The following is a 41361-nucleotide window of genomic DNA, read 5'->3' as shown; positions in this document are numbered from 1 at the left end:
ACCCCACCCCCAGCGTCGATCATGAAGTTGTTGTCACTCCGCCCCGGCGTGGCGCGACAACAACTTCATGATCAACGCGGTGGGGGCAAGTGCGACACGCCGAGTGGGCGATAGCGGCGGTGTCGGATGGCGGCAGCGGCGATGATGACGCTGTGGGGGAGGCGCTAGGAGACGACGTGGCGGTGGGCCGGAGCCCGGCCGGCAGCCCGGCGCGTCCGGAGGTGTCGGTGACCGCGGCGGCCGGACGGGCGGGCAGCCCGGGCGGGGCTGGTGCGGCGCGGGCCGGTGGCACGGCGGGCGGCGACGCCGAGGGGCCGTGGCGTGGGCTGGACGCGGTGGGGTGGCTGGCGGCGCTGCGGGGCCTGCTGTCCCGGCCGCTGGCCTCCTACCACCTGCTGTTGGCCAGCGCCGGGCTGCTGCTGCTGATCGGGCTGACCATGGTCTTCTCGGCCACCAGCGTGCGGGACTACGCCCAGGACGGCAACGCCTCGGCATCGCTGACCAAGCAGGCGATCTTCGCGGTGATCGGCATCGTGGCGTTCTGGGCCTGCCAGCGCCTTCCGGCGCGCACCTACCGGGCCCTGGGCCGACCGACCCTGGCGGTCGCGGTGGGGCTGCTGATCCTGCTGAACCTGCTGGTGGCGTACGGGCGGCTGACCGACGGCGACGCGAAGATCGGCCCGCTGGAGGCCGAGCTGCTCTGGCTGTACGTCGGCGAGGTCAGCCTGCAACCCTCGGAGCTGGCGAAGTTCGCGCTGGTGTTGTGGGGTGCGCACGTGCTCGCTCGCAAGGGTGCGGCGCTGGGCTGGTGGCGGGAGTTGGCCACGCCGCTGTTCCCGGTGGTGGGGCTGCTCTTCGTGCTGGTCGGCTACAACGACCTGGGCAGCATGCTCTGCCTGCTGGCCCTGGTGGTGGGGCTGCTCTGGGCGGCCGGGGTGCGGCTGCGGGTCTTCGCCGCGCTCAGCGCGATCGGGCTGCTCGGCATCGGCCTGCTGGTCGCGGTGGCCTCGCTCGGTGCCGGTTCCGGCGTACGGGGTGAGGAGAACTACCGGCTGGCCCGGCTCACCGTCTTCTTCAACCCGCCGCCGCTGGACGCCTGCAAGGAGCAGCTCTGTTACCAGATGGTCCAGGCCCGGTACGCCATCGCCAACGGCGGTTGGTTCGGCACCGGGCTGGGCCAGGGCCGGACCAAGTGGGCCTGGCTGCCGGCCGCGGAGAACGACTTCATCTTCGCGGTGATCGCCGAAGAGCTTGGGGTGGTCGGCTGCGCCGTGATCGTCACCCTGTTCGCCGTGCTCGGTTACACCGGCCTGCGCATCGCCCGCCGGGTCGACGACCCGTTCCGGCGACTGGCCGCCGCCGGCGCCACCGCCTGGCTCGTCGGGCAGGCGTTCATCAACATCGGCGGCGTGATCGGGCTGCTGCCACTGACCGGCGTACCGCTGCCCTTCATCTCCGACGGCGGCAGCGCCCTGGTGGTCACCCTCGCGGCGGTCGGCATGCTGGCCTCGTTCGCCCGCGCGGAACCGGATGCGGCCCGGGCCCTGCATGCCCGTCCGCCGGCCCGGTGGGTCCGACTAGTGTGGGCACCGTTGCCGCCGCTTCCCGGCCGGCGGCGCCGTTCGGCGCCGCCGTCGACCGCCCGGGGCGCCGTGCCCCAGGCGCGCAAGCGGCGCAGGGACGACCAGGCCGCATCGCGTGGCGCCCGGGACAGCCGGGGCCGCAGCGGGTCGGCGAACGAGAGGAGACGTTGATGGGTCCGCTGCGTTCGGTGGTGCTCGCAGGAGGTGGCACCGGGGGGCACATCTACCCGTTGCTCGCCTTCGCCGACTGCCTGCGCCGGCACGACCCCGGCGTCCGGATAACCTGCCTCGGCACACCGAAGGGCCTGGAGAACGAGCTGATCCCGCCGGCCGGGTACGACCTGCGGAACATCCCGGCCTACCAGCTGCCCCGCTCGATCAACATGAACCTGGTCCGTACCCCGGGCCGGATGTGGACCGCGGCCCGCGCGGCCGGCAAGGTCATCGACGAGGTACGCGCCGACGTGGTGGTCGGCTTCGGTGGGTACGTCTCGGTGCCGGCCTACCTGGCCGCCTGGCGGCGGGAACTGCCCATCGTGATCCATGAGGTGAACGTGCCGCCGGGGGTGGCCAACCGGTTGGGCATGAAGTTCACCAAGCACGTCGCCGTCGGCTTCCCGCACCAGCCGGCGCAGGCGGAGTCGCTGCGCGACGCCCGGGTGGTCGGCGTGCCGCTGCGGCGCAGCATCGCCGGACTGGACCGGGCGGCGATGCGGAACGCCGCGCGCGCCCACTTCGGGCTCCGCCCCGACCTGCCGGTGCTCTTCGTCGCCGGTGGCTCGCAGGGTGCCCGGTCGATCAACCTCGCGGTTTCCGGGGCGGCCAAGGAACTGGCCCGCAACGGCGTCCAGGTGCTGCACGTGATCGGTGCCCGCAACGAGCCGGTGTCGGTCCCGACCGACCTGCCGGTGCCGTACGTGACGCTGCCATACCTGTCCGACATGGACGCCGGGTACGCGGCGGCGGACCTGATGCTGGGCCGGGGTGGGGCGATGACCTGCGCCGAGGTCGCCGCGATCGGGCTGCCCACCATCTACGTGCCCTATCCGCACAGCAACCAGGAGCAGAAGCGCAACGCGCTGCCGGTGGTCGAGGCCGGCGGTGGCCTGCTCGTCGACGACGCCGAGGTGACGCCGGACTGGCTCGAACGTACGGTGATCCCGCTGATCCGTGACCCGCAGCGGCTGCACACGATGGGTACCGCCGCGGCGGCCTACGGCCGACGCGACGGCGACGAGGCACTGCTCAACTTCGTCTACGAGGCGGTGGCCCGGTGACCCCGCAGTCGCGAACGAAAGGTTGGTCCCGATGACCACGTTCAGCCCGGCGGGCACGCTGACCGCCGAGGATCTTGGCCACATCCACCTGATCGGCGTGGGTGGCGTCGGGATGAGCGGGCTGGCCCGGCTCTTCCTGACCCGGGGCCTGCCGGTCTCCGGCAGCGAACTGCGGGAGTGGCCGTCGCTGGCCGGCCTGCGGGCGCTCGGCGGGACGATCCACATGACCCACGAGACGGCCAATCTCGACGGGGTGGACACGGTCGTGTACTCCTCGGCGATCCCCGCGGACCACCTGGAGATGGTCGAGGCACGCCGCCGGGGGCTGCGGGTGCTGCACCGCTCGGAGGCCCTCGCGGCCGCGATGACCGGCCGCCGCACCGTGGCCGTCGCCGGTACCCACGGCAAGACCACCACCACCTCGATGGTCACCATGGTGCTCCAGCAGGCCGGCGTCGATCCGTCCTTCGTGATCGGTGGAGAGATCTCCGAGGTCGGCTCGGGCGCGCACCACGGCACCGGCGAGTACTTCGTGGTCGAGGCCGACGAGAGCGACCGCTCCTTCCTCATCTACCGTCCGTTCGTCTCGATCGTCACGAACGTCGAGGCGGACCACCTGAACACCTACGGCGATCTGGCCAACCTGGAGGCCACCTTCGCCGAGTTCGCCCGGCTCACCGATCCGGCCGGCTTCGTCATCACCTGCGCCGACGATGCGGGTGGTCGGCGGCTGGCGGCGACGCTGCGGGCCGAGGGGCGTCGGGTGTACACCTACGGGGAGGCCGAGGACGCCGACCTGCGACTGACCGAGATGGCCTCCTCGGCGCGAGGGGTGCGCTACCTCGCCCACATCGACGGTCGTCCGCTCGGCGAGTTCCGGCTGCCGGTGCCGGGCCGGCACATGGGGCTCAACAGTGCCTCGGCGGTGCTGGCCGCGTACCTGCTGGAGTTGCCGTTGCCGGCGGCGGAGGCCGCGCTGGCGGCCTTTCCGGGCGTGCGCCGCCGCTTCGAGCGCAAGGGTGACGTCGACGGGGTGCTGGTCTACGACGAGTACGCCTACCACCCGACCTCGATGACGCTCGCCCTGCGGACGTTGCGCGAGGTGGCCGGTGACGGCCGGCTGATCGTCGTCTTCCAGCCCTACCGGCTCTACCGCACCCGGCAGTTGCAGGCGGAGATCGCCGAGGCGCTGGCGATCGCCGACGAGCTGGTGCTGCTGGAGGTCTTCGGGCCGGGCGAGGAGCGTGGCCCCGGCGAGGGCTCGGCGGCGCTCGTCGAGGCGGTGTCGCTACCGGCGGAGCGGAAGGTCTTCGTCGACACGTGGGAGGCGGCACCGGCCGAGGTGGCCCGTCGGGCCCGGCCCGGCGACGTGGTGGTGACGATGGGTGCCCCACCGATCTCGCTGATGGGTGACCAGCTGCTCGTCGCGTTGGTGGGGCGTACCGCGTCGGCGCTGACCGGTACCGTCGCCGGCGGGGTGGCCGGCGGGTCGACGAGCATCGGGGGCAGCGTGCCCGGAGCCGTCGGCGTGGACGGCGCGGCGCCCGTCGCGGAATGAGTCCCGGTCCGGCCCGCGGGCGCGGCACCGGTGTGGACGGTGGCGCGGGGCGTCGCCCGGTGCGCCGGTGGCAGCTGGTACGCGCCGGCCGCGACGCGGTGCCCGCCTCGACCCGGCGGTTCATGGCCCGGGCCCGGCGTCGCCGGATGCGCGCGGCGCTGCCCTGGGCGGTGGCGGCCGGCGTGGTCGCGGTGGCCGGGCTGGTGGCGTGGACGCTGCTGGGCACCGGCCTGTTCGGGGTACGCGAGGTGCGGGTGGAGGGCGCCGAGCTGGTGACGGCGGTGCAGGTGCGGGACGCGGCGGGGGTGCCGGACGGTGCCCCGCTGGCCCGGGTGGACCTGGCCGGGTTGGCCGGTCGGATCGGTGCCCTGCCGCCGGTGGAGCGGGTCACCGTCACCCGGGACTGGCCGGACGCGTTGGTGGTACGGCTGACCGAGCGCACGGGTGTGGCGGTGGTGCCGAGCGGGGAGCGGTTCGCGGTGGTCGACGCCGCCGGGGTGGTGTTCCGGACGGTTCCGCAGCGCCCGGACGGCCTGCCACTGGTACGGCTGGCCACGCCTGGTCCGGACGACCCGGACACCCGGGCCGGGCTCGACGTGCTCGGCGTGCTCACTCCGGAGCTGCTCGACCAGCTCGTCGAGATCAGGGTCGAGGGGTTGGCCCGGATCAGCCTGCGGCTGCACGACGACCGGACGGTGTTCTGGGGCGACGCGACCCGTGGCGCGGACAAGGCGCGGGTGGCCACCGCGCTGCTCGACCAGGACGCGGCCCGGATCGACGTGAGCGCGCCGGACGTGGTCACCTTCCGGTGAGCCACCGGTCAGTGGTGAGCAGTCTCGCTACCCCGGCGACACGCCGGAGCGGTCCTTGGCTCATCGCTCGGCTGCGCTTACGTTGCCCCGAAGGGGATCAGTGGTTGACATAACTCTAACCCTCTAGTAGAGGGTGAGGGTTTACCTCTCGACCTCGGTGGTGGTAGCTGCGTCGACCGTCGGTCCGGCCAGGCCGTAGCCGGTCGGGGAGTAGCCAATCTCGAAGGGAAAGGACCGGAGATGACACCTCCGCACAACTACCTGGCGGTCATCAAGGTCGTCGGCATCGGGGGCGGCGGCGTCAACGCCGTCAACCGGATGATCGAGGTTGGGCTCAAGGGCGTCGAGTTCATCGCGATCAACACGGACGCGCAGGCGCTGCTGATGAGCGACGCCGACGTCAAGCTCGACGTCGGCCGCGAGCTGACCCGGGGGCTGGGCGCCGGTGCGAATCCGGACGTCGGCAAGAACGCCGCCGAGGACCACCGCGACGAGATCGAGGAGGTCCTCAAGGGAGCCGACATGGTCTTCGTCACCTGCGGTGAGGGCGGCGGCACCGGCACCGGTGGCGCGCCCGTGGTGGCGAACATCGCCCGCAAGCTCGGCGCGCTGACCATCGGTGTGGTCACCCGCCCCTTCTCCTTCGAGGGCAAGCGCCGCCAGGTGCAGGCCGAGGCCGGCATCGACGAGCTGCGTAACCAGTGCGACACCCTGATCGTCATTCCCAACGACCGGCTGCTGGCGCTGGGCGACCGCAACATCAGCATGATGGACGCGTTCCGCACGGCCGACCAGGTGCTGCTCTCCGGTGTCCAGGGCATCACCGACCTGATCACCACGCCGGGCCTGATCAACCTGGACTTCGCCGACGTCAAGAGCGTGATGAGCGGCGCGGGCAGTGCGCTGATGGGCATCGGTAGCGCCCGGGGCGAGAACCGAGCGGTCGAGGCCGCCGAGGCCGCCATCTCCAGCCCGCTGCTGGAGCAGAGCATGGACGGTGCCCGTGGGGTGCTGCTCTCCATCGCCGGTGGTTCCGATCTCGGTCTGTTCGAGATCAACGACGCGGCCCAGCTGGTCACCGACGCGGCGCATCCGGACGCCAACATCATCTTCGGCGCGGTCATCGACGACGCGCTCGGCGACGAGGTGCGGGTCACCGTGATCGCGGCGGGCTTCGACGGCGGCACACCGGCGTACAAGGCCGCTGAGCCGGCCCGCAAGACCAACCAGAACCAGCCCGCCCAGCCGAGCACGCCGATCCTGCCGTCGCCGGCCGCGCCGGCCGCGCCGCAGTCTCCGCGTCGGGTGCTCTTCGACGATGTGGACGTGCCCGACTTCCTCAAGAACGGGTCCTGAACACCGCCGATGACCGACAGTCAAGCCCCGGCGAGAGCCGATCGGCGCGCGGAGCTCGCCGCCGGACTGGCCCGGGTACGCTCCCGCATCGCCGACGCCTGCGCCGCCGTGGGCCGCGACCGGGCGGAAGTGACCATGATCGCGGTGACCAAGACCTACCCGGCATCCGATGTGGTGACACTGGTCGGCCTCGGCGTGACCGACGTGGGGGAGAACCGTGACCAGGAGGCGGCGGCCAAGGCGGCTCAGGTCGCCGCCGCCGGGGTCGCCCCGCGTTGGCACTTCGTCGGCCGGTTGCAGCGCAACAAGGTCAAGTCGGTGCTGCGGTACGCGGACGTGGTCCAGTCGGTCGACAGCGTGCGCTTGGCGTCCGCGTTGGACGCCGGCGTCACCGCCATCGGCCGGGACCGGCCGTTGGACGTGCTGGTGCAGGTCAGCATCGACGGAGATGCGGTGCGGGGCGGTGCCGTGCCGGACTCGGCCGATCCCGATGTCGGTCTCGGCGCGGTCACCGAGGCGGTCGCCGGCGCCGACGGGCTGCGGCTGGCTGGCCTGATGGCGGTGGCACCGCTGGGCTGGGAGCCGGAGCGCGCCTTCGCCCGGCTGGCGACGGTCGCGGCGCTGGTGCGGGCGGACCATCCGCAGGCGACGGAGCTGTCCGCCGGCATGAGTGGCGACCTGGAGGCGGCGATCGGTCACGGTGCGACACATGTCCGCGTCGGCAGCGCGTTGCTCGGAATGCGTCCCACGCTGCGGTAGCCTGGCCGCGAGGGAAGCAAATTACATCAGTGTTGTTTGTGGGAACGGCCTTCCCGGCGACCGGGGGCGTGACGTGCAACGCGAATTGCGCGTCGGGGGATTGCCGTTCCGGTCCGGTGGGCAGGGATGGTCCACTCGCGACAGGCGACACGGCGGGGGCGTGTGCCGCACGGCGGACGGGAAGGGCGCGGGGATGGGTGCACTGCGCAAGGCGGGGGTCTGGCTCGGACTGGTCGAAGAGGACGACGAGCGGGCCTACGACGACGGTGGCTACGACAAGGGTGGCTACCGGGAGTCGCGCTACCGGCAGAGCCGGTACGCCGAGGAGTTCGCCGAGGAGGAGGACGAGCCGGATGAGCCGCCGGCACCTCGGCCACGGCTGGGTGAGCGTGGCCGGCTGAGCGAGCGGTCGGCTCGGTTGACCGAGGCCGAGCGGCTGGAGGCCGAGCGCCCGGAGCGGGCCGAGCGCTCAAGCGTCCGGTCGATAACCCGGTCCAGTGAGCCGTCCGGCGCGCTGACCTACCACACCCGCGACAACCTCGCGCTTGCCCCGCAGGTGCAGCCGCGTGAGCGTGCGCTGGTGCCGGAGGAGGAGCAGCGTTACCAGATCACCACGCTGCACCCGACCACCTACCGCGAGGCGCGCACGATCGGCGAGCACTTCCGCGACGGGGTACCTGTGATCATCAACCTCACCGAGATGGACGAGGCGGATGCCCGCCGTCTGGTGGACTTCGCCGCCGGGTTGGCCTTCGGGCTGCGCGGTACGATCGAGCGCGTGACCAACCGGGTGTTCCTGCTCTCACCGGCCAATGTCCAGGTCACCGCGGAGGACAAGGCCAAGATCGCTGAGGGCGGGTTCTTCAGCCTGAGTTGACCCGCCCGACCCGAGGGACGCCGCCTGCCGTGTTGTCGATCTTGCTACAGGTCCTCTACCTGACCACGTATGTCTTCCTGATCGTTCTTCTGGCCCGTTTCGTACTGAGCGCGGTGTTGCAGTACGGCCGCCGCTGGCAGCCCGGTCGAGGAGCGTCAGCCGGACTGGAATCCGTGTGGAGCGTCACTGATCCCCCGCTCCGGGCGTTGAGGCGTGTGATCCCTCCGCTGCGAATTGGTACCGTGAGCATCGACCTGGCCTCCCTTGTGCTCCTGGTTATCCTGTTCGTGCTGATGAGGTTTGTGTTAGAGCCGGCGATCATCAGGACCGCCTGATGACCGACGCGCTATCGCGGCCGCAACTGACCCGAGGAGTTTCGATGCCGCTGACCCCGGCCGACGTCCACAACGTCGCCTTCAAGAAGCCGCCGATCGGCAAGCGGGGCTACGACGAGGAGGAGGTCGACGCCTTCCTGGACGAGGTCGAGCGCGAACTCGCCCGTCTGATCGAGGAGAACAACGAACTGCGCGCCCAGGTGGAGCGCGGTGGGCGGGGCGGTGCCCCGGCCGGCCCCGGTGGCGACGGCCGCCTGGCGGCCGAGCTGAACGACGTCAAGGCCCAGCTCGACCGGGTGCAGCGCGACAAGGCCGCCGCCGAGCAGGCCGCCCGCGCCATGCAGGCCGAGCTGGAGCAGGTCCGCGCGGTCGGCGTCGGTGGCGCAGTGGCCGGCCCGGACGGCGAGCAGCAGGCGCTGCGGGTGCTCATGATGGCCCAGCGCACCGCCGACGACCACGTCTCCGACGCTCGCCGCGAGGCCGACCAGCTGCTCTCCGAGGCCCGGTCCAAGGCCGAGGAGGTCACCCGCGAGGCTCGTGCCAAGGCCGACGCGCTGGAGCGCGACGCCCGGCAGCGGCACCAGGAGGCCATGGGCGGCCTGGACGCCAAGCGCACCGCGTTGCAGAAGCACATCGAGGAGCTCAAGCAGTTCGAGCGGGAGTACCGCACCCGGCTCAAGGCGTACCTGGAGAGCCAGCTGCGTGACCTCGACGGTCGTGGTCAGGGCCTGGAGGCCGAGATGACCCGTGGTGAGGGTGCCCGGGCCGCCGGCAACGGGCTGGCTGCGGCCGGTCTCGCCGGGTCATACGGTGGGGGCCGCTCCGGCGCGCTCGAGGCCGGTCGCTGAACCGGGTCGGTGACTGCCGCCAGCGCGGCGATCACCCGCCCTGCCTCATCGGTACGACACGGCGAGGGTGAGCAATGATAGTCATCAGTCTCGCGCTCATCCTCGTCGCGGTGGTACTGCTGGTCTTCGGTCTGGCCGGTGGCTCCAGCCCGCTGCTCGTCGTCTCGATCGGGGCCAGCCTGCTGGCCGCCGTGGCACTCGTCGCCGGTGCCCGCCAGGCGGCCGGCCGGGCCACGGTCCCCGGCGGCACCCCGGGTGGCCAGGCGCGTCGTGACGGCGACGGCCGGGAGCCGAGCATCCCGACCCAGCAGACCTCGGTAGACGTGGACACCGGCGATGCCGGGTGGCGGCAACCACCCGGCTCGCCGGTGACCGAGCCACGCGAGCGGTTTCGCGTCGCCGACGGGTACGACGACGAGCCCGCGGCCGAGGAGATCACCGCCGAGCAGGCGGCCCGGGTGGCCCGCCTCGCGGACGAGGTGCGGGTCGTTGACGGCCGTCCTCGGTACCACCTCGCCGAGTGCCCGCACCTGGTCGGCCGGGAGCACGAGCCGCTGCCCGTCGCGGAGGCGGTCGAACTCGGCTTCACCCCCTGCGCCCACTGCACGCCGGACACCGTGTTGCTGGCGGAGATCGAGCGCCGCTGACGTGGCCCCGACGGACGATGCGCTGGTCGTCGCCGTACGGGTGAAGCCGGGCGTCTCCCGGGCCCGCGTGGGTGGCCGGTTCGACGGTCCGCACGGGCCCGCTCTCGTCATCGCGGTGCATCCTCCGGCGGCTGACGGCCGGGCCACCGAGGCCGCCCGTCGCGCGTTGGCTGCCGCGCTCGGCGTGCGGCCGGCCACCGTGTCGCTCCGCACCGGCGCGGCGAGCAGAGACAAACTCTTCCTGGTGACGCCGTCCGGGCCGGATCTGATCGGGCGGCTGAGCCGGTTGCGGGACGGTGCCGAACCTGCCGGCTGAGTGGTGGTCATCTGCTAGCGTTCCCTTTGCCCCGAAATGGCGAGTTACCGGGGCGGATCGGGCGTTGCGGTGCGGCACGTTGTCGGACGCCTTTACGTTCCGTATCCTTGCCAACCTCCGGAGTGCGCGGCCCCGTCGCCGCGCGCCCGTTTTGTACCTGGGGCGGCCGATGCTGGCGGCCCCTGTCGAGGCGTCGCGGACTCACCGCGGCTCCGTGGCCGAGGGAGCGACGATGGCCAAGCCAGCCGACACCAGGACCGCAGGCCGCAAGCCGGCGGCGAAGTCCACCCGCAGCGCCGCGGAGACCGAGAAGATCCGAGCCGCCTTGGCGGCCCGGCACGAGGAACTGCGGGCCGAGTACGATCAGACGCTGAGCGAGATCACCGAGCTGCAGCGCGACCGCCTCACCGACTCGGCCGGGGACGACCAGGCCGACACCGGGACCAAGACGTTCGAGCGGGAGCAGGAGATCTCCCTCGCCAACAGCATCCTGGAACGGATCACGCAGGTCGAGCGCGCCCTCGAGCGTCTCGATGAGGGTGGCTACGGCTGGTGCGAGCGATGCGGCAACCCCATCCCGGTGGAGCGGCTGGCCGCGTTCCCGTCCGCCACCCTCTGCGTGACCTGCAAGCAGCTGGAGGAGCGGCGCTGACGGCACGCTCCCCGGCGTCCGCACGCGGCGGTGCGACCGCACCGCCGGGACAGTCGATGGGGAGCAGATGAGCGCAGCACCGCAAGCGGGATCCGGCACCAGCGGGTCGGGCACCGTCACGAGATCGCGGCGCCGGTCCGTCACGATCCTGCTCTCGCTCGCGGTGTTGGCGGTGGCCGTCGATCTATTGACCAAGCACCTGTCCCTGCAGGAGCTCAGCGATCGCGAGCCGGTGCGGCTGCTGGGCGGGGCTCTCTACCTGTCGCTGACCCGCAACAGCGGGGCTGCCTGGAGCCTCGGCAGCGACTACACCTTCATCTTCCCGATCATCGCGGTCGGGGTGCTGGGCTGGATCGCCTGGATGGCCCGGACGCTGCGCTCGGTCCCCTGGGCGATCGCGCTGGGCCTGGTGGTCGGTGGCGTCGTCGGCAACCTGATCGACCGGATCTTCCGGGCACCGGGCTGGTTCGTCGGGCACGTGGTCGACATGTTCAGCGTCTTCGACCCGTACGGCCGGGTCTTCCCGATCTTCAACGTCGCCGACAGTGCCCTGGTCTGCGGGGTACTGCTCGCCGTCGCGTTGGAGTTCACCGGCCGCCAGCGCGACGGTAACCGGGCGACGGCCGCCGACCGGCCGGGGCCAACGGGGAAGGACGCGCCAACGGGGGAGGACACCGCCACCCGGCAGCCCGCCGGGGCGGGCGACCAGGGCGACGTCGACGGCGGACGGCGGGAACGGGCGTGACGGCCACCTTCGCCGCCGGTGGCGACCAGCGGAGCCTGCCGGTACCCGACGGACTCGACGGGATGCGACTGGACCAGGCCGTCGCCCGGCTGTTCGGGCTGTCCCGTACCGCCGCCGCCGCGCTCGTCGACGCCGGGGAGGCGCTCGTGGACGGCGCGGTACGTCCCAACTCGCACAAGGTGCGGGCGGGTTCCTGGCTGGAGGTGACGCTGCCCGCGCCGGCCGCCGCACCGGTGGTGGTGCCCCGGGCCGTGCCGGGCCTGCGGGTGGTGTACGCCGACGAGGACATCGTGGTGGTGGACAAGCCGGTCGGCGTGGCCGCGCATCCCAGCCCCGGGTGGACCGGCCCGACCGTGATCGGCGGCCTCGCCGCCATCGGGCACACGATCGCCACCAGCGGTGCCGCCGAGCGTCAGGGCGTCGTGCACCGCCTCGACGTCGGCACCACCGGCGTCATGGTGGTGGCCAAGAGCGAGCAGGCGTACAGCGTGCTGAAACGGGCCTTCAAGTACCGCGAGGTGGAGAAGCGCTACCACGCGGTGGTGCAGGGGCACCTGGATCCGTTGCGCGGCACCATCGACGCACCGATCGACCGGCACCCGCACCACGACTACCGCTGGGCGGTCGTCTCCGGCGGCAAACCGAGCATCACCCACTACGACACCATCGAGGCGTTTCCGTCCGCGAGCCTGGTCGACGTGCGGCTGGAGACCGGCCGGACCCACCAGATCCGGGTGCACTTCTCGACGATGCGGCATCCGTGCGTGGGTGACCTCACGTACGGAGCCGATCCGACACTCGCCGCCCGGCTCGGACTGGACCGGCAGTGGTTGCACGCCAGAGAGTTGAGCTTCGAGCACCCCCGTACGGGGGACGAGGTCCGCTTCGTCAGCGACTACCCTGACGATCTGGGACGCGCGTTGGAACTTCTCCGCGACTGACGTGTCCCACCCGTTCCGACCGACCGACGAGGGGACCGCCCGTGCGCGCCGGCGATCTGCTGCGGAAGTTGGACCAGCGACTGCTGCCCCGCCTCGCCGACACCGTGACCTGGCTGGGTCACGGCCCGGGCCGCACCCCGCTGCTCGGGTGGGTGGCGATGCTGTCGTGCACCGCGGTGCTGGCCACCGCCGTGCTCGCCACCGGTGGTCCGCCGGTGCCGGACCGCACGGTCGGCGAGGTGACCCGGGTGGGCGTGGTCGAGGGTGACTCCATCCCCCGTTACGAGGCGACCGCGGCGGCCGACCTGGCCGCGTTGGCCGGCTCGCTCGGCGACGGCACGTACGCCCTGGTCTCGCTCACCGAGTACCTCACGCCGGACCGGCTCGCGGCGGTGGTCGGTGACGTGGGGGTCGCGGTGGTGTTCGGACGGGTGCCGCTGCCGCAGCGGCAGACCGAGATCGTCCGCATTCCGGCCCAGCGGGTGCCGGAGGACGTGACCGCCGGGATGGTCAAGCTCGCCGAGCGCAAGGAGCGGGAGGCAGCCGACTACCGCGCCCGGGCCACCGCGCTTGGCGGTGGCGGACCGGAGGAACGCGAACTGCGCGGCCTCTACCTCAGTGGTGCCCAGGTCGCGGCGGCGGAGGCGGCCGCGTTCCGGGCCGAGTGCGCCTGCCTCTACGCCCTGGTGGTACGCGCCGAGCCGGCGAAGCTGCGCGGCGTGGCGGCCCGGTCCGGGGTGCGGGTGGTGGATCCCGCGCCCGAGGTCCGGCGGTTGGAACGGACGGTGTTCACTCCACCGCTGCCCGAGCAGCGGGATGTCGTGCGGCCGCCGGTCGACCGGACGGCCACACCGGAACCGACTCCGAGCGCCACCCCCGTCGCCACCGCCACCGCGGTCACCACCGGCGGCCCGCCCGTGCCGGTACCGACCGTAGCCGAGCCGACCGTAGCCGAGCCGACCGTGGCCGAGCCGACCGTGGCGGACCGCTCACCGGCACCGCCGGGGGTGACGGATTCGTCACCGTCGCCGGCGTCGCCCTCGCCAGCACCGTCGGCGACGGCATGGACGCCGTCCACCTCGGCAGACACTGCCCGCGCGGACGATTCAGAGCCGACACCGTGACGGTTGTCGACAGATCCGGGCGCCGCCCGGTGTGGCCCCAGTAGGCTTTCGTTCGTAGCCTGTCAGACGGAGACCGAAGCGCTGGGGAGGCGATCCGTGGAGGGCAGCGAGACCGGTTGGGGACGGCCCGCCGAACCGGCACCGCGGTGGCGGGCGCTGCTCGACCGAGCCCGCCTCGGCGGTCGCAGCGCAGAGCCGGCCGCCGAGCGGCGAGGCGAGGAGCCGGCGCCGTCGCCCGAGCCGTTGCCGCAGCGGGGGCCGGGCAGCGGCTATGCGGGCCGGGTACCGGCCGTCGGGCAGCCGGCGGACCGGCCGTACGGCGAGGAGCCGGCCTATCGCGCCGAACCCGCCTACCGGGTCGACCCGGCGCGTCCCGCCCAGCCGTACCGGGGACAGCCGGGGCCGCCGGCGTACCCGGCGGTGCCGGAGCCGCGTCGGCCGGAGCCGGTCGAGTCGCGGTACACCCTGTTGGACAACGGCTACCGGCATGCCGGGCCACCGGTGGAGTCCCGGTACGCCCTGCTGGACAACGGTGGCTACCAGCCGCACTCGGCGGCCGTGGCGCCGCCGAGCACGCTGCCGCAGGCGGCACCGTCGCCGGCGGTGGCACCGGTGACCCCGCCGCCGGCCATGGCGCCACCGGCAACGGTGGCGGGCCGTCCAGGGCGGATCGAATGGCGGTCGCAGAGCGCCGGCAACGACCTCGAACGGGCCGCCGCCGTGCTCCGTCGTGATCTGGGCACGCCCCGGGTGATCGCCTTCGCCAACCCGAAGGGCGGGGTGCACAAGACGACGGCCACCGTGCTGGCCGCCGCCACCGTCGGCAGCGTACGCGGCCGTGGCGTGCTCGCCTGGGACGACAACGAGCTGCGCGGCACGCTCGGGTTGCGCGCCGGCAGCGCCCGGCACGCCCGGACGATCCGGCACCTGGTCGCCGATCTCGTGCAGATCGAGATCCGGGAGGGCCCGGAGCTGCTGGAGATCCTCGACGACTACCTGCGGCACGCCTCCGACGGGTCGTACGACGTGCTGGCCGGTGAGGAGAGCCCCCGGTTCGCCCAACGACTGGATCAGTTCACCGTCAAGCGGGTGCTGGAGTTGCTGCGGCGCACCCACGACGTGATCTGTGTGGACACCGGCAACAACGTGGAGAGCCCGAACTGGCGCACGGTCATGCAGGCGGCCGATCAGCTGGTGGTCACCACGGTGCCCCGCGAGGACGCCGCGTTCAGCGCCGACTGGATGCTCGACCTGCTGCACGAGGAGGGGATGGGTGAGCTGGCCGACAACGCCGTCACGTTGATCTCCTGCCCCACGCCGGGCCGGTTGCCGTTGCAGAACGACCTGGAGAAGCACTTCGCCACCCGGACCCGGGCGGTGACCGTGGTGCCGTACGACCCGGCGCTGGAGACCGGCTCGTCGATCGAGTACCACCAGCTCCAGGGCGAGACCCGGCAGTCCTGGTTGCGGGCGGCCGCGGCGATGCTGGAGCCCTTCGGCCGCTGACCGAACCTGGACGGGCGGGCGTGCCGGGCGGCTCGCGGCGCCGGCTGCCGCCACACGGTGTACGAGCTACGACGGTAGCTGCGAGGATCATCGGGTGAGTCCGACCACCCCCGCTGCCGAACCGCCCGCCCGGCCGTCGGCTGCCTCCTCGCCGCCGACCGAGCCGACGACCGGATCGACCAGCCAGCCGGCGACGGACGCCGCTGTGTCGTCCACCGAGTCGGCTGCCCACCCGGGTGCCAAGGTCACCGAGCCGAACGCCGCGCCGGCCGCCGAGGCCACCGTGCCCGCCGTCGAGGCGGGGACGGAGGGTGTCGCGTCGACGGGTGGGCGTGGCCGGGTGGCGGCGCTCGGGGTGGCGACGGTGCTGGTGCTGGGGCTGCTGGGGGCGCCGCTGGGATGGCTCTGGGCGGCGGTCGCGCCGGACACGCCGGTCGTCAAGAGTGGCGACGGCGCGGTCTACGGCCAGGCGCAACCGGAACAGCCGATCGCCGCCGACGGGTGGTTCAGCCTGCTCGGGCTGGCGTTCGGGGTGCTCACCGCGCTCGCCGTGTGGTTCCTGTTGCGCCGCCACCGGGGACCGGTCGGGCTGGTCGTCGGGGCGGTCGGTGCGCTGGCCGCCGCGTTGGTCGCCTGGCAGGTGGGGCGTCGGGTCGGCCTGGCCGGCTACCAGCGGCTGCTGGACACCGCCCCGGAGGGCACGCGCTTCAGCAAGCCGGCCGAGCTGCGGGCCGGCGGGATCGAGCTGTTCCTCGGGGTGTTGCCGGTGCCCTACGGCAACGTGCTGCTGCCGGCGTTCGCCGCCGCGGTGACGTACACCCTGCTCGCCGGCTGGTCGCGGTGGCCGTCGCTGCGGCCCGAGCCGGAGCCGGACGGAGCCTGGCTCGCCGCGTATCCGTCGCTGCCCGCCGGGCCGGCGGGAGCAGCCGGAGGGGCCGGGTCCGGACCGGCGGGACCGGGCGACGAGGCCGGTCCGGGGTCCGTGGGCCGGCAGGGCGAGGCCGATCCGGGGTCGGCGGGGCGGCGGGGCGGGGTCAGTTCGGGGCCGGTGGAGGCGAGGCCAGTTCCGCCAGCGGCACCGGAACCGCCCGCACCTGGCGAAGCAGCGCCGCCTCGCGGTTGAGCAGACGCAGTTCGGCGCGGAGCCGGGCCGCCGTGTCGTCGATGGCGAGCAGTCGCTGGCGGTCGGTCACCGTCAACGCCGCGGTCGCGGCGACCAGGTGGGACAGCACCGTCGGGTCCTCCGGCAACTGCTCGGTCAGCTCACCGGCCTCGGCCCGGATCAGCCCCAGGTACTGCCGGAAGACGGCGATCACCCGGGCCGCCAGCAGGTCGGCGGTCTCGTCCGGGCCGTCCGGTTCGGGCAACCACTGGACCTCGGCGGTCAGGTATGGCGCGGAGTTCCGGTCGACCTCGCCCACCCGGAAGCGTCGCCGCCCCACGGTGACGATGTCGAAGCCCCCGTCGTCCAACTCGGTGACCTGCCGCAGCTCGGCCGTGCAGCCCACCTCGTGCAGGGTGACGTCGCCGGACATGTCCTGACCGGCGCCGGCGGCGACCTCCCAGCCGCTGCGGATGGCCACCACCCCGAACTCGCGCGGCGCCCCGTCGGGCAACGCGACCAGGTCCCGGACCAGCGCGCGGTAACGCTCCTCGAAGATGTGCAGCGGCAGCACCAGCCCGGGAAAGAGCACCGTGGCGAGCGGGAACACCGGTAGCCGTGCGGTCACGTGATCAAGCGTAGCCCGATCGGCGGGCGGCGGCGTGTCCCGGCTCACCGTCCCGGACAGCGGGCGGCGCCGGTCGGCCCGGCGGACGGCCGCCTAGACTCGCAGGCGTGTTGAACCGGATCGACCTGCGCGGTGGCGCGCGTGACCCGCGCCACCTGCTGCCTCGCGCCCAGCTCGACGTCTCGGTCGCGGTCGAGCGCATCCGCCCGATCGTCGCGGCGGTCCGCGAGCATGGTTATCCGGCGGTCCGCGAGGCCAGCGAGCGGTTCGACGGGATAGCCCCGGAGGTGCTGCGGGTGCCGGTGGAGGCCATCGCGGCGGCGGAGGGCTCGCTGGACGGCCAGGTCCGGGCGGCGCTGCTGGAGTCGATCGCCCGGGCCCGGCGGGTGCACGCGGATCAGCGACGGGTCGACCACACCACCCAGGTCGTGCCGGGCGGTACGGTCACCGAGCGGTGGCTCCCGGTCGACCGGGTCGGCCTCTACGTTCCCGGTGGGCTGGCGATGTACCCGTCGACCGTGGTGATGAACGTGGTGCCCGCGCAGGCGGCCGGCGTCCGGTCGCTGGTGGTGGCCAGCCCGCCGCAGCAGGACAACGGCGGCCTGCCCGACCCCCGGGTGCTCGCCGCCTGCGCGTTGCTCGGCGTCGACGAGGTGTACGCCGTCGGTGGGGCCCAGGCGGTGGCGATGCTGGCGTACGGCTGTGCGGTCGACGCCGCCGGCAGCGCGCACTGCGCCCCGGTGGACATGATCACCGGACCGGGAAACATCTGGGTCACCGCCGCGAAGCGGCTGCTGCGCGGGGTGGTCGGCATCGACGCGGAGGCCGGGCCGACCGAGATCGCGATCCTGGCCGACGACACCGCCGACCCGGTGCACGTCGCCGCCGACCTGATCAGTCAGGCCGAGCACGACCCCCTCGCCGCCAGTGTGCTGGTCACTCCGTCGGTGGCGCTGGCCGATGCGGTGGACCGGGAGCTGACCCGAATGGTGCCGGCCACCAAGCACGCCGAGCGGGTCGGCACCGCGTTGGGCGGCGAGCAGAGCGGCGTGGTGCTCGTCGACGACCTGGTGGCGGGGCTGCGGGTGGTGGACGCGTACGCGGCGGAGCACCTGGAGATCCAGACCGCCGACGCCCGTGCGTGGGCGATGCGGGTACGCAATGCCGGGGCGATCTTCGTGGGTGCGTACTCGCCGGTGTCGCTGGGCGACTACTGCGCCGGCTCCAACCACGTGCTGCCGACCGGGGGTTGCGCCCGGCACTCGTCCGGGCTGTCGGTGCAGTCGTTCCTGCGCGGCGTGCACCTGGTGGAGTACACCGAGCAGGCGCTGCGGGAGGTCGCTGGGCACGTGGTGACGCTGGCGAACGTGGAGGACCTGCCGGCGCACGGCCAGGCGGTCGCCGCCCGGTTCGAGGCCACCGCATGACCGGGCCCGACGACCTGCCGATCCGGGACGAGCTACGCGGGCTGTCGCCGTACGGTGCGCCGCAGCTAGACGTGCCGGTGCGGCTGAACACCAACGAGAACTCCCACCCGGTGCCGGAGGCGGTGGCCGAGGCGATCGGCAAGGCCCTCACGGCGGAGCTGCGCGATCTCAACCGCTACCCCGACCGGGACGCGGTGGCGTTGCGCGCCGACCTGGCCGGGTACCTCGGCCACGGGCTCACCGCCGACGGGGTGTGGGCGGCCAACGGCTCCAACGAGGTCCAGCAGCAGCTGCTCCAGGCGTTCGGCGGGCCGGGACGCAGCGCGCTCGGGTTCACCCCGGCGTACTCGATGCATCCGCTGCTGGCGCGCGGCACGGGCACCGGGTGGGTGCCGGCCCGCCGGGGGGCCGACTTCGCCCTGACCGCCGACGAGGCCGTCGCGCAGGTCCGCGAGCACCGGCCCGACGTGGTCTTCCTCTGCTCGCCGAACAATCCCACCGGCACCGCGCTCGACCCGGCGGTGATCGACGCGGTGCTGGACGTCGCCCCGGGGATGGTGGTGGTCGACGAGGCGTACGCGGAGTTCGCCCGGCCGGGCACGGTCAGCGCCCTGGCGGTGCTGCCCGGGCACCCTCGGCTGGTGGTCACCCGGACGATGAGCAAGGCGTTCGGGTTCGCCGGTGGCCGGCTGGGCTACCTGGCCGCCGACCCGGCGGTGGTGGCGGCGGTGCAGCTGGTCCGGCTGCCGTACCACCTCTCCGCGCTCACCCAGGCCGCCGCGCGGGCCGCGTTGGCCCACCGTGACGCCCTGCTCGCCACGGTCGCCGAGATCGCCGAGCAGCGTGACCGCATCGTCACCGAACTGCGCGGTCGTGGCCTGCGGGTCGCCGACAGCGACGCCAACTTCGTGTTGTACGAGGTCGGCGGCGACCAGTCGGTGGCCTGGCGGGCGCTGCTGGCGCACGGCGTGCTGGTGCGTGACGTGGGCCTGCCCGGTTGGCTGCGGGTCACCGCCGGTACCCGGGCCGAGACCGACGCCTTCCTCGCCGCCGTGGACAGTATCCAGCGCGAGGGTTTGACCGCCCCGCAGCCGCTACCGACGAAAGGCACATCATGAGCCGGACCGCCCGGGTGGAGCGGATCACCAAGGAGACCAAGGTCCTGGTCGAGATCGACCTCGACGGCACCGGAGTGGCCGAGATCAGTACCGGAATCGGTTTCTACGACCACATGTTGCACCAGATCGCCCGGCACGGTGGTTTCGACCTGACCGTGGGCACGGTGGGTGACCTGGAGATCGACGCGCACCACACGATGGAGGACACCGCGCTGGCTCTCGGTGCCGCGGTCGACCAGGCGCTCGGCGACAAGGCGGGCATCCGCCGGTACGGCTCGGCCACCGTGCCCATGGACGAGGTGCTGGTCCGGGCGGCCGTCGACCTCTCCGGTCGGCCGTACGTGGTGCACGACGAGCCGCCCCTGGCGCCCTACATCGGCCCGGTGTACCCGACAAGCATGACCCGGCACATCTGGGAGTCCTTCGGCCAGGCGGCCCGGATCACCCTGCACGTGGACGTGTTGCGGGCGGCCCGGCCCGGTGGGCATCCGGACGCCCACCACGTGGTCGAGGCGCAGTTCAAGGCGGTGTCCCGGGCACTGCGGGAGGCCACCGCGGTGGACCCGACGGCCGGCGGGGCGATTCCCAGCACGAAGGGGGCGTTGTGACCGGCACGGGTACGGTGCGGCGGAGGTGTCGCCGGTGAGCGGCATCCTGCCCACGCTGCTGCTGATCCTGGCCGGGGTGCTGGTCGGTGGGGCGCTGTCCCTGCACCGGCAGGGGGCGCCGCGCGGTGCGGTGGTCGTCACCGCGCTGCTGGCCGTGCTGGCCACCGCCGCGGGTGTGCTCTGGCTGCTGCCGGGAGACGGGTCATGACCGGCCGGCCCGAGGGTGGGTCGCACCCGGGTGGACGGCGTCGGATCGTGGTGCTCGACTACGGCTCGGGCAATCTGCGCTCCGCCGAGCGGGCGCTGGCCGCTGCCGGTGCCGACGTACTGGTCACCGGTGATCTCGCCGCCGCCGCCGACGCCGACGGCCTGGTGGTGCCCGGGGTCGGTGCCTTCGCCGCGTGCGTGGCCGGCATCGAGGCGATCGGTGCCGGGCCGGTGATCGCCGGGCGGGTCGCCGCCGGTCGCCCGGTGCTGGGCATCTGCGTGGGCATGCAGATCCTCTTCGACTCCGGCGACGAACACGGGGTGGTGACCAAGGGACTGGGCCTGCTGCCGGGCACGGTCACCCGGCTCGCCGCCGCCCGGCTGCCGCACATGGGCTGGAACACCGTGCAGGCGCCGGTCGGTTCGGTGCTCTTCGCCGGCCTGCCCGCCGACAGCCGGTTCTACTTCGTCCACTCGTACGCCGTCGCCGACCCGGCCGCGCTGACCGCGTCCGGCGCCCGGGTGACCACGGCCCACCACGACTGCGACTTCGTCGCGGCGGTGGAACGCGGTGCGCTGTCGGCCGCCCAGTTCCACCCCGAGAAGTCCGCCGACACCGGTGCCGCGTTGCTGCGCAACTGGCTGGCCACCGTGCCCGCCGGTGACTGAGCCGGCCGGTGGCGCCCGCCGGGGGCCACGGTGAGCCGGGAACGGGCCCAGCGGCGGGCGGCCCGGGAGGCGGAGGCGGCCCGGCAGCGGGTGCTGCGGGAGCGCGCCGCCGCCCGCCGGGCGCGTCGTCGGGCACTGGTCCGTCGGGTGGTGCCGACGGTGCGTCGTGGCCGCACCGGACGGCTGCCGCGATACTCCCAGGGCGAGCGGGCCGCGATCGTGGCGCTCACCCTGGCCGCGATCACCCTGATCTGGGTGTTCGTGCCCGACCTGGCGCTGCGGGTCGGGCTGATCCTGCTGCTGCTGCTCGTCCTGCCGGTGATCGTGGTGATCGCCCTGGACCGCCGCTGACCATGCGAGAGGGACACGACACATGAGCCTCACCCTGTTGCCCGCCGTGGACGTCGCCGACGGCCAGGCCGTCCGGCTCGTGCAGGGCGCCGCGGGTAGCGAGACCACCTACGGTGACCCACTGGAGGCCGCGCTGGCGTGGCAGCGCGACGGTGCCGAGTGGATCCACCTGGTCGATCTCGACGCCGCGTTCGGCCGGGGCAGCAACGCCGAACTGCTCGCCGAGGTGGTGCGCCGCCTCGACGTACGGGTGGAACTGTCCGGTGGCATCCGGGACGACGCCTCGCTGCGCGCCGCGCTGGCGACCGGTGCCGAGCGGGTGAACATCGGCACCGCCGCCCTTGAGGATCCGCAGTGGTGCGACCGGGTCTGCGCGGAGTACGGCGACCGGGTCGCGATCGGGCTGGACGTGCGCGGTCGAACCCTGGCGGCCCGGGGCTGGACCCGGGACGGCGGCGACCTGTACGAGGTGCTGGAGCGGCTCGACAAGGCCGGTGCCTCCCGCTACGTGGTCACCGACATCACCAAGGACGGCACCATGCGGGGGCCGAACCTGGACCTGCTGCGCGAGGTGTGCGCCCGCACCGACGCCCCGGTGATCGCCTCCGGCGGCGTCTCCACCCTGGACGACCTGCGGGCCCTGGCCACCCTGGAGCCGGTCGGCGTGGAGGGGGTCATCGCCGGCAAGGCGCTCTACGCGGAGGCGTTCACCGTGGCTCAGGCCCTGGCGGTGCTGGCCAAGCCGTGATTCCGCCCCGGCCGCGCCGCGCCATCGCCCAGACGGCAGAGGAAGGACACTCCCGTGCCCACCAACCGTGAGATCCAGTTGGCCGCGCGCCCGCAGGGCTGGCCCACCGAGGACAATTTCCGGCTCGTCACCGCCGAGATCCCCACGCCCGGCCCGGGGCAGCTGCTGGTGCGCAACCGGTACATGTCGGTGGACCCGTACATGCGCGGGCGGATGAACGACGTGCGGTCCTACGTACCACCCTTCGCCCTGGACGCACCGCTTGACGGCGGGGCGGTCGGTGAGGTGGTCAGCGGCTCCGCCGACGGCTTCGCCCCGGGCGACACCGTGCTGCACGGCCTCGGCTGGCGAGACTACGCGCTTGTCGAGGCGAAGACCGCCCGGAAGGTCGACCCGGATCTGGCGCCGGTGACCGCGTACCTCGGTGTGCTCGGGATGACCGGGCTGACCGCGTACGCCGGGCTGCTGGAGGTGGCCGCGATGCGCCCGGGTGAGACGGTCTTCGTCTCCGGCGCGGCCGGCGCGGTCGGCAGCATGGTCGGCCAGATCGCCCGGCTCCGTGGCGCGGGCCGGGTGGTCGGCAGCGCCGGATCGGCGACCAAGGTCGAGCGACTGCGGGCGCTCGGCTTCGACGCCGCGTTCGACTACCACGACGGCCCGGTACGCGAGCTGCTGCGCGCCGCCGCTCCGGACGGCGTCGACGTCTACTTCGACAACGTCGGCGGCGAGCACCTGGAGGCGGCCATCTCGTCGATGAACGTGCACGGCCGGGCGGCGATCTGCGGCATGATCGCGCACTACAACGACACCGAGGCGCCGGCTGCCCCGCGCAACCTGGCCCAGGTCATCGGCAAGCGGCTGACGCTGCGCGGTTTCCTCGTCAGCGACCACGGCCACCTGCGGGAGCAGTTCGTGCCCGAGGTCTCCGGTTGGCTGCGCGGGGGCGCACTGGCGTACGACGAGACGATCGTCGACGGCCTGGAGAACGCTCCGGCGGCCTTCCTCGGCCTGCTGCGCGGGGAGAACCTCGGCAAGATGCTGGTGCGGCTTTGACCGGCGGCGCACCCCGTCGGGTCGAGCGGAGTGCCGGGCGTCGTACGGGCGGCGATAGGCTCGTCGCATGACGGTGGCGGTACGGGTGATCCCCTGTCTCGACGTGGACGCGGGACGGGTGGTCAAGGGCGTCAACTTCGTCGACCTGCGGGACGCGGGCGACCCGGTCGAGCTGGCCGCCGCGTACGACCGTGCGGGCGCCGACGAGTTGACCTTCCTCGACGTCACCGCCTCGTCCAGCGACCGGGGCACCATGCTCGACGTGGTCCGGCGTACGGCGGAGTCGGTGTTCATCCCGCTGACCGTCGGCGGCGGGGTGCGGACGGTGGCGGACGTGGACACGCTGCTGCGCGCCGGAGCCGACAAGATCGGGGTGAACACGGCGGCGATCGCGCGCCCGGAGCTGCTCGCGGAGATCGCGGAGCGGTTCGGTCGGCAGGTGCTGGTGCTCTCGCTCGACGTGCGGCGGGCACCGGCGGGCAGCACCGGCAGCGGCTTCGAGGTGACCACCCACGGCGGCCGGCGCGGCACCGGGCTGGACGCCGTGCAGTGGGCGCGACGCGGCGCCGAGCTGGGCGCGGGCGAGATCCTGCTCAACTCGATGGACGCCGACGGCACCAAGGCCGGCTTCGACCTGGAACTCATCGGCGCGGTGCGCCGGGTGGTCGACGTTCCGGTGGTGGCCAGCGGGGGGGCCGGTGCGGCCGCCCACTTCCCGCCGGCGATCGGTGCGGGCGCCGACGCGGTGCTGGCCGCCAGTGTGTTCCACTTCGGGGAGCTGACCGTGGCGGAGGTCAAGGACGTGCTGCGCGGCGCCGGTCACCCGGTGCGCTGACGCCGGGGTCCACAACCGGCGGCAGGTCGGGCGCCGAGCGTACGGCGGTCAGCCGCGGCCGGAGTGTCCCTCGGGGGAGCGCCGGGGGCTCGGGATGGAGCGGACCAGATACTCCTGCACGGCGGCGGCGTGCTCCTGCTCGTCGAGGTGCCAGTCCGCGGCGCCCGGCGCGTGCCGGCGGGCGAGCACGCCCTGCACGGTGTCGACGGTGGTGGCCAGCCCGGCGCTGGGCCGCGAGCGCCACAGGTGTTCTCCGTCGGGGGTGATCCGGAACCAGCCGTCGGAGACGTCGACCAGCCCGGCACCGAGCAACCGGCGGATCGCCTCCTCGATGTCGTGCCGTTCCGGGATGCTCTGGTCGAGATGGTCGGCCGTGGAGAGCACGTCGGCGAGGCGCACGCCCTCGGGGCGGCGGGTGGTCGTGGACCGCCGGTGGCGGCCGGCGCCGCTGGCGATCACCAGCGAGACGAAGATCCATGCATCGGTACGACGCCAGGCGTTGTCCCCCATGCGGAGATTCTGCCGGGCGATCCGGCTTGAGGAAAACACCGATCGCCGCACTGCGACCGTGAGTGGCATCATGATTGCCGACAGTCGATGCGGGTGGACGCGACCGACTCGATCCGGTATGGGGTCCGTGGCGCTGGGTGGTCGTCAGGTGGCCGGGGCCGGCTCGATCCGTCCGACCGTCGGTGGGTTCGGTTCGGCGACGTCGAACAGGGGCAGGAACAGTTGGGCCAGCGGTCCGATGGTCAGCGCGTAGGCGATGGTGCCGATGCCGACCGTACCGCCGAGCACCGCGCCCACGGCGAGCACGCCGACCTCGATGATGGTGCGGACCAGGCGTAGCGACCGGCCGGGGCGGCGGGCGACCAGGCCGGTCATCAACCCGTCCCGGGGGCCGGGTCCGAGTCGGGCGCCGAGGTAGAGCGCGGTGGCCGCGCCGTTGCCGACGATCCCGGCGACCAGCAGGACGATCCGCAGCGCAAGTGGCCCGCCGGGTGGCAGCAGGGCCAGGGTCGCATCGACCGCCAGGCCGATCACCACCACGTTGGCGACGGTGCCGAGGCCGGGGCGCTGGCGCAGCGGGATCCAGGCCAGCAGCACCAGCACGCCCACCGCGATGACCACGGTGCCCATGCTCAGGCCGGTCAGCCCGGACAACCCCTGGTGGAACACGTCCCACGGGTTCAGGCCGAGCCCGGAGCGGATCATCAGCGCCATGCTGAAGCCGTAGAGGACGAGCCCGACGAACAGGTGCGTCAGCCGTCGCGTCGGCCGGTGCCGAAGGTTGCCAATCATTGCCACGCATGCCACTCTAGGTGCCAATTGGCGGCACGATAGAGCCAATATCCGGAGAGTGGCCATGGTGAGTCAGGTACGTGGGGTCCAATTGGCCCGACTGCTCGGGCAGTGGCACGCCCTGCCTGGCCGGCGGCGCAGCCCTGACTATGCCGCGCTGGCCGGTGCGGTACGCGGCCTGCTCGCCGACGGTCGGCTACCCCTCGGCGTCCGCCTGCCCGCCGAACGGGACCTGGCCGAGGCGTTGCGGGTGAGCCGTACCACCGTCACCGCCGCGTACCGGGAGCTGCGCGACAGCGGGCACCTGGCCAGCCGGCGGGGCGCCGGAAGCTGGACCATGCTGCCGGGGACGCACCGGGTGGCGCCGAACGGACTGTGGATCCCGCTTGACGACCGGGACATGCTCGACCTCGGTGTGGCGGCGTTGGCCGCTCCGCCCGAGCTGCTGCCGGCGGCCCGCGCGGCGGCCGAGGACCTGCCCCGCTACCTCAACGGTGCCGGGTACCACCCGATCGGGATCATCGAGCTGCGGGAGGCGGTCGCCCAGCGGTACACCGAGCGGGGGCTGCCCACCTCACCCGACCAGATCATGGTCACCAACGGCACGCAGCACGCCCTGGACCTGGTGCTGCGGTTGGCGCTCGCGCCGGGCGGCGGGGTGCTTGTCGAGTCGCCGAGCTATCCGAACGCGCTGGCGGCGCTGGCCGCCCGGCGGGCCCGGATCACCACGCACGGCCTGGCCACCGACGCCGACGGTTGGGACGCGGACCTGCTGCTGGGCACGTTGCGGCAGGTGCGGCCCCGGGTCGGTTACCTGATCCCCGACTTCCAGAACCCGACCGGGCACCTGATGCCGGCGGAGCTGCGGGAACGGCTGGTGGCCACCGCGCACGCGGTCGGCACCGACCTGGTGATCGACGAGTCGTTCGTGGACCTGCCGCTGGACGGGACCGACCTGCCGCCACCGACCGCGAGCTTCGACCGGCACTCCCGGGTGGTGACCGTCGGCGGCATGAGCAAGCCGTTCTGGGGCGGGCTGCGGATCGGCTGGATCCGGACCTCGGCACCGCAGGTGCAGCGACTGGCCGCGGCGCGGGTGGGTGTCGACATGTCCAGCCCGGTGCTGGACCAGCTGGTCGCGGTGCACCTGCTGGAGGTCGCGCCGGCCATCGTGGCCGCCCGGCGGGCACAACTGGCCGTGCAGCGTGACGCGTTGCTCGGCGCGCTGGCCGCCCGGCTGCCGGAGTGGCGGGTCACCGTGCCGCGCGGTGGGGTGACCCTCTGGGCCGAGCTGGACGGGCCGATCTCCAGTGCCCTGGCGCGGGCCGCCGAGGAGGTCGGCGTACGCCTGGCGCCCGGCCCCCGCTTCGGCCTCGACGGGACGCTGGAGCGCTTCCTGCGGCTGCCGTTCACCCTGCCGGCCGTCGACCTGGTCGAGGCCGTCGGGCGGATCGCGGCGGTCCGTTACGACCTGGACCGGGCGGGGCAGGCCCGCTGGCCGGAGCCGAGCGTCATCGCCTGACCGGCCGTCGCGCCGATGCCCGGGACGCGACACGGATCGGCCCCGCACCCCGGGGAGGGACGAGTGCGGGGCCGACGCGGTGGGGTCGTCAGATCTCGGCGACGGTGCCGGCGTACATCTTGTCGATCTCGTCGGAGAAGTTGCTCTCCACGCCCCGGCGCTTGATCTTCAACGACGGGGTGATCTCGCCGTCCTCGATGGTCAGGTCGCGCGGCAGGATGGTGACCTTCTTGATGGTCTCCCAGCGGTTCAGCTTCTGGTTGAGCTGGGCGACGTACTCCTCCACCATGGCCTGGGCCTCGGGGGAGGCCACGACCTCGGCGTACGGGCGACCTTCCAGCGGGGTGCCGGCCGCCCAGCCGGTGATGGCGTCCGGGTCCAGCGTCACCAGCATCGTGCAGTAGTTGCGGGCCTGGCCGATCACCACGGCCTGCGAGGTGTACGGGCAGGTGGCCTTGAACATGCCCTCGATGTGCGACGGCGCGACGTACTTGCCGCCGGAGGTCTTGACCAGATCCTTCTTGCGGTCGGTGATGCGCAGGTAACCGTCGTCGTCCAGGCTGCCGATGTCGCCGGTCCGGAAGAAGCCGTCCTCGGTGAAGGCGGCGGCGGTCTCCTCGGGCAGGTTGTGGTAGCCCCGCATCACCGGCCGGCCCTTGATCAGGATCTCGCCGTCGGTGTCGATGCGGCACTCCAGGTCGCCCATGGCCTTGCCCACGGTGCCGATCCGCAGCCCGTCGGGCGGGTTGACGAAGTTGCCCGCGCTGGTCTCGGTCAGCCCGTAGCCCTCGGAGATCGGCAGGTTCGCCGCGGCGAAGAAGGTGGCGATCTCCGGGCTGAGCGGGGCGGCGCCGGAGACCAACACCCGGATCTGGCCGCCGAGCCGGGCCTGGAGCTTGCTGAAGACCAGCTTCTCGGCAAGCGTGTACTTGAGCTTCAACCCGCCCGGCACCGGCTTGCCGGCCTGCTCCAGGGCGACCTTCTCCTTGCCGACCGACACCGCCCAGGCGAAGATCTTGGCCTTCGCCCCACCGGCGTCCCGGGCGGTGGTGACCGACTTGTTGTAGACCTTCTCGAAGACCCGGGGTGCGCCGCACATCAACGTCGGGCGGACCACCGAGAGCAGCTCGACGAGCTTGTCGACCCGGCCGTCGACGTAGGTGGGCAGGCCGACGTGCGTGGCGCCGCAGAGCAGCGTCTTGCCGAACGAGTGGGACAGTGGCAGCCAGAGGTACTGCAGGTCGTCCTCGCGGAGCAGCCCGACCGCCTCCTGGGCCACGCCCTCCCAGCACCAGCCGCCGTGCAGCAGCTCGACGCCCTTGGGGCGGCCGGTGGTGCCGGAGGTGTAGATCAGGGTGGCCAGGTGGTCCGGGCCGATGCCGGCGACCAGCCGCTCGATCAGCTCCGGATCCTCGGCGAGCCGCTGGGCGCCCTGCTCCTCCAACTCGGCGAGGGTCAGTTGGGGCACGGCTGCGGCCGGGTCGGCGGTACCGTCGAAGAGGACCACGTGGGTCAGGGCGGGCAGCTGTGCCCCGGCGATCTTCGCCGCCTGGTCCGGGTTCTCCGCGAACAGCACCTTGGCACCGGCGTCGGAGACGATGTAGGCGGCGTCCTCGGGCTCCGTGGTCGGGTAGACCGTGGTCGTGGCACCACTCGCGCACATGATGCCGAAGTCGGCGAGCACCCACTCGATCCGGGTGTTCGCCAGGATCGCGACCCGGTCCTCCTGACCGACGCCCAGGCCGTGCAGGCCGGCGGCGATCGCCGTGGCCCGCTGGGAGACCTGAGCCCAGGTCAGCCAGACCGGTCCGTCGGGGCCGGGGTGGGCGAAAGCGTGGCGGTCGGGGGAAGCCGCGACGCGCTTGAGGAACATGTCAGGAATTGAGCTGTACGGTACATCGAGAGCCATCGCTGTAGCCGCCTTCGGGGGGTGGAGGCGTGACGGTCGTCACGGTCGGTGTTCGTTACCGAAGGGTATTGCCTGTCCCCGGGCGTCGGCTAGCCCTGACGATCATCCACCAGCCTCTTCCCGCGAAAGGCGCCCTCGTCTCACTCGTAGCGGGCCGCCGCCTGTGACCAGTCGTAGGTGGCCCGGATCCAGTTCCGCCGGGCGTTCAGCGCCGGGCGTACCGCGTCGCCGTGGCTGGCCAACAGGTCGGTCTCGGCCGCCAGGTACGCCCCGAGTCGATCGTTGAACCGGTCGGCCGCGGCCCGCAGTGCCGCCGACTCGTCGCCGGTTTCCCTGGTCAACACCGTGATCAGGTTGTGCGCGTCCGGCCCGCCGTGATGCTCCTTGGCGTAGGAGAAGACGTCGTTGCACCAGCAGATCAGGTCGGCGGCGAGCATCTCCAGGGTGGCCCAGCCGGGGTCGGCTCGGCGGACGGCCGGTGGAAAGCCATCCAGGACCAGGTCGGTCAGGGCGAGGCTGGGGTACACGGCGCCCGTGTGTCGGCGCATCTGGACGTACTCGTCGACCGGCGGAACCCGCTCGTGCTCCCGGTTCGCGGCCTCCCACAGCAGCGCGAGCAGGTACTCGCGCATCCCGGCGACGAACCGCAGCAGCACGGCCGGGCGCCGGTGGCCGCGTACCCGCTGGCACAGGTCGGTCAGGCCGAGCGCCAGCGTCCCGGCTGCTCCGGGCGGCGTCGGCCCCGGCGCGCCCTGACGGTCCAGCACGTCCAGCAGCGCGGCGACGGTCGGCGCGAGTCGGGTGGGCTCGGCGCCCAGTCCGTCCTCGTCGCAGGCGTCGTCCATCACGAACAGCCAGGAGATCAGGTCGGTCAGCAGGCGCAGGCGCTCCGGCGGCGCCTGCGGGCAGGCCCGCCCGGCGAGCCCGGCCGCATCCGCGCGGTTCAGCCGCTGCCCGTTACTGATCAGTCCCAGCTGCTGCGCCCAGTCAGCGCTTTCCCGGGCCACGCGCTCGGTGTCGCCGTGCCGGACGCCGGCGAACGGAGGCTCTCGCAGGGCCGAGACCACAAAGCTTCGCATCGCGCTCCCTGTCGCCACCCCCCCACGAGGCGGCGCGGGTCAGCGTACGGGAGCACCGATGGTGGTCGGTCGATGAGCCGAGTAACGTTTCGGATATTGCCGTGACCGGTTCCGCGCAGAGGGTTAGAAACCCAGGTTGGCGGTGCGGAGTCGATCGATCATGGCTTGGGGCCCGTCGAGTTGCACCCGCGCCGCACGCTGCCGGCCGGACAGGAACAGGGCCAGCTCACCGGGCGTGCCGACCAGCCGCAGCGGCTCGCCGCCCCGGCCGGTGGCCACCTCGCCGTGACCGGGGGCCTGCACCAGCAACTGGGCGGGGAAGCGGCGCAGGGTCAGTCGGCCGAGTGCCGACAGCCGTCGCCACAGCGCCCGCTCCAACCCGAGCGGCAAATCGCGTGGCTGCCAGCCCGCCCGGGCCCGACGGACGTCCTCGTGATGGATGAAGAACTCCAAGGTGTTCGTCAGTTCGTCGGTGAGCGGGTTGCTCACCGGGCTCCACAGCGGCGGGCGCCGCACCTGACCGAGCAACTCGGTCCAGTCGAGCGCGGCGACCTGGCGCCGGACCCGTTCGGCGTAGCCGCCAAGTGGTGGGACGACGATTCCCGCCGCGGCGTCCGGCCGACGTTCCCGGACCACCAGGTGTGCGGCGAGGTCACGGGTCGTCCAGCCCTCGTTGAGAGTCGGGGCGTCCGGGCCCAGGGTGGACATCAGCTCGGTGAGCGCCTTGCGCTCCGATCGGGCGTACCGCGGCATGACAGTGATCGTAGGCCGACCCCGGCGAGGTCGGGTGTCGAGCGGCGCGCCGTCGATCCGGTCCGCGAGGTGACGTCGGACATATTCCCTCGGGTCGGCGTACCCGGCGCGTAGCGGTAAGGATGAGAGATGATTGTGGCGGCTTACGGCGGGGGAGAATGTGGCGAGCGGGACTAGTCGGGACGTGCTCGGTCGCGGGCTGGGTGTCCTCGGGCAGGCCATCCGGGAACAGCCGAGGATCTTCGCGGTCGCGGTGTCCGGCAGCGTGCTGTTCGGCCTGATGGTGGTGGCCAGCGCGTTCGTGGTCGGCGCGGTGGTCGGCGACGTGGTGGTGCCGGCCGTGCAGAGCGGCTCGGTGGCGGTGGGTGCGCTGGCGCTGGCCGCCGCGGCGCTGCTCGGGCTCAGCGTGCTGCGGGTGGTCGGCATCTTCGGTCGGCGACTCGGGGCGGGCTACATGCAGTTCCGCCTCCAGGCCGCCTACCGTCGCCGGGTCACCCGCCGTTACCTGGAACTGCCGCTGTCCTGGCACCACCGCAACGCGACCGGCACGTTGCTGTCCAACGCCAACTCCGACGTCGAGGCCGCCTGGCAGCCGATCGCACCGTTGCCCTTCGCGGTGGGCACGCTCGTGATGCTGATCGGCGCGGTGACGTCGCTGTTCGCCGTCGACTGGGCACTGGCGCTGGTCGGGCTGGCGGTCTTCCCGGCCCTGTTCGCGCTCAACGTGGCGTACTCCCGTCGGATGGCCCCGCGCCAGGCGCGGGCGCAGCGGCTGCGCGCCGAGGTCAGCGGCATCGCGCACGAGAGCTTCGACGGCGCCCTGGTGGTCAAGACGATGGGTCGGGAGGCCCAGGAGACCGCCCGGTTCGCCGCCCGCGCCGGCCAGTTGCGCGACGCGCTGATCTCGGTCGGCCGGCTGCGGGGCGTCTTCGACCCGATGCTGGAGACGCTGCCCAGTCTCGGCACCCTCGCGGTGCTGGTGGTCGGCGCGTACCGGCTGCGGCAGGGCGCCATCGAGGTGTCCGAGCTGGTAAGCGTGGCCTTCCTGTTCACCGTGCTGGCCTTCCCGGTACGGGCCATCGGCTGGGTGCTCGCCGAACTGCCGCGCAGCGTCGCCGGCTGGGACCGGATCCGCCGGGTGCTCGACGCCACCGGCGAGATGCCGTACGGCGACACCCGGCCCGACCCGGCCGTGGCGACGCCGGCCACACTCACCTTCACCGACGTCGGCTTCGCCTACGAACCCGCCGAGGCACACCTGCCCGGCGCCGAGGTCCTGGGCGAGGTCTCCTTCACGGTGCCGGCCGGCAGGACCGTCGCCCTGGTCGGGCCGACCGGCGCCGGCAAGTCCACCGTCACCGCGCTGGCGGTCCGGCTCGTCGATCCCCGGTCGGGCACGGTGAGCATCGACGGCGTGGACGTCCGTGACCTGGCCGCCGACGTGCTCGCCGGTACCGCCGCGCTGGTCGCCCAGGTGCCGTTCGTCTTCGACGACTCCGTACGGGCAAACGTGTCGCTGGACCGCCCCGGCGTGGACGACGATGCCGTCTGGGCCGCGCTGCGGCTGGCCGAGGCCGACGGATTCGTCGCCGCCCTGCCCGACGGGCTGGACACCATGGTCGGCGAGCGGGGCACCTCCCTCTCCGGCGGGCAGCGGCAGCGGCTCACCCTCGCCCGGGCGTTGGCGGGGCGCCCCCGCCTGCTGGTGCTCGACGACGCGACAAGTGCGGTCGACCCCCGGGTGGAGGCCGCCATCCTGGCCGGGCTGCGCTCCTCGGCCGGCGACGGACCGGGCGCGTCGATTCTGGTGGTGGCCTACCGGCGGGCGACGATCGCCCTCGCCGACGAGGTCATCTATCTGGAGCACGGGCGGGTGGTGGCGCGGGGCACCCACAGCACGCTGCTGGCCACCGTGCCGGGGTACGCCGATCTGGTCACCGCCTACGAACAGGCCGAGGTCGACCACGACCGGCAACGCACGTACGACGAGGTCATCCCGATGACCTCCGCACTGGAGGTGGACCGGTGAGCGCGAGGAGTGAGCTTGCGAGCCCCGCAGTCGCGAACGGAAGGCCAGCACGGTGAGCGCGAGGAGTGAGCTTGCGAGCCCCGCAGTCGCGAACGGAAGGCCAGCACGGTGAGCGCGAGGAGTGAGCTTGCGAGCCCCGCAGTCGCGAACGAAAGGGTGGACCGGTGACGGTCAGCGAAGCGCCTGAGCGGGCCGAGTCGACGTGGCGGACGCTGCGGCGGGGGCTGGCGCTCTCCCCGGAGCTGCGGGTCGGGCTGGCCGGCACCCTCGCGCTGGCACTCGTGTACATGGTCGGCCGGGTGGCCGTGCCGGTGGCCGTGCAGCAGGGCATCGACCGGGGCATCGCCGGTGGGTTGAACCTGGACGCGCTGTTCGTGGTGGTGTCGGTCACCGCGGCGGTGCTGGTGGTGACCACGACCTGCGGTTACCTGATGATGCGCCGACTGTTCACGGTCAGTGAGACGGCGCTGGCGGGGGTACGGGTCCGCGCCTTCCGGCACGTGCACGACCTGTCGATGCTGCACCAGCAGTCGGAGCGGCGGGGTTCGCTGGTGTCCCGGGTCACCAGCGACGTCGACCAGATCACCCAGTTCCTCCAGTGGGGCGGGGTGATCCTGCTGGTCAACCTGGGCCAGCTGGTGGTCACCACGGCCGTCATGTTGGCGTACTCGTGGCAGTTGACGCTCGTGGTCTTCGCCGCCTTCGGGCCGGCGGTGCTGGTGATCCGGCTGCTCCAACGCCGACTCGCCGCGGCGTACGGGGTGGTCCGGCAGCGCACCGGTGCGCTGCTGGGGACGGTCGGGGAGAGCGTGGTCGGTGCGCCGGTGATCCGGGCGTACGGCATCGCGGGACGCACCGCCCGGCGGCTGGACGAGGCGATCGACGGTCAGCGGCTGGCTCAGCAGAAGGCGATCCGGATCAGCATCCTCGGCAGTTCGGTCGGTGAGCTGGCCGCCGGGCTGGCGTTGGCCGGTGTGGTGGTGCTCGGGGTGTTCCTCGGCGCCGACCGGACGCTGAGCATCGGTGAGATCACCGCGTTCCTGTTCCTGGTGACGCTCTTCATCCAGCCCGTGCAGATCGCCACCGAGGTGCTCAACGAGGCGCAGAACGCGATCGCCGGCTGGCGTCGGGTGCTCGACGTGCTGGACGTCGCCCCGGACGTGGCGGATCCCGGGCCGCAGGGGCGGGAACTGCCCACCGGGCCGCTGGACATCCGCTTCGGCGGCGTGCGCTTCGCCTATCCGGGCGGTCCGACGGTGCTGCACGACATCAGCCTGGAGATCCCGGCGAAGAGTCGGGTGGCGGTGGTCGGTGAGACCGGCAGCGGCAAGACCACCTTCGCCAAGCTGGTCACCCGGCTGATGGACCCGACGGCCGGGGCGGTGCTGCTGTCCGGGGTGCCGCTCACCGACGTGCGTTTCGACTCGCTGCGCTCCCGGGTGGTGATGGTGCCGCAGGACGGGTTCCTGTTCGACGCCACGGTGGCGGACAACGTCCGCTTCGCCCGGCCGGAGCTGACCGACGAGCAGATCGCTGCCGCCTTCAGCGAGCTGGGTCTGGCCGACTGGCTCGACGGGCTGCCGGCCGGGCTGGCGACGGGGGTGGGCGAGCGTGGCGAGGCGTTGAGCGTGGGGGAGCGTCAGTTGGTGGCGTTGGCCCGGGCGTACGTGGCCGATCCGGACCTGCTGGTGCTGGACGAGGCGACAAGCGCGGTGGACCCCGCCACCGAGGTGCGGTTGCAGCGGACCTTGGACGCGGTCACTCGCGGCCGGACCACCCTGGCGATCGCGCACCGGCTGTCCACCGCGCAGAACGCCGACGAGGTGATCGTGGTGGACCGGGGGCGGATCGTGCAGCGTGGCTCGCACGAGGAGCTGATCCGCGACCCGGATTCGGTGTACGGGCTGCTCTACGCCTCGTGGCTTGAGCAGACCCGGTAGACGCCGCTGAGCCGATGCCATACCCTCCGAGTTAGGTAAGCCTAACCTCAAAGGAGGTCGTGTCATGCGGCCCAGCCCCGCCGAGATCGTCCGGACCCTGGTCGCGGGTCGGTTGCCCGGCCTCGTTCACCTGGCCTGCCGGCCCGGCCTGCACCACGCGCGCCACGCCACCGACCCCGAGGGGCGGGTGCTGCTGCTGGTGCCGGTGGTGAGCGATCTCGCGGCGGCGTTGGGTGACCAGGACCGGGCGGTCGCGGTGGTGCTCGACGTGCTCGACCTGCCGCCTGCCGCCGGGGCGCCGTCGCTGGGCCGGGCCCTGGTCTCCGGCTGGGCGCGTCGGTTGGCCGGCGACGAGGCCCGGGCCGCCGCAGTGGACTTCGCCAGGGTGGAGCCCACCGGCGACCTGCTCGACGTCGGCACCCGCCTGCGGCTGTTCCGCTTCGAGGTGGCCGAGGCCCGTTGGCACCGGGCCGGCGAGTTGCGCCGCGTGGATCTCCAGGCGTACGCGGAGGCCGAGCCGGACCCGCTGCACCCGGTCGAGGCGGGGCTGCTCGCCCAGCTGGGCGAGGAGCACGCCGCGCGGCTGACCGACTACCTGCGCCGGCAACTCGGCCTGTCCGCCGGTCCGGCGGACCACGCGCCGCGAATCGAGCGGATCGACAGGTACGGGATGCTGGTGACCTTCGGTCGGCCGGGCGCCCGGCGACGGGCCCGGCTCGCCTTCGGTCGCCGGCTGGCCGACCCGGCCGAGCTGACCCGGCTGCTGCACCCGGTGCTCCGCGCCGGCTGAGCTACCGCCCCGACGGTGCGGCGTGGGTGCCACCGCCGAGTTCGCCGGTGAGATAGCGGTGCACGGTCGGGCCGACCGTGACGATCAGGGTCTCCGGTGCGGCGGAGGCGACCGGCTCCAGCCGGATCACGTAGCGCATCAGCGCCAGCCCGACGAGTTGACTGGCCACCAGCGACCCGCGTAGCGGTACCTCGGCCGGATCGACGTCGAGCTGATCGAGAACCCGGCGCAGCACCTGGGTGGTGAGGAACTCGCGCAGCAGCCGGGCGGTCCACTCGCTGCTGACCGCGGAACGCAGCAGGGCCACCCCGGCGGCACCGGCCGGCGAGTCCCACACTGTGACGAACATGCGGACCAGCCGCTCGCCGAGGGCGGCACGGTCACCGGCGAGCACCTTCGGCAGCAGTTCCCGGGGGTCCACCGGAAACCGCATGGCGGCCAGGAAGAGCTGTTCCTTGGTGCCGAAGTAGTGGTGCACCAGGGCCGGGTCGACCCCGGCGGAGGTGGCGATGGCCCGGATGGTGCTGGCGTCGTAGCCGCGTTCGGCGAAGGCGGCCCGGGCCGCGTCGAGAATCGTGTCCCGGGTGCCGGGTCTGCCGGGTCGTCGCCCGCTGCGCCGTACCATCGCCCTCCCTCGCTCCTGTCCGCCGCCGGGCCGGCCCGGCGGACGCGCATCCACGCCCGTCGGGTCGACCCGGTGGGCGTCAGCCGCTGCGCCGACGCAGGGTGGCCGCGGCGAGCACCAACGCCAGCACCGCCGCGGCGGCGACGATGGCCACGTCGCGCCACATCGTGCCGGTCGGCTCGGCGTGCGCGCCGACTTCCTGCAGGGCCTCGACGGCGTACGACAGGGGCAGCACGTCACTTGTCGCCTGCAACCAGCCGGCCATCTCGTCGCGGGGCACGAACAGCCCACAGAGCAGCAGTTGTGGTGCGACCACGACCGGCATGAACTGTACGGCCTGGAACTCGGTGCGGGCGAAGGCGCTGCAGAGCAGCCCGAGCGCGACGGCGAGCACCGCGTTCAGCGCCGCGATCATGATGACCAGGGCGCTGCTGCCGGCCGTCTCGAGACCGAAGACCCAGTACGCGACGGCCGAGGCGATGCCGGCCTGCACCGCGCCGGCCAGCCCGAAGGCGATGCCGTACCCGAAGAGCAGGTCGGTCTTGGCCAGTGGGGTGGTGAGCAGTCGTTCCAGCGTGCCGGTGGTGCGCTCGCGCAGCATCGCGATGCTGGTCACCAGGAACATGATGATGAACGGGAAGAAGCCGAGCATCACCAGGGCGATCCGGTCGAAGGTCGACGGCTGTCCGGGCGGCGCGGGCTGGTCGGCGTACATGTAGTAGACCAGGGTGAGCAGGACGGTCGGCACGGCCACCAGCAGCGCGACGGTGCGCTTGTCGTGGCGCAGCTGCCGCAGGATGCGCGCGACGGTGGCGGACAGGATGCGGGGGTTCATCACGCCTCCCCGGACCGGTCGGGCTCAGCGGCTCTGATCAGCCGCAGGAACGCCTCGTCGAGATCGTCCACCCCGGCGGCGGCTCGGACGGCCGCGGGCGTGTCGTCGGCGATGAGCCGTCCGTCGCGGATGAGCAGCAACCGGTCGCATCGGGCGGCCTCGTCCATCACGTGACTCGACACCAGCAGGGTCGTCCCGGTCGCGGCCAGGGCGTGGAAACGGGCCCAGAGGTCGGCCCGCAGCACCGGATCCTGACCGACGGTGGGCTCGTCCAGCACGATCAGTTCGGGCTCGCCGACGAGTGCGCAGGCCAGCGATGCCCGGCTGCGCTGGCCGCCGGAGAGGGTGCCCACGAGTTGACCGGCCGCCGAGGCCAGCCCGACGTCGGCCACGGCGCGGTCGGCCTCGGCCCGGTCGCGACCGTGCAGCGTGGCGAAGTAGCGGGCGTTCTCGCGTACCGTCAGGTCGGCGTAGACGCTCGGCGCCTGGGTCAGGTAGCCGACCCGGTGGCGCAGCGGCGGCGAGCCGGCCGGGGTCCCGAGCACCGTCACCGTGCCGGTGGCGATCACCTGCACTCCGACGATCGCGCGCATCAGCGTGGTCTTGCCGCTGCCACTCGGCCCGAGCAGACCGGTGACCGAGCCGCGCGGCACCGTGGCGTCGATCCCGTGCAGCACCCGCCGTCCGCCCCGGTCCACGACCAGGCCCCGGACGGCGATCGCGTCCGCCATCGCCCACCTCCTCAATTCATCGTCTGTTGAAATCAACGGTAGGTGAAATACCTCCGGTTCGGCAAGGCGTGGCAACGGGGGGTCGCGCCGGGCCGGCCGGTGCTGCGACCCTCGAACGATGGACATCGGTACGCGGGAGCCGACCTGCACCGTCAGCGAGGCGGCCCAGCGGGTCGGCCTGACCACCCACACGTTGCGTTGGTACGAACAGGAGGGGCTGGTGGCCCCGGTGGGCCGGGACTCCGCCGGTCGGCGTCGCTACACGGCGGAGGACGTCAACTGGTTGCTGCTGCTGACCCGGCTGCGCCGCACCGGCATGCCGGTGCGGGACATGCGTCGCTACGTCGAACTGGCCCGACAGGGTGACGGCACGCTCGGTGCCCGGCGGGCACTGTTCGAGGAGCACCGGGTGCGGGTGCTGCACCGGATGGCCGAGCTGGAGGAGGACCTCAAGGTGCTCGACTTCAAGATCGACCACTACCGGCGGGCGGAGCTCGGCGAGTTCGACTGACTGAGGCGTCGATCGGGGCGAAGCAGTCGTCGGACAGCAAATCGCATAGCACGGTCACCCGGCATCAGATCGGACGCCAGGTCCGTCACCGGGCATTGCACCCCGATCGGACGTGCGGCACGATGGCGCGGTGGATCACGCTCCGTCACCGGACAGTGGGTTCTTCGACGACTGGGCCGCCCGGCTGCGGGCCAGCGCGGACCGGCCCGTGGTGGGCATCCTGCTGCGCGGCAGCCACGCGCGGCGGGCCGCCACCGCGCACAGCGACGTCGACGTCGACGTGCTGCTCGGTGGCGCTCCGTACGCGGCCCGCCGGGCCTACCTCGCGGAGCACTCCGGCCGGCTGACCCACGTGTCGGTCGCGGCCCGGGACATCCACTCGTGGGTGACCCGGCTCGGTGAGCCGGCCGAATGGGCGTTCGGCCTGCCCGTGACGGCCCCCACCCGGCTGCTCTGGGCCGACTCGTACTGGCGGCACCGGATCGACCTACCGGTGCTCTGCCAGCCGGCCGACGAGCCACGGCTGGAGGAACTGATCGCCACGCTGGGCAAGGTGGCCGCGGCCCGGGACGCCGAGGACGCGCTCGGCGCCCGGCTGGCCGCCGCCGACCTGGCCCGGCTCTGTCCGTCGGTGTTGCGGCTGGCGAACCCGTCGGTACGGGTGGTCTCCCGCCGGTCGGCCTTCGCCGCCGCGCTCGACCTGCCGGTGGCGCCCGCCGGCTACCGGGAGGACATGCTGCGCTGCCTCGGCGTGCGTCCCGGCTCGACCGGACAGGTGTGGGCGGCGGCGGCCCGCCTGGTGACCGGCACCCTGCCACTGATCCGCCCGTACGCCGCCGAGGTGGCCGGGGCGGCCGGTCCGGATCTTGCCGACGCCCTGCTGGACGGCCGGCTGGACCGCTACGTGGCCCAGTTGGGCCGGCCCGGCGGCGGCACGCCGTCCGTCAGCCGGGAGCCGGCTGGGGTACCCGCGCCGCGTGCGGGACAATTGGTCACTGTGCCCGTTCCTGACGCGCCGGTGACCGGCGCCCACCCTGACCTGCCGGAGTCGCCGGGCGGTTCGCAGCGACCGTCTCGGCTCGACCCGGCGATCGCCGGCCGCCTGCGGCGCACGCCCGACGGTCTGGTGGCCGCCGTGGTCCGCCAACACGACAGCGGCGAGGTGCTGATGATGGCCTGGATGGACGACGAGGCCCTGCATCGCACGTTGACCACCGGTCGGGCCACCTACTGGTCGCGCAGCCGGCGTGAGTACTGGGTCAAGGGCGCCACCTCCGGCCACCACCAGTACGTCCGCTCGGTGGCACTCGACTGCGACGGCGACGCGGTGCTGGTGAGCGTGGACCAGGTCGGTGCCGCCTGCCACACCGGGCAGCGCACCTGTTTCGCCGACGAACTCCCGGTCACCGGCGAGGTCGCACCATGAGCGAGCGAATCATCAGGTTCGGTGCGGTGGTGCCTCGTGGCGGCGCGGAGCGAAGCGGAGTGCCGGCATGAGCGAGCGGAGCGACGGTCGGGTGAGCCCGGACGCGGCCACCTTCACCGAGCTGGCCGCCCGGTGGCGGGTGGTGCCGGTCACCCGCCGGCTGCTCGCCGACGCGGAGACCCCGGTCGGCGTCTACCGCAAGCTCGCCGGTGGTCCGGGTACGTTCCTGCTGGAGTCCGCCGAGCAGGGGGTCGGCTCGTCCGGTCTGGCCTGGGCCCGGTACTCCTTCGTCGGGGTGCGCAGCAGCGCCACGCTTGTCGAGCGGGACGGTGCCGCCGCCTGGCTCGGCGTGCCGCCGGCCGGGTTGCCGACCACCGGCGACCCGGTCGAGGTGCTGCGCGCGTCGGTGGCGGCACTGGCCGGCCCGCCCGGCGCGCCGGGTGACGGGACGCCACCGCTGACCGGCGGCATGGTCGGCTATCTCGGCTACGACCTGATCCGCCGCTTCGAACGGCTGCCCGAGTTCACCGAGGACGACCTGCGCCTGCCCGAACTGGGCATGATGCTCGCCACCGACCTGGTGGTGCTCGACCACTTCGACGGTTCGGCGATCCTGGTCGCCAACGCGATCCTGCCGCCACTCGACGAGCCGGGCCGCGACGAGCGGGTCACCGCCGCCTACCACCACGCGGTGGGCCGGCTGGACGCGATGACCACGGCGCTGTCGCGGCCCATCCCGCCGATGGTCGCCACGGTCGCCCGCCCGCCGGCCGGCGAGGTGCGCAGCCGCACCCCGGACGGCGGTTACCCGAAGGCGGTGGAGGCGGCGAAGGAGGCGATCCGGGCCGGTGAGTGCTTCCAGATCGTGCTCGCCCAGCGGTTCGAGCGGGAGACCGACGCCGACCCGTTGGACGTCTACCGGGTGCTGCGCACCACGAATCCCAGCCCTTACATGTACCTGCTGCGCTTCGACGACTTCGACATCGTCGGGTCGTCACCCGAGGCGCACCTGAAGGTGACCGGTGAGGTGGCCGGCGAGCGGCGCGCGCTGCTGCATCCGATCGCCGGCACCCGGCCGCGCGGCGCGACCCCGGACGCCGACGCCCGGCTCGCCGCCGAGCTGCTCGCCGACCCGAAGGAGCGTGCCGAGCACGTGATGCTCGTCGACCTGGGGCGCAACGATCTGGGCCGGGTCTGCCGTCCGGGCACCGTCGAGGTGCCGGAGTTCGCCACCATCGAGCGGTACAGCCACGTGATGCACATCGTCTCCACGGTGGTCGGCACGCTGCGGCCGGACCGCACCGCTTTCGACGCGCTCGCCGCGACCTTTCCGGCGGGCACGCTCTCCGGCGCGCCGAAGGTGCGGGCCATGGAGATCATCGAGGAGTTGGAGCCGGTCCGTCGGGGTCTCTACGGCGGCACCGTGGGCTATTTCGGTTTCGCCGGCGATCTCGACATGGCCATCGCGATCCGGACCGCCCTGATCCGCGCCGGCCGGGCGTACGTGCAGGCCGGCGCCGGGGTGGTGGCCGACTCCGACCCGGCCGCCGAGGACCAGGAGACCCGGAACAAGGCCGCCGCAGTGCTGGCGGCCATCGCCGCCGCGGAAACACTCCGGCCCGCCCGGTGAGCGCGAGGAACGTAGCGCAGCGGAGTCCCGCAGTCGCGAACGGAAGGCGTGTGCGGTGAGCGCGAGGAATGTAGCGCAGCGGAGTCCCGCAGTCGCGAACGGAAGGCGTGTGCGGTGAGCGCGAGGAATGTAGCGCAGCGGAGTCCCGCAGTCGCGAACGGAAGGCGTGTGCGGTGAGCGCGGCGGTGGAACCGGGG

42 protein-coding genes and 1 pseudogene are annotated in these 41361 nt (G+C 73.0%); 34 read left to right on the top strand and 9 right to left on the bottom strand.

Annotation, left to right across the window (positions count from 1 at the left end):
- Positions 1-344 precede the first annotated feature (344 nt).
- From KBX00_RS25140 to KBX00_RS25060, 17 genes are all read left to right on the top strand, one after another.
- Positions 345-1754: a putative peptidoglycan glycosyltransferase FtsW gene (locus tag KBX00_RS25140; protein WP_210830534.1), complete on the top strand. Its 1410-nt coding sequence runs from the start codon at positions 345-347 to the stop codon at positions 1752-1754.
- Positions 1754-2860: an undecaprenyldiphospho-muramoylpentapeptide beta-N-acetylglucosaminyltransferase gene (gene murG, locus KBX00_RS25135; RefSeq protein ID WP_210830527.1), complete on the top strand. Its 1107-nt coding sequence runs from the start codon at positions 1754-1756 to the stop codon at positions 2858-2860. Before KBX00_RS25140 ends, murG begins: the two co-directional genes overlap by 1 nt.
- Before the next feature lie 31 nt (positions 2861-2891).
- A complete protein-coding gene (gene murC / locus KBX00_RS25130; RefSeq protein ID WP_210830526.1) occupies positions 2892-4418 on the top strand; it encodes a UDP-N-acetylmuramate--L-alanine ligase in 1527 nt (508 codons plus the stop codon).
- 32 nt (positions 4419-4450) lie between these two features.
- Positions 4451-5230: an FtsQ-type POTRA domain-containing protein gene (locus KBX00_RS25125; protein WP_210830533.1), complete on the top strand. Its 780-nt coding sequence runs from the start codon at positions 4451-4453 to the stop codon at positions 5228-5230.
- Positions 5231-5470: 240 nt separating this feature from the next.
- Positions 5471-6586 (top strand): cell division protein FtsZ, encoded by a 1116-nt coding sequence (gene ftsZ / locus KBX00_RS25120; protein ID WP_093401143.1) that lies wholly within the window; start codon positions 5471-5473, stop codon positions 6584-6586.
- A 9-nt stretch (positions 6587-6595) separates the two neighbouring features.
- On the top strand, positions 6596-7345 hold the full coding sequence (locus tag KBX00_RS25115; RefSeq protein WP_210830525.1) for a YggS family pyridoxal phosphate-dependent enzyme: 750 nt from the start codon (positions 6596-6598) through the stop codon (positions 7343-7345).
- Between the two features lie 193 nt (positions 7346-7538).
- A complete protein-coding gene (locus KBX00_RS25110) occupies positions 7539-8222 on the top strand; it encodes a cell division protein SepF (protein WP_210830524.1) in 684 nt (227 codons plus the stop codon).
- 29 nt (positions 8223-8251) lie between these two features.
- The gene (locus tag KBX00_RS25105) at positions 8252-8557 is read left to right on the top strand and encodes a YggT family protein (protein ID WP_093401140.1); all 306 of its coding nucleotides are present in this window, start codon (positions 8252-8254) and stop codon (positions 8555-8557) included.
- Between the two features lie 44 nt (positions 8558-8601).
- Complete coding sequence (locus KBX00_RS25100; RefSeq protein WP_210830523.1) at positions 8602-9405, top strand: DivIVA domain-containing protein; 804 nt, start codon at positions 8602-8604, stop codon at positions 9403-9405.
- Between the two features lie 74 nt (positions 9406-9479).
- Positions 9480-10052 carry a hypothetical protein gene (locus KBX00_RS25095; protein ID WP_210830522.1) on the top strand — a complete coding sequence of 191 codons (573 nt, stop codon included), beginning with the start codon at positions 9480-9482 and terminating at the stop codon, positions 10050-10052.
- A 1-nt stretch (position 10053) separates the two neighbouring features.
- A complete protein-coding gene (locus KBX00_RS25090; protein ID WP_210830521.1) occupies positions 10054-10368 on the top strand; it encodes a DUF167 domain-containing protein in 315 nt (104 codons plus the stop codon).
- A 232-nt stretch (positions 10369-10600) separates the two neighbouring features.
- Positions 10601-11020, top strand: a complete 420-nt coding sequence (locus tag KBX00_RS25085) for a TraR/DksA C4-type zinc finger protein (RefSeq protein ID WP_164449180.1) — start codon at positions 10601-10603, stop codon at positions 11018-11020.
- A 67-nt stretch (positions 11021-11087) separates the two neighbouring features.
- Positions 11088-11765, top strand: a complete 678-nt coding sequence (gene lspA / locus KBX00_RS25080) for a signal peptidase II (RefSeq protein ID WP_210830520.1) — start codon at positions 11088-11090, stop codon at positions 11763-11765.
- Positions 11762-12706 carry an RluA family pseudouridine synthase gene (locus tag KBX00_RS25075; protein ID WP_210830519.1) on the top strand — a complete coding sequence of 315 codons (945 nt, stop codon included), beginning with the start codon at positions 11762-11764 and terminating at the stop codon, positions 12704-12706. The genes lspA and KBX00_RS25075 overlap by 4 nt, the downstream gene beginning before the upstream one ends.
- Positions 12707-12747: 41 nt before the next feature.
- Positions 12748-13830, top strand: coding sequence for a hypothetical protein (locus KBX00_RS25070; protein ID WP_210830518.1), 1083 nt, complete (start codon positions 12748-12750; stop codon positions 13828-13830).
- Positions 13831-13926: 96 nt separating this feature from the next.
- A complete protein-coding gene (locus tag KBX00_RS25065) occupies positions 13927-15336 on the top strand; it encodes an AAA family ATPase (RefSeq protein WP_210830517.1) in 1410 nt (469 codons plus the stop codon).
- Positions 15337-15430: 94 nt separating this feature from the next.
- Entirely contained in the window at positions 15431-16459 is a 1029-nt protein-coding gene (locus KBX00_RS25060; protein WP_307869073.1) for a DUF2567 domain-containing protein, read from the top strand.
- Here the strand turns inward: KBX00_RS25060 and KBX00_RS25055 are convergent.
- Positions 16371-17066: an LON peptidase substrate-binding domain-containing protein gene (locus tag KBX00_RS25055; protein WP_210830516.1), complete on the bottom strand. Its 696-nt coding sequence runs from the start codon at positions 17064-17066 to the stop codon at positions 16371-16373. The genes KBX00_RS25060 and KBX00_RS25055 overlap by 89 nt on opposite strands.
- Positions 17067-17173: 107 nt before the next feature.
- Between KBX00_RS25055 and hisD the strand changes: the two genes are divergently transcribed.
- The 9 genes from hisD to hisF all read left to right on the top strand — a co-directional run bounded on the left by hisD (position 17174) and on the right by hisF (position 24082).
- On the top strand, positions 17174-18493 hold the full coding sequence (hisD, locus tag KBX00_RS25050) for a histidinol dehydrogenase (protein ID WP_210830515.1): 1320 nt from the start codon (positions 17174-17176) through the stop codon (positions 18491-18493).
- Positions 18490-19611 carry a histidinol-phosphate transaminase gene (locus tag KBX00_RS25045; protein ID WP_210830514.1) on the top strand — a complete coding sequence of 374 codons (1122 nt, stop codon included), beginning with the start codon at positions 18490-18492 and terminating at the stop codon, positions 19609-19611. The genes hisD and KBX00_RS25045 overlap by 4 nt, the downstream gene beginning before the upstream one ends.
- A complete protein-coding gene (gene hisB / locus KBX00_RS25040) occupies positions 19608-20219 on the top strand; it encodes an imidazoleglycerol-phosphate dehydratase HisB (RefSeq protein ID WP_210830513.1) in 612 nt (203 codons plus the stop codon). Before KBX00_RS25045 ends, hisB begins: the two co-directional genes overlap by 4 nt.
- Before the next feature lie 34 nt (positions 20220-20253).
- Positions 20254-20427 (top strand): hypothetical protein, encoded by a 174-nt coding sequence (locus KBX00_RS25035; RefSeq protein ID WP_247673964.1) that lies wholly within the window; start codon positions 20254-20256, stop codon positions 20425-20427.
- Positions 20424-21095, top strand: a complete 672-nt coding sequence (hisH, locus tag KBX00_RS25030; RefSeq protein ID WP_210830512.1) for an imidazole glycerol phosphate synthase subunit HisH — start codon at positions 20424-20426, stop codon at positions 21093-21095. Before KBX00_RS25035 ends, hisH begins: the two co-directional genes overlap by 4 nt.
- Positions 21096-21125: 30 nt before the next feature.
- A complete protein-coding gene (locus KBX00_RS25025; RefSeq protein WP_164449172.1) occupies positions 21126-21446 on the top strand; it encodes a hypothetical protein in 321 nt (106 codons plus the stop codon).
- 22 nt (positions 21447-21468) lie between these two features.
- A complete protein-coding gene (gene priA / locus KBX00_RS25020) occupies positions 21469-22194 on the top strand; it encodes a bifunctional 1-(5-phosphoribosyl)-5-((5-phosphoribosylamino)methylideneamino)imidazole-4-carboxamide isomerase/phosphoribosylanthranilate isomerase PriA (RefSeq protein ID WP_210830511.1) in 726 nt (241 codons plus the stop codon).
- A 54-nt stretch (positions 22195-22248) separates the two neighbouring features.
- Entirely contained in the window at positions 22249-23247 is a 999-nt protein-coding gene (locus KBX00_RS25015) for an NADP-dependent oxidoreductase (RefSeq protein WP_210830510.1), read from the top strand.
- Positions 23248-23314: 67 nt separating this feature from the next.
- Positions 23315-24082 (top strand): imidazole glycerol phosphate synthase subunit HisF, encoded by a 768-nt coding sequence (gene hisF, locus KBX00_RS25010; RefSeq protein ID WP_210830509.1) that lies wholly within the window; start codon positions 23315-23317, stop codon positions 24080-24082.
- Positions 24083-24130: 48 nt separating this feature from the next.
- Here hisF and KBX00_RS25005 read toward each other — a convergent pair whose 3' ends face one another.
- Positions 24131-24592: a hypothetical protein gene (locus KBX00_RS25005; RefSeq protein WP_210830508.1), complete on the bottom strand. Its 462-nt coding sequence runs from the start codon at positions 24590-24592 to the stop codon at positions 24131-24133.
- A 144-nt stretch (positions 24593-24736) separates the two neighbouring features.
- A complete protein-coding gene (locus KBX00_RS25000; RefSeq protein WP_210830507.1) occupies positions 24737-25390 on the bottom strand; it encodes a YitT family protein in 654 nt (217 codons plus the stop codon).
- Positions 25391-25448: 58 nt separating this feature from the next.
- Here KBX00_RS25000 and KBX00_RS24995 point away from each other — a divergent pair, with 58 nt between their 5' ends.
- Positions 25449-26906 carry a PLP-dependent aminotransferase family protein gene (locus tag KBX00_RS24995; protein WP_210830506.1) on the top strand — a complete coding sequence of 486 codons (1458 nt, stop codon included), beginning with the start codon at positions 25449-25451 and terminating at the stop codon, positions 26904-26906.
- Between the two features lie 88 nt (positions 26907-26994).
- Here KBX00_RS24995 and KBX00_RS24990 read toward each other — a convergent pair whose 3' ends face one another.
- The 3 genes from KBX00_RS24990 to KBX00_RS24980 form a co-directional block, all read right to left on the bottom strand.
- Positions 26995-28815: a long-chain fatty acid--CoA ligase gene (locus KBX00_RS24990; protein ID WP_210830505.1), complete on the bottom strand. Its 1821-nt coding sequence runs from the start codon at positions 28813-28815 to the stop codon at positions 26995-26997.
- Positions 28816-28955: 140 nt separating this feature from the next.
- Positions 28956-29894 carry a terpene synthase gene (locus KBX00_RS24985; protein ID WP_210830504.1) on the bottom strand — a complete coding sequence of 313 codons (939 nt, stop codon included), beginning with the start codon at positions 29892-29894 and terminating at the stop codon, positions 28956-28958.
- A 123-nt stretch (positions 29895-30017) separates the two neighbouring features.
- Positions 30018-30647, bottom strand: coding sequence for a TIGR03085 family metal-binding protein (locus KBX00_RS24980; RefSeq protein ID WP_210830503.1), 630 nt, complete (start codon positions 30645-30647; stop codon positions 30018-30020).
- Positions 30648-30807: 160 nt separating this feature from the next.
- On the opposite strand from KBX00_RS24980, the gene KBX00_RS24975 reads away from it, so the two are divergent.
- The 3 genes from KBX00_RS24975 (at position 30808) to KBX00_RS24965 (ending at position 35406) form a co-directional block, all read left to right on the top strand.
- Positions 30808-32676: an ABC transporter ATP-binding protein gene (locus tag KBX00_RS24975; RefSeq protein WP_307869072.1), complete on the top strand. Its 1869-nt coding sequence runs from the start codon at positions 30808-30810 to the stop codon at positions 32674-32676.
- Between the two features lie 164 nt (positions 32677-32840).
- On the top strand, positions 32841-34616 hold the full coding sequence (locus KBX00_RS24970; RefSeq protein WP_210830502.1) for an ABC transporter ATP-binding protein: 1776 nt from the start codon (positions 32841-32843) through the stop codon (positions 34614-34616).
- A 64-nt stretch (positions 34617-34680) separates the two neighbouring features.
- Positions 34681-35406, top strand: coding sequence for a DUF2470 domain-containing protein (locus tag KBX00_RS24965; RefSeq protein WP_210830501.1), 726 nt, complete (start codon positions 34681-34683; stop codon positions 35404-35406).
- A 1-nt stretch (position 35407) separates the two neighbouring features.
- On the opposite strand, the gene KBX00_RS24960 is transcribed toward KBX00_RS24965, so the two are convergent.
- The 3 genes from KBX00_RS24960 to KBX00_RS24950 all read right to left on the bottom strand — a co-directional run bounded on the left by KBX00_RS24960 (position 35408) and on the right by KBX00_RS24950 (position 37597).
- Positions 35408-36031, bottom strand: a complete 624-nt coding sequence (locus KBX00_RS24960) for a TetR family transcriptional regulator (protein ID WP_210830500.1) — start codon at positions 36029-36031, stop codon at positions 35408-35410.
- 79 nt (positions 36032-36110) lie between these two features.
- Positions 36111-36866, bottom strand: coding sequence for an ABC transporter permease (locus tag KBX00_RS24955; protein ID WP_210830499.1), 756 nt, complete (start codon positions 36864-36866; stop codon positions 36111-36113).
- Complete coding sequence (locus KBX00_RS24950) at positions 36866-37597, bottom strand: ABC transporter ATP-binding protein (RefSeq protein ID WP_210830498.1); 732 nt, start codon at positions 37595-37597, stop codon at positions 36866-36868. The genes KBX00_RS24955 and KBX00_RS24950 overlap by 1 nt, the downstream gene beginning before the upstream one ends.
- Positions 37598-37715: 118 nt before the next feature.
- Between KBX00_RS24950 and KBX00_RS24945 the strand changes: the two genes are divergently transcribed.
- The 4 genes and pseudogenes from KBX00_RS24945 (at position 37716) to KBX00_RS24935 (ending at position 41164) form a co-directional block, all read left to right on the top strand.
- Positions 37716-38108, top strand: a complete 393-nt coding sequence (locus KBX00_RS24945) for a MerR family transcriptional regulator (protein ID WP_210830497.1) — start codon at positions 37716-37718, stop codon at positions 38106-38108.
- A 112-nt stretch (positions 38109-38220) separates the two neighbouring features.
- Positions 38221-38925, top strand: a pseudogene (locus KBX00_RS29735) (phosphoribosyl-AMP cyclohydrolase); the annotation flags it as partial.
- Positions 38926-39105: 180 nt separating this feature from the next.
- The gene (hisI, locus tag KBX00_RS29465; RefSeq protein ID WP_307869074.1) at positions 39106-39534 is read left to right on the top strand and encodes a phosphoribosyl-AMP cyclohydrolase; all 429 of its coding nucleotides are present in this window, start codon (positions 39106-39108) and stop codon (positions 39532-39534) included.
- A gap of 67 nt (positions 39535-39601) precedes the next feature.
- Positions 39602-41164, top strand: a complete 1563-nt coding sequence (locus KBX00_RS24935) for an anthranilate synthase component I (RefSeq protein WP_210830495.1) — start codon at positions 39602-39604, stop codon at positions 41162-41164.
- Positions 41165-41361 lie beyond the last annotated feature (197 nt).

It is taken from the genome of Micromonospora sp. C95 (genome assembly GCF_018070465.1).
In the GTDB taxonomy this organism is placed as follows: Bacteria; Actinomycetota; Actinomycetes; order Mycobacteriales; family Micromonosporaceae; genus Micromonospora.
This window is presented reverse-complemented; position numbering and strand designations above follow the sequence as displayed.

Bases quoted from the DNA above. Each gene is read 5' to 3' on its own strand.
- murG (WP_210830527.1), top strand. From the start codon at position 1,754: ATGGGTCCGCTGCGTTCGGTGGTGCTCGCAGGAGGTGGCACCGGGGGG.
- murC (WP_210830526.1), top strand. From the start codon at position 2,892: ATGACCACGTTCAGCCCGGCGGGCACGCTGACCGCCGAGGATCTTGGC.
- ftsZ (WP_093401143.1), top strand. From the start codon at position 5,471: ATGACACCTCCGCACAACTACCTGGCGGTCATCAAGGTCGTCGGCATC.
- KBX00_RS25115 (WP_210830525.1), top strand. From the start codon at position 6,596: ATGACCGACAGTCAAGCCCCGGCGAGAGCCGATCGGCGCGCGGAGCTC.
- KBX00_RS25110 (WP_210830524.1), top strand. From the start codon at position 7,539: ATGGGTGCACTGCGCAAGGCGGGGGTCTGGCTCGGACTGGTCGAAGAG.
- KBX00_RS25100 (WP_210830523.1), top strand. From the start codon at position 8,602: ATGCCGCTGACCCCGGCCGACGTCCACAACGTCGCCTTCAAGAAGCCG.
- KBX00_RS25095 (WP_210830522.1), top strand. From the start codon at position 9,480: ATGATAGTCATCAGTCTCGCGCTCATCCTCGTCGCGGTGGTACTGCTG.
- KBX00_RS25085 (WP_164449180.1), top strand. From the start codon at position 10,601: ATGGCCAAGCCAGCCGACACCAGGACCGCAGGCCGCAAGCCGGCGGCG.
- lspA (WP_210830520.1), top strand. From the start codon at position 11,088: ATGAGCGCAGCACCGCAAGCGGGATCCGGCACCAGCGGGTCGGGCACC.
- KBX00_RS25045 (WP_210830514.1), top strand. From the start codon at position 18,490: ATGACCGGGCCCGACGACCTGCCGATCCGGGACGAGCTACGCGGGCTG.
- hisB (WP_210830513.1), top strand. From the start codon at position 19,608: ATGAGCCGGACCGCCCGGGTGGAGCGGATCACCAAGGAGACCAAGGTC.
- hisH (WP_210830512.1), top strand. From the start codon at position 20,424: ATGACCGGCCGGCCCGAGGGTGGGTCGCACCCGGGTGGACGGCGTCGG.
- priA (WP_210830511.1), top strand. From the start codon at position 21,469: ATGAGCCTCACCCTGTTGCCCGCCGTGGACGTCGCCGACGGCCAGGCC.
- hisF (WP_210830509.1), top strand. From the start codon at position 23,315: ATGACGGTGGCGGTACGGGTGATCCCCTGTCTCGACGTGGACGCGGGA.
- KBX00_RS25005 (WP_210830508.1), bottom strand. From the start codon at position 24,592: ATGGGGGACAACGCCTGGCGTCGTACCGATGCATGGATCTTCGTCTCG.
- KBX00_RS24995 (WP_210830506.1), top strand. From the start codon at position 25,449: ATGGTGAGTCAGGTACGTGGGGTCCAATTGGCCCGACTGCTCGGGCAG.
- KBX00_RS24990 (WP_210830505.1), bottom strand. From the start codon at position 28,815: ATGGCTCTCGATGTACCGTACAGCTCAATTCCTGACATGTTCCTCAAG.
- KBX00_RS24985 (WP_210830504.1), bottom strand. From the start codon at position 29,894: ATGCGAAGCTTTGTGGTCTCGGCCCTGCGAGAGCCTCCGTTCGCCGGC.
- KBX00_RS24980 (WP_210830503.1), bottom strand. From the start codon at position 30,647: ATGCCGCGGTACGCCCGATCGGAGCGCAAGGCGCTCACCGAGCTGATG.
- KBX00_RS24965 (WP_210830501.1), top strand. From the start codon at position 34,681: ATGCGGCCCAGCCCCGCCGAGATCGTCCGGACCCTGGTCGCGGGTCGG.
- KBX00_RS24960 (WP_210830500.1), bottom strand. From the start codon at position 36,031: ATGGTACGGCGCAGCGGGCGACGACCCGGCAGACCCGGCACCCGGGAC.
- KBX00_RS24955 (WP_210830499.1), bottom strand. From the start codon at position 36,866: ATGAACCCCCGCATCCTGTCCGCCACCGTCGCGCGCATCCTGCGGCAG.
- KBX00_RS24950 (WP_210830498.1), bottom strand. From the start codon at position 37,597: ATGGCGGACGCGATCGCCGTCCGGGGCCTGGTCGTGGACCGGGGCGGA.
- KBX00_RS24945 (WP_210830497.1), top strand. From the start codon at position 37,716: ATGGACATCGGTACGCGGGAGCCGACCTGCACCGTCAGCGAGGCGGCC.
- KBX00_RS24935 (WP_210830495.1), top strand. From the start codon at position 39,602: ATGAGCGAGCGGAGCGACGGTCGGGTGAGCCCGGACGCGGCCACCTTC.